Annotated in this window: 53 protein-coding genes, 1 tRNA gene, 1 other RNA gene and 2 pseudogenes (1 of these 57 running past the window's edge); 42 read left to right on the forward strand and 15 right to left on the reverse strand. The window is 68.5% G+C overall.

All coding sequences use genetic code 11. The features are described 5' to 3' along the window. Positions 1-269: 269 nt before the first annotated feature. From AB0E63_RS11360 to AB0E63_RS11375, 4 genes and pseudogenes are all read left to right on the forward strand, one after another. The gene (locus tag AB0E63_RS11360; protein ID WP_360364284.1) at positions 270-743 is read left to right on the forward strand and encodes a hypothetical protein; all 474 of its coding nucleotides are present in this window, start codon (positions 270-272) and stop codon (positions 741-743) included. A gap of 360 nt (positions 744-1,103) precedes the next feature. Further along, complete coding sequence (locus AB0E63_RS11365; RefSeq protein WP_360364286.1) at positions 1,104-1,700, forward strand: hypothetical protein; 597 nt, start codon at positions 1,104-1,106, stop codon at positions 1,698-1,700. A 64-nt stretch (positions 1,701-1,764) separates the two neighbouring features. Then, positions 1,765-2,091, forward strand: a pseudogene (locus AB0E63_RS11370) (transposase); the annotation flags it as partial. Between the two features lie 122 nt (positions 2,092-2,213). After that, positions 2,214-2,990 (forward strand): site-specific integrase, encoded by a 777-nt coding sequence (locus tag AB0E63_RS11375; RefSeq protein ID WP_360364287.1) that lies wholly within the window; start codon positions 2,214-2,216, stop codon positions 2,988-2,990. Positions 2,991-3,110: 120 nt separating this feature from the next. Here the strand turns inward: AB0E63_RS11375 and AB0E63_RS11380 are convergent, their stop codons facing one another. After that, a complete protein-coding gene (locus AB0E63_RS11380) occupies positions 3,111-4,337 on the reverse strand; it encodes a DUF4365 domain-containing protein (RefSeq protein WP_360364289.1) in 1,227 nt (408 codons plus the stop codon). 259 nt (positions 4,338-4,596) lie between these two features. Beyond that, a tRNA-Ser gene (locus AB0E63_RS11385) sits at positions 4,597-4,684 on the reverse strand. A gap of 237 nt (positions 4,685-4,921) precedes the next feature. On the opposite strand from AB0E63_RS11385, the gene AB0E63_RS11390 reads away from it, so the two are divergent. From AB0E63_RS11390 to AB0E63_RS11400, 3 genes and pseudogenes are all read left to right on the forward strand, one after another. Beyond that, a complete protein-coding gene (locus AB0E63_RS11390; protein WP_360364291.1) occupies positions 4,922-5,392 on the forward strand; it encodes a CatB-related O-acetyltransferase in 471 nt (156 codons plus the stop codon). Positions 5,393-5,523: 131 nt separating this feature from the next. Further along, a pseudogene (locus tag AB0E63_RS11395) lies at positions 5,524-5,802 on the forward strand (GNAT family N-acetyltransferase); the annotation flags it as partial. Between the two features lie 340 nt (positions 5,803-6,142). After that, positions 6,143-6,376 (forward strand): hypothetical protein, encoded by a 234-nt coding sequence (locus AB0E63_RS11400; protein ID WP_360364293.1) that lies wholly within the window; start codon positions 6,143-6,145, stop codon positions 6,374-6,376. Here AB0E63_RS11400 and AB0E63_RS11405 read toward each other — a convergent pair. Next, a complete protein-coding gene (locus AB0E63_RS11405) occupies positions 6,353-7,168 on the reverse strand; it encodes a TIGR03620 family F420-dependent LLM class oxidoreductase (RefSeq protein WP_360364295.1) in 816 nt (271 codons plus the stop codon). The two genes, AB0E63_RS11400 and AB0E63_RS11405, sit on opposite strands and share 24 nt — an antisense overlap. A gap of 52 nt (positions 7,169-7,220) precedes the next feature. Here AB0E63_RS11405 and ffs point away from each other — a divergent pair. Together ffs and nadE are read left to right on the forward strand one after the other, a co-directional pair. Further along, an RNA gene (gene ffs, locus AB0E63_RS11410) (signal recognition particle sRNA small type) lies at positions 7,221-7,317 on the forward strand. A gap of 52 nt (positions 7,318-7,369) precedes the next feature. After that, positions 7,370-8,185 (forward strand): ammonia-dependent NAD(+) synthetase, encoded by an 816-nt coding sequence (gene nadE / locus AB0E63_RS11415; RefSeq protein WP_360364297.1) that lies wholly within the window; start codon positions 7,370-7,372, stop codon positions 8,183-8,185. 15 nt (positions 8,186-8,200) lie between these two features. Here the strand turns inward: nadE and AB0E63_RS11420 are convergent, their stop codons facing one another. Both AB0E63_RS11420 and AB0E63_RS11425 read right to left on the reverse strand, forming a co-directional pair. Next, on the reverse strand, positions 8,201-8,599 hold the full coding sequence (locus tag AB0E63_RS11420) for an SRPBCC family protein (RefSeq protein WP_360364298.1): 399 nt from the start codon (positions 8,597-8,599) through the stop codon (positions 8,201-8,203). A gap of 2 nt (positions 8,600-8,601) precedes the next feature. Next, the gene (locus AB0E63_RS11425) at positions 8,602-9,087 is read right to left on the reverse strand and encodes a MarR family transcriptional regulator (protein WP_360364299.1); all 486 of its coding nucleotides are present in this window, start codon (positions 9,085-9,087) and stop codon (positions 8,602-8,604) included. A gap of 153 nt (positions 9,088-9,240) precedes the next feature. Here AB0E63_RS11425 and AB0E63_RS11430 point away from each other — a divergent pair, with 153 nt between their 5' ends. From AB0E63_RS11430 to AB0E63_RS11445, 4 genes are all read left to right on the forward strand, one after another. Continuing rightward, positions 9,241-10,866, forward strand: a complete 1,626-nt coding sequence (locus AB0E63_RS11430; RefSeq protein WP_360364301.1) for a long-chain fatty acid--CoA ligase — start codon at positions 9,241-9,243, stop codon at positions 10,864-10,866. Positions 10,867-11,488: 622 nt separating this feature from the next. Beyond that, entirely contained in the window at positions 11,489-12,151 is a 663-nt protein-coding gene (locus tag AB0E63_RS11435) for a hypothetical protein (RefSeq protein ID WP_360364303.1), read from the forward strand. Next, complete coding sequence (locus tag AB0E63_RS11440; protein ID WP_360364304.1) at positions 12,148-12,918, forward strand: hypothetical protein; 771 nt, start codon at positions 12,148-12,150, stop codon at positions 12,916-12,918. The genes AB0E63_RS11435 and AB0E63_RS11440 overlap by 4 nt, the downstream gene beginning before the upstream one ends. Before the next feature lie 128 nt (positions 12,919-13,046). Continuing rightward, entirely contained in the window at positions 13,047-14,243 is a 1,197-nt protein-coding gene (locus AB0E63_RS11445) for a serine hydrolase domain-containing protein (protein WP_360364306.1), read from the forward strand. Positions 14,244-14,301: 58 nt separating this feature from the next. Here AB0E63_RS11445 and AB0E63_RS11450 read toward each other — a convergent pair whose 3' ends face one another. The 3 genes from AB0E63_RS11450 to AB0E63_RS11460 are packed head-to-tail and all read right to left on the reverse strand — an operon-like array spanning position 14,302 to position 15,955. Continuing rightward, entirely contained in the window at positions 14,302-14,514 is a 213-nt protein-coding gene (locus AB0E63_RS11450) for a hypothetical protein (RefSeq protein WP_360364308.1), read from the reverse strand. 30 nt (positions 14,515-14,544) lie between these two features. Continuing rightward, positions 14,545-15,066, reverse strand: coding sequence for an SDR family NAD(P)-dependent oxidoreductase (locus tag AB0E63_RS11455; RefSeq protein ID WP_360364310.1), 522 nt, complete (start codon positions 15,064-15,066; stop codon positions 14,545-14,547). A 46-nt stretch (positions 15,067-15,112) separates the two neighbouring features. Then, positions 15,113-15,955, reverse strand: a complete 843-nt coding sequence (locus tag AB0E63_RS11460; protein WP_360364312.1) for an SDR family oxidoreductase — start codon at positions 15,953-15,955, stop codon at positions 15,113-15,115. A 148-nt stretch (positions 15,956-16,103) separates the two neighbouring features. Here AB0E63_RS11460 and AB0E63_RS11465 point away from each other — a divergent pair, with 148 nt between their 5' ends. After that, on the forward strand, positions 16,104-17,030 hold the full coding sequence (locus AB0E63_RS11465; RefSeq protein ID WP_360364314.1) for a helix-turn-helix transcriptional regulator: 927 nt from the start codon (positions 16,104-16,106) through the stop codon (positions 17,028-17,030). Positions 17,031-17,041: 11 nt separating this feature from the next. Here AB0E63_RS11465 and AB0E63_RS11470 read toward each other — a convergent pair whose 3' ends face one another. Continuing rightward, positions 17,042-17,857 carry an aminoglycoside 6-adenylyltransferase gene (locus tag AB0E63_RS11470; RefSeq protein ID WP_360364315.1) on the reverse strand — a complete coding sequence of 272 codons (816 nt, stop codon included), beginning with the start codon at positions 17,855-17,857 and terminating at the stop codon, positions 17,042-17,044. 140 nt (positions 17,858-17,997) lie between these two features. On the opposite strand from AB0E63_RS11470, the gene AB0E63_RS11475 reads away from it, so the two are divergent. The 8 genes from AB0E63_RS11475 to AB0E63_RS11510 all read left to right on the forward strand — a co-directional run bounded on the left by AB0E63_RS11475 (position 17,998) and on the right by AB0E63_RS11510 (position 26,389). After that, the gene (locus AB0E63_RS11475; protein WP_360364317.1) at positions 17,998-21,114 is read left to right on the forward strand and encodes a DNA polymerase III subunit gamma and tau; all 3,117 of its coding nucleotides are present in this window, start codon (positions 17,998-18,000) and stop codon (positions 21,112-21,114) included. A gap of 278 nt (positions 21,115-21,392) precedes the next feature. Then, positions 21,393-21,929, forward strand: a complete 537-nt coding sequence (locus AB0E63_RS11480; RefSeq protein WP_360364319.1) for a YbaB/EbfC family nucleoid-associated protein — start codon at positions 21,393-21,395, stop codon at positions 21,927-21,929. Position 21,930: 1 nt separating this feature from the next. Further along, complete coding sequence (recR, locus tag AB0E63_RS11485) at positions 21,931-22,530, forward strand: recombination mediator RecR (protein ID WP_360364321.1); 600 nt, start codon at positions 21,931-21,933, stop codon at positions 22,528-22,530. Further along, positions 22,523-23,167: a DUF5063 domain-containing protein gene (locus tag AB0E63_RS11490; RefSeq protein ID WP_360364323.1), complete on the forward strand. Its 645-nt coding sequence runs from the start codon at positions 22,523-22,525 to the stop codon at positions 23,165-23,167. The genes recR and AB0E63_RS11490 overlap by 8 nt, the downstream gene beginning before the upstream one ends. Positions 23,168-23,253: 86 nt before the next feature. Next, positions 23,254-23,796 (forward strand): hypothetical protein, encoded by a 543-nt coding sequence (locus AB0E63_RS11495; RefSeq protein ID WP_360364325.1) that lies wholly within the window; start codon positions 23,254-23,256, stop codon positions 23,794-23,796. A 15-nt stretch (positions 23,797-23,811) separates the two neighbouring features. Continuing rightward, positions 23,812-24,462 (forward strand): hypothetical protein, encoded by a 651-nt coding sequence (locus tag AB0E63_RS11500; protein WP_360364327.1) that lies wholly within the window; start codon positions 23,812-23,814, stop codon positions 24,460-24,462. A gap of 21 nt (positions 24,463-24,483) precedes the next feature. After that, a complete protein-coding gene (locus AB0E63_RS11505) occupies positions 24,484-25,905 on the forward strand; it encodes a serine/threonine-protein kinase (RefSeq protein WP_360364329.1) in 1,422 nt (473 codons plus the stop codon). A gap of 10 nt (positions 25,906-25,915) precedes the next feature. After that, a complete protein-coding gene (locus AB0E63_RS11510; RefSeq protein ID WP_360364331.1) occupies positions 25,916-26,389 on the forward strand; it encodes a GNAT family N-acetyltransferase in 474 nt (157 codons plus the stop codon). A 21-nt stretch (positions 26,390-26,410) separates the two neighbouring features. Here AB0E63_RS11510 and dinB read toward each other — a convergent pair whose 3' ends face one another. Beyond that, positions 26,411-27,607, reverse strand: coding sequence for a DNA polymerase IV (gene dinB, locus AB0E63_RS11515; protein ID WP_360364333.1), 1,197 nt, complete (start codon positions 27,605-27,607; stop codon positions 26,411-26,413). 87 nt (positions 27,608-27,694) lie between these two features. On the opposite strand from dinB, the gene AB0E63_RS11520 reads away from it, so the two are divergent. Next, positions 27,695-28,903: an MFS transporter gene (locus tag AB0E63_RS11520; protein WP_360364335.1), complete on the forward strand. Its 1,209-nt coding sequence runs from the start codon at positions 27,695-27,697 to the stop codon at positions 28,901-28,903. Here AB0E63_RS11520 and AB0E63_RS11525 read toward each other — a convergent pair. Both AB0E63_RS11525 and AB0E63_RS11530 read right to left on the reverse strand, forming a co-directional pair. Continuing rightward, positions 28,789-29,379, reverse strand: coding sequence for a dihydrofolate reductase family protein (locus AB0E63_RS11525; protein WP_360364337.1), 591 nt, complete (start codon positions 29,377-29,379; stop codon positions 28,789-28,791). The two genes, AB0E63_RS11520 and AB0E63_RS11525, sit on opposite strands and share 115 nt — an antisense overlap. Before the next feature lie 57 nt (positions 29,380-29,436). Further along, positions 29,437-29,760 carry a metalloregulator ArsR/SmtB family transcription factor gene (locus tag AB0E63_RS11530; protein WP_360364339.1) on the reverse strand — a complete coding sequence of 108 codons (324 nt, stop codon included), beginning with the start codon at positions 29,758-29,760 and terminating at the stop codon, positions 29,437-29,439. A gap of 251 nt (positions 29,761-30,011) precedes the next feature. Between AB0E63_RS11530 and AB0E63_RS11535 the strand changes: the two genes are divergently transcribed. Both AB0E63_RS11535 and AB0E63_RS11540 read left to right on the forward strand, forming a co-directional pair. Beyond that, on the forward strand, positions 30,012-31,280 hold the full coding sequence (locus AB0E63_RS11535; protein ID WP_360364341.1) for an aspartate kinase: 1,269 nt from the start codon (positions 30,012-30,014) through the stop codon (positions 31,278-31,280). Further along, positions 31,277-32,377, forward strand: coding sequence for an aspartate-semialdehyde dehydrogenase (locus AB0E63_RS11540; RefSeq protein WP_360364343.1), 1,101 nt, complete (start codon positions 31,277-31,279; stop codon positions 32,375-32,377). The genes AB0E63_RS11535 and AB0E63_RS11540 overlap by 4 nt, the downstream gene beginning before the upstream one ends. Before the next feature lie 55 nt (positions 32,378-32,432). Here the strand turns inward: AB0E63_RS11540 and AB0E63_RS11545 are convergent, their stop codons facing one another. Then, complete coding sequence (locus AB0E63_RS11545) at positions 32,433-33,422, reverse strand: helix-turn-helix domain-containing protein (RefSeq protein WP_360364345.1); 990 nt, start codon at positions 33,420-33,422, stop codon at positions 32,433-32,435. A 902-nt stretch (positions 33,423-34,324) separates the two neighbouring features. Next, positions 34,325-35,620, reverse strand: coding sequence for a hypothetical protein (locus tag AB0E63_RS11550; protein WP_360364347.1), 1,296 nt, complete (start codon positions 35,618-35,620; stop codon positions 34,325-34,327). A gap of 151 nt (positions 35,621-35,771) precedes the next feature. Here AB0E63_RS11550 and wecC point away from each other — a divergent pair, with 151 nt between their 5' ends. The 3 genes from wecC to AB0E63_RS11565 are packed head-to-tail and all read left to right on the forward strand — an operon-like array spanning position 35,772 to position 39,855. Further along, positions 35,772-37,019: a UDP-N-acetyl-D-mannosamine dehydrogenase gene (wecC, locus tag AB0E63_RS11555; RefSeq protein WP_360364349.1), complete on the forward strand. Its 1,248-nt coding sequence runs from the start codon at positions 35,772-35,774 to the stop codon at positions 37,017-37,019. Beyond that, positions 37,019-37,675 (forward strand): hypothetical protein, encoded by a 657-nt coding sequence (locus AB0E63_RS11560; protein WP_360364351.1) that lies wholly within the window; start codon positions 37,019-37,021, stop codon positions 37,673-37,675. The genes wecC and AB0E63_RS11560 overlap by 1 nt, the downstream gene beginning before the upstream one ends. Further along, on the forward strand, positions 37,672-39,855 hold the full coding sequence (locus AB0E63_RS11565) for a hypothetical protein (RefSeq protein ID WP_360364353.1): 2,184 nt from the start codon (positions 37,672-37,674) through the stop codon (positions 39,853-39,855). Before AB0E63_RS11560 ends, AB0E63_RS11565 begins: the two co-directional genes overlap by 4 nt. A gap of 22 nt (positions 39,856-39,877) precedes the next feature. Here the strand turns inward: AB0E63_RS11565 and wecB (AB0E63_RS11570) are convergent, their stop codons facing one another. After that, complete coding sequence (wecB, locus tag AB0E63_RS11570) at positions 39,878-41,017, reverse strand: UDP-N-acetylglucosamine 2-epimerase (non-hydrolyzing) (RefSeq protein ID WP_360364355.1); 1,140 nt, start codon at positions 41,015-41,017, stop codon at positions 39,878-39,880. Positions 41,018-41,162: 145 nt separating this feature from the next. Between wecB (AB0E63_RS11570) and AB0E63_RS11575 the strand changes: the two genes are divergently transcribed. The 14 genes from AB0E63_RS11575 to AB0E63_RS11640 form a co-directional block, all read left to right on the forward strand. After that, positions 41,163-42,230, forward strand: a complete 1,068-nt coding sequence (locus AB0E63_RS11575; protein WP_360364357.1) for a class I SAM-dependent methyltransferase — start codon at positions 41,163-41,165, stop codon at positions 42,228-42,230. A 450-nt stretch (positions 42,231-42,680) separates the two neighbouring features. Then, entirely contained in the window at positions 42,681-43,547 is an 867-nt protein-coding gene (locus AB0E63_RS11580) for an ABC transporter permease (protein ID WP_360364359.1), read from the forward strand. A 16-nt stretch (positions 43,548-43,563) separates the two neighbouring features. Continuing rightward, positions 43,564-44,352 (forward strand): ABC transporter ATP-binding protein, encoded by a 789-nt coding sequence (locus tag AB0E63_RS11585; RefSeq protein ID WP_360364361.1) that lies wholly within the window; start codon positions 43,564-43,566, stop codon positions 44,350-44,352. Between the two features lie 2 nt (positions 44,353-44,354). Then, positions 44,355-45,455, forward strand: coding sequence for a glycosyltransferase (locus AB0E63_RS11590; RefSeq protein ID WP_360364363.1), 1,101 nt, complete (start codon positions 44,355-44,357; stop codon positions 45,453-45,455). Further along, on the forward strand, positions 45,452-46,777 hold the full coding sequence (locus tag AB0E63_RS11595) for a glycosyltransferase (RefSeq protein ID WP_360364365.1): 1,326 nt from the start codon (positions 45,452-45,454) through the stop codon (positions 46,775-46,777). Before AB0E63_RS11590 ends, AB0E63_RS11595 begins: the two co-directional genes overlap by 4 nt. After that, positions 46,774-47,343: a hypothetical protein gene (locus AB0E63_RS11600; protein ID WP_360364366.1), complete on the forward strand. Its 570-nt coding sequence runs from the start codon at positions 46,774-46,776 to the stop codon at positions 47,341-47,343. Before AB0E63_RS11595 ends, AB0E63_RS11600 begins: the two co-directional genes overlap by 4 nt. A 4-nt stretch (positions 47,344-47,347) precedes the next feature. Next, positions 47,348-48,535, forward strand: a complete 1,188-nt coding sequence (locus tag AB0E63_RS11605; RefSeq protein ID WP_360364368.1) for a hypothetical protein — start codon at positions 47,348-47,350, stop codon at positions 48,533-48,535. Next, a complete protein-coding gene (locus AB0E63_RS11610) occupies positions 48,532-49,143 on the forward strand; it encodes a DapH/DapD/GlmU-related protein (RefSeq protein WP_360364369.1) in 612 nt (203 codons plus the stop codon). Before AB0E63_RS11605 ends, AB0E63_RS11610 begins: the two co-directional genes overlap by 4 nt. Then, entirely contained in the window at positions 49,140-50,231 is a 1,092-nt protein-coding gene (locus AB0E63_RS11615; protein WP_360364576.1) for a DegT/DnrJ/EryC1/StrS family aminotransferase, read from the forward strand. Before AB0E63_RS11610 ends, AB0E63_RS11615 begins: the two co-directional genes overlap by 4 nt. A gap of 1 nt (position 50,232) precedes the next feature. Then, positions 50,233-51,246 carry a Gfo/Idh/MocA family oxidoreductase gene (locus AB0E63_RS11620; protein ID WP_360364371.1) on the forward strand — a complete coding sequence of 338 codons (1,014 nt, stop codon included), beginning with the start codon at positions 50,233-50,235 and terminating at the stop codon, positions 51,244-51,246. Beyond that, a complete protein-coding gene (wecB, locus tag AB0E63_RS11625; protein WP_360364372.1) occupies positions 51,243-52,301 on the forward strand; it encodes a UDP-N-acetylglucosamine 2-epimerase (non-hydrolyzing) in 1,059 nt (352 codons plus the stop codon). Before AB0E63_RS11620 ends, wecB (AB0E63_RS11625) begins: the two co-directional genes overlap by 4 nt. Positions 52,302-52,305: 4 nt before the next feature. Continuing rightward, positions 52,306-53,535 (forward strand): acyltransferase family protein, encoded by a 1,230-nt coding sequence (locus tag AB0E63_RS11630; protein WP_360364374.1) that lies wholly within the window; start codon positions 52,306-52,308, stop codon positions 53,533-53,535. A gap of 28 nt (positions 53,536-53,563) precedes the next feature. After that, on the forward strand, positions 53,564-54,865 hold the full coding sequence (locus tag AB0E63_RS11635; protein WP_360364376.1) for a nucleotide sugar dehydrogenase: 1,302 nt from the start codon (positions 53,564-53,566) through the stop codon (positions 54,863-54,865). Then, on the forward strand, positions 54,862-56,798 hold the 5' portion of the coding sequence (locus AB0E63_RS11640; RefSeq protein WP_360364378.1) for a glycosyltransferase. 682 nt of this gene lie beyond the right edge of the window; only the first 1,937 of its 2,619 coding nucleotides appear in the window; its start codon is at positions 54,862-54,864; its stop codon lies off the right edge, out of view. Before AB0E63_RS11635 ends, AB0E63_RS11640 begins: the two co-directional genes overlap by 4 nt.

Here is a 56,798-nt window from a genome sequence, read left to right on the forward strand (position 1 = left end):
TAATACAACCGTTCAAGATTTCCGCGGGGGCCCCCCCCCCCCGCCGGGGGGGGGGCGGGGGGGGCCGGTTCACCCCCGGTGTCCCCCCCCCTCCACTGCCGGGGGGCCGGGCGGCGCGGCCCCCGCCCCCTCTGTTGTTCGTGCCTCCGGGGTTCGAAACCGGGCTTTAACCTGCGGTTTCTTCAGTCCGGGAGACTGGCGGAGGATAGCGCGCAGAATGAGACACGTGGCGTGCCCGAGAACCTGACGCCGGGAGAGGTGGGCGAACCATGGCGAAAGGCGAGATCCCCGACGCCACGGAAGGTGGCTACCCAAACCCGGGATGGCCGCCAACGGTGGCGGAGGAGGCTGGCCGTGCGTTGGCCGACTGGATCGCTGAGCATTACGACAGGTCGTCGGGCAGCGTGTGGGTTCTGAAGGACCGCACGACGGTGGTGGTCCACTGGAGGGGCACTGTCCCGGTGGGGTTGCGGAGCCTGGCGGCTCGCCAGCCAGTTCCAGTGGCCTTCAAGCCGGCACCCTATTCGCTCGACGAGCTGAATGCAGCGATCGATGCTGTGATCGCCAACAACCCCGGCATCGTGTCCGCGATCGGAAGCGAGCCAGACCGTTCAGCCATCAGCGTCGCGTTGTTCTCCACCGCGCCGCCGGACGCCTTTGCCCAACTCAAGGCCCGGGCAGGAACCAGCATCCCCATCGTCTTCCGCGGCCTCATCGACCCCATACCCCTCGGCGGGCGTTGACGCGTTCGGCGCCAGAGCCAGCCCATGCGCCCGTCCCAGTGGGCCAGGATGTGCAGACCTTTCCAGAGTCCCGGCGAGGACGGCGAACCGGTCCATGAACTGGCCGCTCATCGCGCTACACGGGTGGCATATCGCGAGCGCACCGCCACGCGAAGCACGTGACATCGCCGCCGTTTGGCCGCCTGAGATCCATGGCCGCCGGTAGCAATCTAGAACGCACTGATTTGCCGCAAATAGTGAAGGCGTGGACCTGCTGGTACGACGACCGTCTCTCCCAGACCCTCCGCCCGTTCGTTCGCGTGCCGGTGGTGGACCGCGGTCTTCGACGATGGCATGCCCAGCGAAGAGCATGATGGCTGCATGCCCGATTTCATGTGGCTCCCGGCCAATCAAGCATCGACAGAGGACGTCGAGGCGGTCTTCGCCACGGGCGGAGCCCACAAGTGCCGTTGCCAAGCGCTGAAGGTGCCCGGCTGGATCTGGCGGGACACGACCCAGGAGCAGAGGGATGCCGCGCTGCTGGAGCAGACCGCCTGCGGTACCACCACCGGACCGACGTCGGGGCTGATCGGGTACGTCGACGGCGAGGCGGCCGGCTGGGTCGCGGTCGAGCCGCGGGAGAACTACCCGAGGCTGTGGAGCCGGAAGCAGGCGTGGATGCGGATGGACCCCGAGCTTGAGGGCGTCTGGTCAGTCACGTGCTTCGTCGTGCGCAAGGGCCGGCGTCAGTCGGGGCTGACCTACGAGCTCGCCGCCGCCACCGTTGAGTACGGCGAGCAGGTCGGCGCCCGCGTCCTGGAGGGGTACCCGATCGAGCCGCCGCCGGGCAAGACCGTGATCTGGGACGAGGCGTCGGTCGGGCTGGTGCAGGTCTTCCTCGAGGCTGGTTACGAGGTAGTGGCTTCGCCCACCCTGCGGCGGCGTGTGGTGCGGCGACGACTGGGCAACCATTCATGACCCTCGCCAGACCGGCCCGACGAAGGGACCATGTCGCTCGGACGTGCCGCAGATGGCCTACCCGGACGAGGAACTGCACCTGGTGATGGACAACTACGCCGCACACAAGCGACCCGAGATCCGCGCCTGGCTGGCCGCGAACCCCCGGATCCAGGTGCACTTCACTCCTACCTCCGGATCGTGGCTCAACCTCGTCGAGGTCTGGTTCGGGATCATCGAGAAACAGGCCATCCGCCGCGGCACGTTCGGCTCGCGCAAGGACCTCAACGCCAAGATCCGCGCCTTCATCGACGGCTGGAACGACCGCTGCCACCCCTTCGTCTGGACCAAGACCGCCGACCAGAGCCTCAAGAAGGCCAACCGTCCGCAGACTTCAGAAACGCACCACTAGAACCCGAACACCTGGAGACGTTTTACCAGCGGATGATGAAGGACGGCAGTAAACCCGCGACGGCTCACCAGGTTCACCGAACCGCGAGAGTTGCACTGGGGGAGGCATTGCGGCGCGGACATGTGAAGCGCAATGTCGCCAAGATCGCGAAGGGTCCGCGCCTGAGCGACGAGGAAATTGAGCCGTACTCGATCGAGGATGCACAGCGGATCATGACCGAAGCCGAAAAGGACCGGAACAGTGCCCGGTGGGCTGTTGCGCTGTCGCTTGGCTTGCGCCAGGGCGAGGCCCTGGCGCTCCGATGGTCTGACGTTGACCTCGACGCCAAACAACTGCGAGTGAAGTGGACGGCTCTACGGCCGATCTACGACCACGGATGCGGTGGAAAGTGCGGACGCACGCCCGGCTTCTGTCCGCAGAAAGTCCGGGTCAATTCGTTCATCGGCGAGACCAAGAGCCGCGCTGGCAAACGCGTCATCGGTCTGCCTGACCAGCTCGTCGCGCTGCTCCGGAAGCACAAGGCATTACAGGCCGCAGAACGACGGCGGCGCCAACTCTGGACCGAAGGTGATTGGGTGTTCGCCGGGACAACCGGTGAGCCGCTGAACCCGAACACCGACCATCACGAGTGGAAGGCACTGCTACGGCGAGCTGGGGTCCGCGAGTCGCGACTACATGACGCCCGGCACACCGCCGCGACGATGCTGCTGGCTCTGGCTGTACCGGAGCGGGCCGCGATGGGGGTGATGGGCTGGTCTTCGACCGCCATGGCCGCCCGGTACCAGCACATGACTGACCCGATCCGGCGAGACATCGCAGAGCGGCTCGGAGGGCTGCTCTGGGCGTCGGGAGATGATTCGTCAGGCGACGTCGCGTCAGCGGTTCGGGCGCCGGCGTAGGAACAACTGAGATCAACCGGCTGCGGGCGGCTCCCAGACCTGGGAGCCGCCCGCTTCGTGTTCGATCCCTCCCATGCCGCAAACCTTGATCCTGCCGGGGTGAGACCAGTTCAGCGGTCCTCACTGAGACGCTGCGTCCCCCGGTTTGGGGATGCGCCACTCAATTCGCACCTGCTCTTCAAGGGGGAGCGAGGGGCCGAAGACATAGATGCGGCGGATTAGGTAGAGAAGCGCCAGCCGGAATGCCTCTGGCGCCGTGTCTTCGAGCCTCGCTCGGCTCAGCTTGGTCACTTGACGGACGATGCGTGGGTCGGCTTCAAGAGGCCCGAGCTCAGCCACGATCTCTGGGTCGAGCTCGTCGTCCTCGCGCATCGCCAGGATCGAACGGTCCAGCAGGTCGGGTTCGGCCTCGATGCGCTCGAGAATGCTCGCAATGACGTAGCTGTCGGCATCGTCCACTGCGATGTTCGCGTGCTCCACATTGTCAGAGCAGCTCGAACAACCCTCACACTCGCCGGGGTCGATTAGGTCCTCCGCCCCCTCATCCGCTTGTCGAGTGGAGATGAAGCAGGAGATCACCCACATGGTCTCGGACTGACTCAGCTCCAGATCCTCGGCAGTCGATAGGTCGAAGTCGCCTTGCCGATCTTTGGAGCTGCCGCCTGTTTCGTCCTCCAGTTGCGGAATCTCCGAGCGCATTAGGGACTCCAGGCTGACGAGGTAGGGCTCCCACTCGTGGGCGCTCAGCAGCAGGGTTGCGATCGACTCTCCCGGACGTTTCCAGAAGATGAGGTCCTCGTCGTAGCCATTGGTGAAGTGCAGAACGTGGTCCGCAACATCGAAGTCGACTCCGGACATCTCACCCAGGTGGGTGAGGACGGCCTGTCGGCCCCGATAGCGGCCAACGTAGCGGCGGGCCTGCGCGACAAAAGACTCCATGGTCGTGTCATCCAGCACCGCGTTGGGGCTGACTCCGATGACTCGCGGCGGATTTAGGGAACCGGCTCGGCGGAGCTGTTGGGTGGCATTCGCCCAGCACAGTCGTCTGTTGTCCGCGTCGTACACCACGCAATAGACAGGGATGTTTCCGTTCGCCCATGTGTCGCCGTGCTCGCCGACGGGCACGGCGTATCCGTTGGCTCGGCGCCATCGGTTCCCGCCCTTGACCTGAATCTTGATTACATCGCTCGTCACGTCGCCCTTGTCGGTGAAGGTGACGTAGAGGTCCTCGCCGAAGTCGTTCTGTCCGGATATCTCTTGGACGATGTGGTCGTGCTCTTCAAGGAGGGTGCGCAGTGCGTTTACGGCAGCCTGTCCTACGCGCCGGCCCTTCGCGATCTTCGGCATGCCGTCCTCTCCGGAGAGTCTTCGCCTGCCCGAGCGCACCCGAGGGCATCACGTCCGCACAATCTTGCCCTACGCGGCCGACCCAGGCGCGACAGCGGGCGCAGTCTGCGCCAGCTCCCGGTGTGGAGGAACTGAGACCAAAACTGAGACCAGACGACTCCGGGGCGGCTCCCAGATGTGGGAGCCGCCCCGGCTGTTGTCTGTCCTCCGAGAATCTGAAATCGTGCTCTGACCTGCGGTTTCTTCACTCTGGGGAAGCTGGCGGAGGATACGAGATTCGAACTCGTGAGGGGTTGCCCCCAACACGCTTTCCAAGCGTGCGCCCTAGGCCTCTAGGCGAATCCTCCAAGCGGAGAGGATACGCGAGGGGGCGGAGGAAGGTGAAATCGGGCTGCTGGTCGCACACCTGCTCATCTAGGGTCGGCCGCATGCAAGGTGCACCGGATCCGAATGTCGTACACCCGATGCCCGCTGCCGAGCGCGTGGTGTTGCTGAAAGCGGTGGTGACGTCGCCGCTGATCGAAGTGGGCGACTAATCGTACTACGACGACCCTCGGGACCCGACTGCGTTCGAGACGAGCAACGTGCTCTACCACTACGGTCCGGAGCGCCTGCGCATCGGGAAGTACTGCGCACTTGGCGAAGGCACCACGTTCATCATGAACGGCGCCAACCACCGGATGGACGGTCCGTCGACGTTCCCGTTCCCGATCATGGGCGGCGCATGGGCCGAGCACTTCGATCTGATCACCGGACTGCCGGGCCGCGGCGACACCGTCGTCGGGAACGATGTGTGGTTCGGCTACCGCACCCTGGTGATGCCCGGAGTGACCATCGGGGACGGCGCGATCATCGCGTCCGGTGCGGTCGTGGTCGACGACATACCGCCGTACGGGATCGTCGGTGGGAACCCGGCCAAGCTGATCCGCCGCCGGTTCGCCGATGCGGACGTTGACCGCCTGCTGAAGGCAGCGTGGTGGGACTGGCCGGTGGAGCGGATCACCGCCAACGTACGAGCGCTCATGGCCGGCCGAATCGAGGATCTGGAGAAATGAGTCTCGTATTGCGCCCCATCGAGCCCGATGACGTGGATGCGCTGCAGGAGCTGATCGAGTCCGATCCCGGGTACACAGAGCGGATCACCGGCTACCCACCTGGCCCCGCGGACGCGCAGAGCCTGCTGATGATGCGCCCGGAGAGCCTGCCGGAGGAGGCGAAGGTCGTCCTGGGTGCGTTTGTGGACAACCGGTTGGTTGCGGTCGTCGACCTGCTCCGCGGCTATCCGAACGACCACACCGGCTTCATCGGCCTCCTCCAGGTCCACTGGAACCACCAGGGCAGCGGCCACGGCAGAGCGACGTACGAAGAGGTCCAGCGGTACGTCGAGACCTCGTGGCCCGAGGTACGGACGCTGCGACTGGCCATCGTGGACACGAACGCGCAGATCGCGGCCAAGTTCTGGCTCCGGCAGGGGTTCACGCCGACCGGCGAGGAGCGCCCGTACCGCTACGCCAAGCTGGAGTCCACCGCCCGCCTCTACAACAAGCTGCTCACCTGGGCACATCCCGCCCTGGAGGTACGCCAGTCGCCCGTGGCAGGCCAGGGCCTCTTCGCGACGCGGTCCATCGCGAGGGGCGAGGTGGTCGGCCAGCTGTCCGGCCGCCGAGTCAGCACGGCCGAACTCCGGGAGCTCCTGAAGCACCCACCCGTCGACACGATCACGATCGACGACGACGAACACCTTGTGTTGAGCAACGACCCCCGGCCCCGTAATTGCTTACGGCAACCACAGCTGCGACCCAGCCATGTGGTGGATCGACGCCGTCACCCTCGAGGCCCGCCGGGACATCCAGGCGGGCGACGAGGTGACGAGCGACTATGGGACGTCGACCGGCGTGGAGTTCGAGATGAGCTGCACCTGTGGCTCACCACTGTGCCGAGGGGTCGTCACGGGTGAGGACTGGAAGCGCCCGGAGCTCCAGAGCCGGTACGGCGACCACTGGATCCCAACGCTGTTACGCAAGCAGCGTGGGGGCTAGAGCTCTCCACTGTTCGATCGGCTGCGGGCCAGTGACGCCAGTGATCACGTTGACGGCGACATGGTCGGCTCCCGCGTCCAGATGCTCGGTCAGCTTGGCCTTGATGTCGGCCGGCGTGCCCCATGCGGCCAGTGCGTCGACCATGTGATCCGGGAGCTCAGCCAGGTCCTCCTCAGTGAACCCTTGCCGCTTGAGCGAGGCGGCGTACCCAGGGATCCGCGGGAAGAAGCTGATGGTGTCCCGTGCGATCGCCCGGGCCCGGTCCGCGTCCGACTCCAGTACGACGAGGTGGCTGACCGCGAGGAGCTTGTCCGGCCCGAGGACCTTGCGTGCCTCAGCGGAGTACGCCGCACTGACCAGGAACGGATATGCGCCGGCGGACCGGTCGCGGGCCAGCTCCAGCATCCGCGGACCGAGCGCTGCGAGCACCCGACGGTCCACTGGTACGTCGACCTCGTCCAGGTACGCGTTGAGCGTGGCGAGCGGCTTGGCCCCGTGCGCTCCACCGAGTCCGACGGTGAACCGCCCCGGTGCGGACGCTTCCATCGCGGCGTACGTCGTACTGACGTCGGCCGCACTGTATTTGACGACAGCGAGGATGCCGCTGACGAACTTGATCGAGTTGGTCGCGCCGATGAGGTCGACGATGGTCTGGAGTCCCGGCAGCGGACCGCCGGACAGCCAGATCGTGGGGTATCCGAGCTCTTCGGCCGCCTGAGCGGCCTCCAAGGAGTGCGGGCTGCTGTCAAGACCGGTAGCAATCCCGAACGTGCCAAATTGGTGATCCGTCACCCATCCAGAGTAGGCCGATTCGGGTTGACCACGACGATCCCGTACACTCATGGCTGGTTCCCCGCGTGGCGGTATCTCGCCCAACTCCCCCAGGGCCGGAAGGCAGCAAGGGTAAGTGAGCTCTTCCGGGTGCGCGGGGAATCCTCATGTCCGGGCTGTCTAGGCTTGGTGGGGTCTGTCCCCATCACCCTGAGGAGCCCGATGAGCGCCGAGCGCCGCTATCTGCAGGAACTGATCATTGCCGAGCTCGGTGTGACCGCGTCGTTCGACCCGGACACAGAGATCGAGCGCCGGGTCGAGTTCCTGGCCGATCAGCTCCGGCGTACGGGCGCGACGTCGTACGTGCTCGGTATCAGTGGCGGGGTCGACTCCGGTACTGCGGGACGCCTCTGCCAGCTCGCGGTCGAGCGGGTCCGGTCCGAGGGCGGTGAGGCGACGTTCATCGCGATGCGGCTCCCGTACGGCGTGCAGGCGGACGAGGCGGACGCGCAGCGGTCGCTGGAGTTCATCAAGCCCGACGAGACGCTCGTGGTCGACGTGAAGCCGGCCACGGACGCCATGGTCGAGTCTGTGCGCCACGCTGGCCTGGGCGAGCGTGAGGACTTTCACACCGGCAACATCAAGGCGCGGCAGCGGATGATCGCGCAGTACGTCGTCGCTGGGGCGCGCAGCGGCCTGGTCGTCGGCACGGACCACGCCGCCGAGGCCGTGATGGGCTTCTTCACCAAGTACGGCGATGGTGCCTGCGACCTCACGCCCCTGTCGGGCCTGACCAAGCGCCGCGTCCGCGAGGTCGGCGCCCGCCTCGGTGCGTCGCCCGAGATGACGGGCAAGATCCCCACCGCCGACCTGGAGACGAACAACCCGGGCGTGCCGGATGAGGCCGTCCTGGGAGTCACGTACGACGAGATCGACGACTTCCTCGAGGGCCGCGAGGTCGATGAGAAGGCCGCGGCCACGATCATCGCCACCCACCGCCGGACTGCTCACAAACGAGCCGTTCCGCTGGCGGTCTGACTTCCTACCGGCAGCTCAGGACGAGTGAGTGAGCTGCCGGACGCGGTTGGCGAGGCGGGCCAGGCGGATGGTGGCGACGTTGCGGTAGGCGGGGCGCAGGACGGTTGCCAAGGGCCCGGACTGCTCGAACGTGTGCGTGACCTGGCTGTCCGGCGAGATGGTCCAGGTGCCGACCTCACGGAACCCTGGCACCTGCCACGTGATCTCGATCCGGTCCGGCTCGACCACCGTGTACTGCAGCTCGCCCGCGAACCCCGGCCGCACCCGCAGCGCGTACCGCGTGCCGAGATCCGCCTCGACCGGCCCGTCGATGGCCAGGAACGCCTCGTTCCACTCCGGCAGCGCGAGCGCGTCCAGCAGGATGTGGCGGATCGCGGTCGGGTGGGCGGGAATGGTGTCGGTGGCTTGCTCCATGACTATCTCTCCTGGGCGAAGTGGTGGTCGTGCTCGGGGTCCCGCCGGCGAGCCAGGGCAGCCCCGGCGGGGAACGCGTCGGCGACGGCGCGCAGCGTGGTGATGGTCTCGTCGAGCGCATGGCCGGCGACCAGGTCATGCATGGTCCGGTGCAGCCGGTTCTCCGCGGTGACGATGCGCCGGTGCAGCGCCCGGCCCTTCGTGGTCAGGCTCAGCGCGAGGTAGCGCCGGTCGACCGCGTCGATGCCGCGCTTCACCAGCCCCTGCGCGACCAGGCGATCGACGAGACGGCTCGGACTGTTGCCGGTCTCGCAGACCAGCAGACCGCCGAGCGCGTTGAGCGTCAGCGGTCCGTGATCACGCAGCACCCGGAGGACTTCGGCCTGGGACGGCGTGATTCCGAGCGGACGCAGCTCGGCGGCGAGCAGGCGGTTGCCCTCGCGCTGGATCGCCAGCACGAGATACCGCAGCTCCTCGACCACCTTCATACCCGAAATATTACACGACACGTATGTCATGTCATCTATCGGTTTCGATGTCTTCTCGTTGTGCATTCGTGCCGGAAGAGTGCCTGAATAGTGCCGGAGAAAGTCCGGCGAGGGTCATGGTCAAGGTGACATCGCGACTGGCACAGTGTGTGCATGAAGGGTCTGATGCAGAGCTACCAGCTGTCCCTCGACACCATCTTTCTCCGGGCCGAGCAGTTCTACCCGGACAAGACCGTCCACACCGGCGGCCCGGCGCCGACGACCGTGACGTACGGCGAGTGGGCCGCGCGGACCAGACGCCTGGGAGGTGTCCTGGACGCGCTCGGGATCAGTCCGGACGGCCGAGTCGCCACCTTCGCGTGGAACTCGGGCCGTCACCTCGAGCTGTACTTCGCCGCCCCGTGCACCGGCCGGGTCCTGCACACGCTCAACATCCGGCTCTTCCCCGACCAGGTCGTCTACATCGCGAACCATGCCGAAGACGAGGTCGTGTTCGTCGACAAGTCGCTCCTCGGGCTGTTCCTACCGCTCCTCGAGCGGCTGCCGTTGGTCCGTCATGTCGTCGTGATGGACGACCTGCCACCGGGTGCGCCCAGCGCGGAGGTGCCGGACGATCCACGGTTCCACGACTACGAGGAGCTGCTCGCCGCGGCCGAGCCGGTCGAGTTCCACGTTGACGACGAGAACCAGGCCGCCGCGATGTGCTACACGAGCGGTACGACGGGCAATCCCAAGGGCGTCGTGTATTCGCATCGATCCACCTGGCTGCACTCGATCGGCGTACTGACGAACGCGGGGATCGGGCTGGCCGAGACGGACACCGTCATGCCGGTCGTGCCGATGTTCCACGCGAACGCTTGGGGTCTGGCACATGCCGCCCCGATGGCCGGCGCCTCGCTGGTGTTCCCCGGGCCGGACATGAGTCCGCAGGGGATTCTCAAGCTGCTGCAGGAGCAGGAGGTCACGCTGTCGGCCGGTGTGCCGACGATCTGGCAGGGGCTGTTGCCGTTGCTGGACGGCGTCGAGCTGCCCAAGCTCCGACGGATCCCATGCGGTGGCTCCGCCGTACCGCTGGCGCTGTCGGAGGCGTTCCGGGCGAAGCTCGGCCGGCCGATCCTGCAGGCGTGGGGCATGACGGAGACCAGCCCGGTGGCGACCGCGTCGCACGTCCCAGCTCGGTACGAGGAGCTCCCCGAGGACGAGCAGGCCCGGCTGCGTGCGCGGCAGGGGCTCCCGCTTCCTGGTGTCGAGGTGCGGATCGTCGAGCCCGGGTCGATCTCACCGCTGCCCTGGAACGACGAGGCCACCGGTGAGCTGCAGGTCCGCGGCCCATGGATCGCCGCCGAGTACTACCGCCCCGACGAGGGTGTCCAGCTCAGCACCGAGGACGGCTGGATGAAGACCGGCGACGTTGCCGCGATCGACCAGTTCGGCTCGGTCCGGCTGGTCGACCGCACCAAGGACCTGGTCAAGTCCGGCGGCGAATGGATCAGCTCGGTAGAGCTCGAGAACCTCCTGATGGCCCACCCCGCCGTCAAGGAGGCCGCCGTCATCGGCGTACCTCACCCCAAGTGGGACGAACGCCCCCTCGCCTGCATCGTCATCCAAGAAGGCGAATCCGTGACAGGCGAGGAGATCCTCGACTACCTCCGCCCCCAGGTCGCCAAGTGGTGGCTCCCCGACGCCGTCGAATTCATCGAAGAAGTCCCCAAGACCTCAGTAGGCAAGTTCTCCAAGAAAGACCTCCGAACCCGCTTCGCCAACTACCACCTGGAGTAAAGCCTCCGCGCAGTGCCTCCACTTGTAGCCTGAGGCAGCCACATAACCTCATGTCTGTTGCCTCAGGCCCACAACCTCCGTGACAGGACCGCGTGCAGTTGTCCGACGACAGCCTGCAGGAACAGCTCAGGCTGCTCGGACATCCGGAGACCGAGAAGATCGCCGTCGGGATGCAAGGCGCCTGCCGTATCACACTCCGCTGATGTTGGAGCTCCACCGTTCTGGTCCGTTCTGGGCGACGATCGAGGCTGAGCTCCCGGGAGTCCCACCGCACACCGTGGCTCCCTCCTTCGGATCACCGGACTGGGTTCAAACGCGCGATTGCGTCGTCGAAGTCCTAGGCGACCTGACCCAGGTCGTCGCGCTACTCATCTGATTGGACGACCCAGCGCACAGCCGCACATCCCGTAGCCGGTCGACGCCAAGTGATGTCGTCATCGGTGGGGTCCGCGCCCTTGACTTGGTTCTGGGCGGCGTTCTTACCATGGGCGTAGTACGAAAAGACCCGGTTACGGGTCTCACCTTTGGCAGTCGGGGACGGGGCAGGACCACCGGAGGTCCATTCGTCCTGGGGACCTGGTGGGGGAAAACGCCGGTCCCGTGCTTGAGGGGGCAGTCCAGCATGAAAGAACTGGACGCATCGCAGAAACAATCATCCAACAGCGGTTTCACTGCATCCCGCTCATCATTAGCCCGGCTGGCAGGTCCCTTGGCCTTCGCAGCGGGCCTGTTGATGGTCGTGGTCGAGGTGGTGATCTTCCCGATCGTCGATCGCGACGATCGCGTGGGTACGTCGACGAACTCTGTATACCGGGTCAGCGGTGTCGTGTACTTCGTGGCTTTCTGCCTGCTGTTGCTCGCCGTGGTCGCGGCGTACGCATGGGAGGCGCAGGAGGCGGGCCGGTTCGGCGTCGTGGGCGTGATCGCCGCGATCGTGGGCATTATGTTCCTCGGCGGTGATCTGTGGTTCGAGACGTTCTACGTCACCTACCTCGCCGACACCGCACCGGAGGTTCTCGACGCTGATCCGGCGGGTCTGCTCGTGATCGGTGCCGTGTCGAGCTATCTGCTGTTCGCAATCGGTTGGGCACTGTTCGGCATCGCGAGCCTGCGAGCCGGGGTGTTCCCACGTGCCATCTGCGTCGCCATCGTGATCGGCGGCCTGATCGGATTCCAGGCGCTGCTGCCGCCATTCGGCATCCCGCTCGGGCTGGCGATGATCTGGTTGGGCGTCTGGATGATCAGAACGCCCGTACCGGCGAGCGTCACGGAGGCAGTCTCATGACCACGACCGGACCCGTCACGAGCCCTACCGCACCGGTACGCCGTTCCTGGAGCGGCTGGCGCACGTTCTTCGTGATTATCGGCAGCTTGCTCATCCTGGCCGGCGGCGCTTCGCTCATTGGCGGCGTGGTCGGGCTCTGGACCCACGCTCAGCGCGACGCTGACGGCTACCACACCGCCGGCCCCGAACGCCTCACCAGTGACGCCTTCGTCTTGACCGCGCCGTCCATGGATGTCGGCATCACCGGTCCCGACGCGGTCGCCGCCGGGGACCTACTCGGCGACGTACGTATCACGGTCACCTCGACGAAGGACACACCGGTGTTCGTCGGCATCGGCCCCGCCGACGACGTCGCCAGGTATCTCGACGGCGTCCGCCGCAGCGAGGTCGCGGACTTCGACGCCGACCCGTTCACGGTCAGCTACGTGCAACATCCGGGCGGCCAACCCACCGCGGATCCCACCACGCAAGACTTCTGGGCCGCGTCCGACAGCGGAACCGGAACCCGCACCCTCACCTGGAACGTTGCTGACGGCAACTGGTCGATCGTTGTCATGAACGCCGACCGATCGGCGGGAGTCGACGCCGACATCAGCCTCGGAGCCACGCTGCCGGTCCTCCTGCCGGCCTCCATCACCGCGGTCGTGGTGGGCGGCCTGCTGCTGCTCATCGGCATCGTGATCATCGTGGTGACGATCGCAACTCGCCCCACCGTCGGCCAGCCGGTGCAAGCCCCACCACCACCAGGCCCGGTCACGGCGCAATGACTTCGGCCCACTGGCGGCCATCCGACGCACCGACCATCGACAGCGAGTTCTCACTGACTCGATCGGCGCCACTCTGCGACCACGCGTGAGCGCGGTCGCGCACGGCCCACGAAGGTAAGGAGTCCTCAATGATGTTCTCATCGGAGAAGCGACGCAGCCGGTGGACGGTGGTCGTCGCGCTTGCGGCCGCGGCGAGTCTGGCCGCGGCACCGGCCGTCTCGGCGTCAGCCACGACGCCATCAGCGGCACCAGCAAGATCCTCGAGCGGTCATCCGCCGCCAGGAGTTCAGGCCGCGCTCGATCAGGTCGTCGCGGCCGGCGCGCCCGGTGCGATCGCGTTGGTTCGGATGGGCGATCGTACGTACCGGTTCTCCAGTGGGTACGGCAACCTCGCTCCGCTGACGCCGATCCGCGTCGGCGAGCTGTCCCGGATCGGTGGCGTCACGAAGTCGTACACGGCCACCGTGGTCCTCCAGTTGGTCGGCAAGCGAGTACTGAAGCTCAACGACACGGTCGAGAAGTGGCTCCCCGGGGTCTTCCCCAACGGCGAAGGGATCACGATCCGCCAACTGCTCAATCACACCAGCGGCATCTTCGACTACGTCCAGGACGACAGAGTCTTCGCGCCGTACCTCGGAGGAGACCTGACCCTGCCCTTCGATCCCCGCGAGGGGGTCAGAATCGCGGCCGAACACGACCCGCTCTTCGCACCGGGGACAGGTTGGTCGTACTCGAACACCAACTATCTCCTGCTCGCGATGATCGTCGAGAAGGCCACCGGTCACTCGATCGGGTCCGAGCTTCGCAGCCGTATCTTCAAACCACTCGGGCTCGATCACACGAGCTACCCGACCACGTCAGAGATCCGTGGCTCGTACATCCACGGCTACTGGACAATCTTCGGACCCGAGCCGACCGACTTCACGCCGCTCAGCCCCACCCTGCTCGGCGCTGCCGGAGCAATCCTGGCCAGCGCCGACGACGTCGCCCGCTTCTATCGGGCGCTGCTCCGCGGCCGCCTGCTGAAACCCGGCGTTCTGAAGGCCATGCAGACCATTGACCCGGTCGCCGACGAGCCTCCAGGGGCCATCGACGCGGGTATCCCCGGCGGCGGCTGGGGCTTGGGGCTGCTCCGAGAGACGTTCCCCTGCGGTGAGGCCTGGGGTCACGACTCCGAGATCCCCGGCTACACGACCGCGGCGTGGAACAGCAAGGACGGCACCCGTCAGGTCGTCGTAGTCGTCAACATGGACGGCTTCCCCCACGACCACCCGGTGCCGACAGCCATGCGCAACGTCCTCGCCAAGGCGTACTGCGGGAGCTAGAAACCGTCCCACCTCAACCACCCGCATCCATCCGGGATGCGGGTAGTTGCTCGACCGCTCAGACCTGGTCGGTGGGCATGATCCACAGCTCGCCGACGGCGGTGTGGCGTGGTCGGGTGACCATGTAGACGACGCCGTCGGCGATGTCCTCGGGAGCGAGAACCTCGGTCTGGTCGTAGAACGGGTCGATCAGCTGATCGCGTACGTCGGGCCTGTTGTGCGACCCCAGTTCGGTGTTCACCCCACCGGGCTCCAGGACACCGACGCGCACGTGGCGCCGGGTGACTTCCTGGCGCAGCGCCTATGTGAATCCGTTGACCCCGAACTTGGTCAGGCTGTACACACCGTAGCCGTTCCAGGCGACGCGGCCGGCGATCGAGCTGATGTTGACGATGTCTGCGACTCGCCGCGGACCCTCCTCGGCGGCCTGCAGCAGATGCGGCAGAGCGATGCGAGTTGTGTAGAGCAGTCCGTTGACGTTGACGGCGAGCATGCGTTCCCAGTCATCGGTGTCCGCGCCGACGACTGGGCCCAGCAGCATCAGGCCCGCGTTGTTGACCAGTGTGTCCAGCCGTCCGAATCGCTCAACGGCCTGCTGTACGGCTGCCTCCGCTTGGGCCTGTTCTGTGATGTCGGCTTCCACGACCAGCGCGCTACCGCCGGCCTTCTCGATCTCGTCTGCGAGATCTACCAGTCGTTCCTTGCGCCGGGCCACCAACGCGACGGAGGCGCCGTGTTCGGCGAGTCGGCGGGCAGTGGCCGCGCCGATACCGCTGCTCGCGCCGGTCACAAGGGCGGCGGTGCCGGTCAGATTCGATGTCATGGGTTGTGTCTCGTTTCCTTGCTGCGGTATCCGGTCAGTCGATAGCTCAGGCGTCGTCGTGGGCGAGGTTGCTGGACAGATCGCGGTAGACAGCGGCTTGGTCGAGGAGTTCGTGGGCCTTCTTCTCGAAGGTGGCGACCGCGTCTGCGCCGGCGGCGAACCGCAGCGGCGGCTCTTGGTGGCTCGCAAGACTGACCAGCGCGTCGGCGAGTTTCGCGGGATCACCGCCCTGCTTGCCGTTCATGCTGTTCCACGCGTCCACGGTCTGCTTGGTGCGTACGGCGTAGTCGTCGATCGACGCCGCGGCGTAGCTGGTCGACTCCGGGGTCAGCAGTTCGGTGCGGAAGAAGCCAGGTTCGACGAGCATGGTGTGGATCCCGAACGGCGCGATCTCGGGCGCCAGTGACTCCATCCAGCCCTCCAGACCGAACTTGGAAGCCGCGTATGCGGTCAGGAACTCCCCGCCCGTCAGGCCGGCGGTCGATGAGATCGTGATGACCAGCCCGGAGCGCTGCGCGCGCAGAACAGGCAAGGCAGCACGGGTGACGTTGATCGGGCCGAACAGGGTGGTCTCAATCTGCGCACGGAAGTCCTCAGGGGTGATCTCCTCGAAGAAACCGGCGTAGAAGTTGCCCGCGTTGTTCACCAGTACGTCGATCCGCCCGAAGCGGCCGACGGCGACCTGGACGGCGGCCTCTGCGGCGGCAGGGTCGGTGACATCGAGGCTCACGACCTGAAGGTCGTCGTGGTCACCGAGCACGGCGCCGACGCGCTCGACATTGCGTCCGGTGGCGACGACGGCGTGTCCGGCGGCGAGAGCTGCCTTGGCGATGTCGACGCCCAGGCCGCGTCCGGCGCCGGTAATGAACCAAACCTTCTTCTCAGTCATACCAATCCACGTCCTTCTGCTGATCTGCTCCGCGCGATTCGCGGCAGCACGGTCTACAGAACCCGTCACATCGGGGCGGGAGGAGTCCCTGTCAAAGGGGCACTGAGAGGGACCCCCAGACCTGAGGACGCGCTCGTAGAGTGAAGACATGGCAGCCGGGAATGACGAACGCGACACCAGCGCCGACGTGCGCGGCCACGTCCGTACGGACATCCGGGAGTTCCTCACCACCCGGCGAGCCCGGATCAGTCCCGAGCAGGCGGGACTGCCCATCTACGGCGGGGCCCGCCGTCGTGTCTCCGGCCTGCGTCGCGAGGAGGTTGCCCTGCTGGCAGGCATCTCGACCGAGTACTACACCCGGCTCGAGCGTGGCAATGCCACAGGTATGTCCGAAGGCGTCATCGACGGCATCGCGCACGCGCTGCAGCTCGACGGGGCCGAGCGAACCCACCTCCTCGATCTGCTGCGCTCGGCCGGCACCAGCCGCCGGCCACCGCGTCGCCGGCCGACGCCACAGCGTGTCCGGCCCACAGTGCAGCGGGTCCTGGATTCGATGAGTGGCACACCGGCATTCGTCCTCAACGGACGACTCGACGTACTGACCGCCAACGCACTCGGGTATGCGCTCTTCTCGCCGGTCTACGCCGACCCCGCCAGGCCACCGAACAACGCGCGGTTCGTCTTCCTCGACCCGCACGCCTCCGACTTCTTCCGCGCCTGGGACTCAGTTGCCAACGACACCGTCGCACTTCTGCGCGCCGAGGTCGGTAGAGATCCGTACGATCGGCAACTGTCTGACCTGATCGGGGAACTGTCCACCCGCAGCGATGAGTTCCGGATCCGCTGGGCCGCGCGCAACGTCCGGGTCCACACCACCGGCATCAAGCTCCTTCACCACCCGGTCGTGGGAGACCTTGACCTGCCGTTCGAATCCTTCCCGCTAGCGAGCGACCCGAGCCAGAGCCTTCTCACCTACACCGCCGAGCCGCAATCCCCCTCACAAGACGCCCTGAATCTGCTGGCCAGCTGGGCCGCGACCAACAAGCTCGAACACCCGGCGTCGTTGTCCGACTGAGTGGACTGCGGTTAGGCGAAGTCGACGGTGAAGTGGGTTCTGAGATGGGTGAGGGTGGCGTCGACGAAGCCGGTTGGCCAGGTCTCGCCGGTGACCTCGGCGAGGGCGGTGCCGCGGCGGATGAACTCGCGGCAGATGTATTGGTTGGCCTTGATGATGTCGGCCGGCTCGCTGCCTGCCGCCGGGATCGCTTCCAGAGCGGCGCGTTGTTCGGCGGAGAGCAAGGCGTTGAGTCGCTTGGCACCACCAGTACGTCGTACGCCGCGCTCGGCGAGCATGAGCGCGATGAGTTGGTCGCGGACCGCGCCGACGCCCTGGTTCGCGACGACGCGTTCGTCGCGGCCGAGGACTGTGACGAGGTTCCCCAGGAAGTAGAAGAAGAGGTTCACCGGTCCGGCCGGCCAGTACGGTTCGCTCGGCCGACCACCCTGCTGCGCGATGTCGCCGTCCGGGAACAGGGTCCCGTCCCGGTCGAACAGCACGCGCACCCCGTCGTACTGCAATCGGTCGAAGGACTTCAGTGGATGCACGATCAGATCGACGTGCAGCCAGTCGGCCGTAATCCCTAGGCCACCGATGAGCCCCGGCAGTTTGTCCGCGAACACCGTCGGCCCCGCGAGCTCCCGCAGTACGTCGTCCCAGTGCTCCTCGAACCACCCCACGCTCTCGTCCGTCACGACGAGATGCACATCAACATCACTGAACCTGTCGGCCTCGCCCGTCCCGTAACTCCCGCTCAGGTAAACCGCGAGCACCCGCCCATCCCCAGGCAACACCTCACGAGCTCGCTCGATAACCAGTTGCTGCCGCTCATCCCCAGTAGCCACCAACCCAAGCTAAGCCGTCCCATCACCTGATCCCCACCCCCCCCGTGCCCCGCCTCAGGGTGACGCTCTGTTTGGTCTGGGTCCACAGGGTGGTGGCGACTCGGGTGGAATTGTCGGGGGGCGGCGCTAGGGTTGCGGACGTGGAAGCACCCCTTGCGTTGTACCGCCGGTATCGCCCCGACACGTTTTCCGAGGTAATCGGGCAGGACCATGTCACGGCGCCGCTGCGGAACGCGTTGAGCAACAACCGGGTGAACCACGCCTATTTGTTCTCCGGGCCGCGCGGGTGTGGAAAGACCACCAGCGCGCGGATCCTGGCGCGGGCTATCAACTGCGAGAAGGGTCCGATCGCGGAGCCGTGCGGGGTGTGCAAGTCGTGCACCGACCTGGCTCGTGGTGGTCCCGGCAGCATCGACGTGATCGAGATCGACGCGGCGTCGCACGGTGGTGTCGACGACGCGCGGGATCTGCGTGAGCGGGCGTTCTTCGCGCCGGTCGAGAGTCGCTACAAGATCTACATCATCGACGAGGCGCACATGGTGACCACGCAGGGCTTCAACGCCCTGCTGAAGCTGGTCGAGGAACCGCCGCCGCACCTCAAGTTCATCTTCGCCACCACCGAGCCCGACAAGGTGATCGGGACGATCCGCTCCCGGACCCACCACTACCCGTTCCGCCTGGTGCCGCCGAAGGTGCTCGGCGACTACATGGCTTTTCTCTGCGAGTCCGAGGGCGTGACCATCGAGTCTGCCGTGCTTCCGCTCGTCGTCCGCGCGGGTGCGGGGTCGGTGCGTGATTCGCTGAGCGTCCTCGACCAGCTGATCGGCGGCGCCGGGCCGGAAGGTGTGACGTACGAGTTGGCTGTCGCGCTGCTCGGGTTCACACCGGACTCGTTGCTCGACGCGTGTGTGGACGGGTTTGCCGCGCATGACAGCGCGGCCGTGTTCGAGACGATCGAGAAGGTCATCGAGACGGGGCAGGACCCGAAGCGGTTCGCGGAGGATCTGCTGCGGCGACTGCGGGATCTCGTGATCCTGTCCGCCGTACCGAATGCTGTTGCGTCCGGCCTGATCGAGGCGGCCGAGGATCAAGGTCAGCGGCTGCAGACCCAGGCGGCCGGGATTGGCGCCGCGGAGCTCACCCGGGCGGCCGACATCGTGGCGGCCGGCCTGCTGGAGATGCGTGGTGCGACGGCCCCGCGGCTTCAGCTCGAACTCATCTGCGCCAAGGTCCTGCTGCCGGGCGCCGACGACTCGACCAACGGCATCCAGGCGCGTCTCGATCGGATGGAACGCCGGCTGACGATCGGAGTCCCCGCCGGTACGCCGGACGCCGCGCCCGCGCAGCCGATTGGTGCGCCGGTGTCTTCGGGCGATCTCGCGGGCGGACCCGGTCAGGACGCGGCCACGAGCCGGGCTGCGGCCCGAGCAACCGCGGGTGGCACGGGCGGGGTGGCCCCCGCCGGAGCTGCTGCGGGAGCCGGAGCTGCTGAGAGCAATGCCTCGGGAGCCGACGCCGGGGCAAGCGGTGCGGCGGCCGGCGCTGACGCGGCGTCGACCGGTGGTGCTGACGCGGCGCCGACCGGTGGTGCTGCGAGTGCCGCTGGCGGAGCTTCCGGTGGCGGTGACGCGGCAGACCGTGGCGCGGGCGCTGCTGGTGGTGCGGCGGCGAGAGGTGCTGCTGGTGCCGGTACGGCGGGGAGCGGTCGCGGCCGGGGAGACGTCGCGAGTGGTGCTAGTGGCGCTTCTGGCGCTGGCTCGGCTGCTGGTGCTGGGCGTACAGGAGCTTGGGGGGATGAGTCTGCTTCGGCAGGCGCTGGGCAGGCGACGGGTGGTGGCTCGGGTGCGGTGACGGCTGGTGCGTCGGCGTCGGCGTCGGGATCGGGGACGGGTGCGGCGCCGGGAGCTGGGAGTGCGGGGGCTCTGTCTGGTGCTGGTACCGGGTCCGTGGGGCTGGCGGATGTTCGGCGGTTGTGGCCTGAGGTGCTCGAGGCGGTGAAGAGCAAGCGGCGGTTCGCGTGGATCATGCTGAGCCAGAACGCGCAGGTCATCGGGATCGATGAGCAGACGTTGACGCTGGGGTTGGTGAACGCGGGGGCTCGGGAGAGCTTCGCTCGTTCTGGCAGCGATGAGATTCTCCGGCAGGCGATGATCGACACCATCGGGTTGAACCGGCGGATCGAAGCCGTTGTCGATCCGTCGACGGACCCCGGTGGAGGTGGCGGACAGCAGGCAGGCGGTCCCCGTGCCGGCGGCCCGCAAGCCGGCAGCCCAGGCTCAGGTGGTCCAGGCTCAGCTGGTCCGGGTTCAGGTGGCTCAGGCGCAGGTGGTCCGGGCGCAGGTGGTCCGGGATCGGCCGCTCCGGGGTCCGGTGGTCCGGGTTCAGGTGGTCCGGGGTCGGCCGGTTCGGGGCCTGGTGGTTCGGGGTCGGCTGGTTTGGGCGCGGGCGGGTCTGCCGCGGGTGGTTCCGAGGCCGGCGGAGTAGGCGCGGGGCCGGGAGCCGGAGGCGCGGGGGCGGGAACCGGTGGAGCGGGTGCAGGCGGGTCCGCGGCCGGTGGTCCGGCGAGCGGCCCGAGCGCGGGCGGTCCAGGCACGGGAGCGGGTGCCGGCGGATCGAGCGCAGGGTCGAGTGCTGACGGTCCGGGCACGGGGCCGGGAGCTGGTGCGGACGCGCGGTCTGGAAGCTGGGGAGCCGGTGAGACCGCGGGTGGCGCGGCTCGGGGCTCGGGCGGGGATCAGCCGGGTGGCGGTCAATCGGCGGAGAACGCCGGTGGGACCGCGGGTGGCTCACGTGGGGCTGCGAGTGCGGGCGAGTGGGGTGACGGTGGGGGTACGGCGATTGCCTTGCAGGAGCCGCCGCCGGATCCGGAGTACGACGTACCGCCGGAGGATCCGTGGGAGGACGGGCCGGTGGGGCGGTCGGCGCCGCGGGCTGGTCGGGCCGGCGGGGCGCAGACGCCGGGAGGTCCTCAGGCGACCGGGGTGTCCGGGTCGTCGGGGGCGTCCAGGCCGACCAAGGCGTCCGATCGGCGGGAGCAGGCTGCGAGTAAGCGGCGTGCGGCCGAGGCGGCTGTTGCCGCGGAGCAGGCGCGGCGGGCGGCTGCGGCTCCCGTGGCTCCGGAGGTGCCGCTGACTCCGGAGGAGGAAGCGGACGCGATCGGCGAGGACGACATGGTCCTGGAGGAGGACTCGCGGTCGCATACGGATCTGCTGCGCGAAACCCTCGGCGCACAGATCATCACCGAAGAACCCAACTGACCCTCGCTCACTGGTCGCGATCCGGGCCGGCCCGGTCGACGCTGAGCACTCCGATGGGCACGCGAGCAGCCTCTGTGCGTCCACAGGTCTTCCACAAGGGGTGGGGATGGTTGCGGTGGGTGTCCACATCATCCACAGGGTGTGGATTGTGGTGTCCACAGGGCTGTGGACAAGCTGGGGAGACTGGTCTGTTTCTGGGCGAACGTGGGGTTGTCCGGGCGACCGGCTAGTGTTGAGGCTCGGGCTAGTCACGGAGCGGTTGGGACGAGGAGATCGCGGTGTTCGACGGTGGCGGTGCTGGGGGCTTCGACATGTCCAACCTGCTCGCGCAAGCGCAGGCGATGCAGAACCAGTTGATGGAGGCCCAGGCCGACCTGGAGAGCCAGGAGATCGAGGGCTCGGCCGGCGGTGGGCTGGTGACCGCGCTGGTGTCCGGCACGGGTGAGCTGCTCAGCCTGAACATCAAGCCGGAGGCCGTCGACCCGGACGACACCGAGACGCTGGCCGATCTGATCGTCGCCGCGGTGCGCGACGCCGCCGAGAACGCGAAGGAAGCCGCGGCCCGCGCGATGGGCCCGCTGGCCGGCGGCATCCCCGGATTCGGTTCGGAAGGCCCCGGATTCGGCGGCGGTCCCGCGGCCCCGGCCGGCTTCAGCCTGCCCGGCGCCCCGACGGTCCCGGCGGAGAGCCCCGCGGACGATGACGACGAGAGCGGCACCAGTGGTCCCGGCAGTTCCGGGTCGGTGAACAACCCTGGCATCGGGTTCACCAACCCCGGCAGTGGGACCGGGTCTCCCGGTCAGAACCCGGGCTGACGTGTACGAAGGGGCCGTTCAGGATCTCATCGACGAGCTCGGCCGGTTGCCCGGCGTCGGTCCGAAGTCCGCTCAGCGGATCGCGTTCCACCTGCTCGCCGCCGACGAGACCGACGTACGCCGGCTCGCGCATGTGCTCGTGCAGGTCAAGGAGAAGGTCAAGTTCTGCGAGATCTGCGGCAATGTCGCCGAGGAGGAGCAGTGCCGGATCTGCCGTGACCCGCGGCGTGACCTGAGCCTGATCTGCGTGGTCGAAGAGGCCAAGGACGTGGTCGCGATCGAGCGGACCCGCGAGTTCCGCGGCCGGTACCACGTGCTCGGCGGGGCGATTTCGCCGATCGAGGGGATCGGTCCGGACGAGCTGCGGATCAAAGAACTCCTCCAGCGGCTGGCCGGCGACGAAGTGCAAGAGATCATCCTGGCCACCGACCCGAACCTCGAAGGTGAGGCGACGGCGACGTACCTGAGCCGCTTGCTGCGGCCCATGGGCTTGCGCGTCACCCGATTGGCTAGTGGACTTCCTGTAGGCGGTGACCTCGAGTATGCCGACGAGGTCACACTCGGACGGGCGTTTGAAGGGCGACGATCGATCGATGACTGAACCAACCGATATTGCAGAGCGGGCGCTGACCACGGACTCCGAGGATCTGACGGAGTTCGCCGAGCAGATCGCGGACCAGGTGCGGAGCTTCCTCATCTCGGTGCGCGACATCGCCGCGCAGCCGGACGAGGACGGCGTCGACGAGGGCCTCGCCTCACTGCCGTACCTGCTGCTCGAGGTGAGCCAGCTGCTGCTCGCGGGTGGCCGGCTCGGGGCGTTCGAGGACTTCGTCCCGGAGGAGCGGTTCGAGAGCGACGCCGGACCGGATCCGGATCTGGACGCGATGCGTGACCGGCTCGCGGTGCTGTTCGAGGGCCTGGACGAGTACGCCGAGGTCTTCGACCCGTACGCCGCACCGCCTGAGATCACCGTGAACCGGCTGTCCGACGACCTCACCGCGATCGCGACCGACCTCGTGCACGGTCTCGCGCACTACGAGGAAGGCCGGATCGTCGAGGCGCTGTGGTGGTGGCAGTTCTCCTACGTGTCCACGTGGGGTGCCGCGGCGAGCGCCGTACTGCGGGCGATCCAGTCGCTGATCGCGCACGACCGGCTGGAGCCGGCCCACGACGCCGAAACCGAAGCCACCGACCGCGAACTCGTCGAGGTCGCCGAGGAAGTAGTCCAACGCCGCTGAAGTTATCCACAGGCGCACTCCGACCGGCCACGCAAGGGGTTCCTCAGCCACTACGGTGAGGGCTCGGTCCGGATCAGGAGGCGTCCGTGCAGGAGCAGTTGGTTGTTGGCGTGGGTGCGGTTTTCACGACCTCGCGAAAGCGCCCGATCATCGTCGCGGTGATCACGACCGTGCTGTTCCTCGTCATCGTGCCGAAAGACGTCAGGTCGTTCGCCGATCCCGACTACATCCGTGAGTACCTGATCGGCATCGTCATCACGACCATCCTGTGGTTGCTGTTCCTGGTCGTCGCCGTGCGGAACTGGCGTGTTGTCCTCAGGCGCCCGGCCGAGCTGCGGTTGACCTCGACCGGGATCACGGTGCGCCGGGACGGACGTGAACTGACAGCCGCGTGGACTGCGGTCGGTCAGATTCGGATCGACGGGGACGAGCGGCGGCCCTGGGTGGTGGCCTGGCTCGATCCGGCGCTGAGCCCGGACGACGTGCCCGTGCCGCGTCGCTCCGACGGCGCCTACAAACTCTTCCCGGTCGCGCATGGGCAGCCGATGAAGAGGCGCATGGCGCAACTGAAGGAGCTGCGTGGGGCGATTACGGGGTATGGGCGCCGGTATCTCGACGGCGGTTTCTGAAGGTTGGATGGGGCGATGTCTGTCTACGAGGTGATTCGGCGGCTGCCGGACGTGTCGAGCGTACGGCGGGTCAGTCGTGCGCTGGCGGTGCTGGATCTGATTCTTGATGACGACCCGGATCAGCTGCCTTTCTTCGCGTTCGACGCGCGGTGGTCGGAGACCGAGGAGGCTGCGTTGATGCGGGACGGGTCGGGGAACGAGTACTCGATCGTGTTCTCGCCCGACGGCGCGTTCGCGTACGGGTTCGACCACGAGTCGCCGATGTCGCCGTACGCCAATGACCAGAAGACGTGGCCCGGGCTGCTCGATGGTGTGCCGGAGGTCTTTCACAATGCGCGCGACGAGCCGGCGTTCAGCGATGGTGTGCCGAGGGCGACGGTGTGTTTCTGGCGTACGACGGACGACACGGCCTGGCGCTGTGGTCCGGTGGAGGACGTGAAGAACGACGGAGCCGACTGGTTGTTCGAGGTGATCGCGGACGGGCGCCCGGAGGCTTACCTGACCTTCGCCGAGGACTACTACGAAGTCGCGCTGGACCTCGAGGCGATCCGGCATGTGTACGCGTTGATGCCACTGACCGAGTACGTCGTGACGTCGCTCAACCGGCAGCGTCGGCTGACCGATCTTGCCGAAGGGATCGCCGAGATCGGTTACCCGCGGTCCTGAAGCGCGTTAGCGTGACGCCCGATGACAACGCATCCTCAGGATCCGGTGCTGATCGGGTCGTTCACGATCCAGGGCCGGCTCGGCCGTGGCGCGATGGGTGCCGTCTACCTGGCTCGCTCGCCGGGCGGTCGCCTGGTCGCGGTGAAGGTGGTCCGCGACGAACTGGCCGGTGACGCGGCCTTCCGGGCCCGTTTCGCCCGCGAGATCGAAGCCGCGCGCAAGGTCAGCGGCGCATTCACGGCCGCGGTCGTCGACGCCGATCCCGACGCGGAACATCCCTGGCTCGCCACGGAGTACCTGCCCGGACCGACGCTGCAGAAGGCGATCGACACCTCCGGACCGCTCACGCCGGGCGGCGTGCAGTCGCTCGCGGGCGGCCTGGCCGAGGCGCTGATGGCGATCCACGCCGGCGGCCTGGTCCACCGCGACCTCAAACCGTCGAACATCGTCCTGACCGACAACGGTCCACGGGTGATCGACTTCGGCATCGCCCGCGCGCTCGAGGAAGCGAGCCTGACCGCGACCGGCGTGGTCGTGGGTACGCCGGGCTATCTGTCGCCGGAGCAGATCACCGGTGCGGCGATCGGCGCCGCGAGCGACGTCTTCGCGCTGGGGGCGGTCCTGGTCTTCGCCGCGTCCGGCCGCGGTCCGTTCGCCCACGGGAGTCCCGCGTCCCTGCTGCATCGGATCGTCCACGAGCAACCACAGATCCCGCCGCTCCCCAGTCCGCTCCAGGATGTCGTACGCCGTTGTCTCGCAAGGGATCCCGCCCATCGGCCGACCCCAGCGGAACTCCTGCACGTCCCCGGATCGCCGGCGAACACCGCGGTCCTACCGCCGAGCGCACAGACGGTCGCCTTCCCGCCACCACCCACAAAGCTGCTGCCTGCACCACCGCAAACACCCCAGCCACAACCAGCGCCACCACAAAGACCGCAACCAACCGGCGCCGCCTTCAAGACCAGCAGGACGCGCCCGGCGGTCATCGCCACGATCACCACGTCCTTCTTCCTTGCCTGGTTCCCGCGCGACCAACAGACGCTGGACCAGGACCCGGCCCTCAGCATGGTCTTCGGCATCCTCGACCTGATCCTTCTGTACTTCGCCGTCCGCAGCTGGCGCCTGGTCCTGCGCCACCGAGTCGTCCTTCGCCTGTCTCCACAGGGATTGACGGTCGAACGCGGCTACAAGCAAGCCTCCATCCCGTGGAGCGCAGTCACCCGCCTCCGCGTCGGCGGCGATGTCCGACGCCCGTGGCTGATCGCGTGGCTGGACACGCCGTACCATTCCACGCTGCCGGCCCCGAGGCGCCGCCACCACGGCGGCCTCCGCATCTACCCGATCGCTCACGGCGCCACCGTCAACCGCCGCATCCGCCAGGTCGACGAACTCCGCGCAGCCCTCAACTGGTACGCCGGTCACCTCCACGACAACTCGTACTAGCGTGGCCGTCATGAAGGTACGTGCTGTCACCGACACGGATCGAGACGCCGTCGTCGAACTCCTGACCGCGGCGACCGGCACGACCGCCGTCGCCCACGGAACCGTCTACGAACCCGCGACCCTTCCCGGCCTGGTCGCCGAGGAAGACGGCCGGCTCGTCGGCCTCCTCACCTACACGATCGCGAACGACGAGTTCGAGGTCGTCACGATCGACGCGCCCGTGCGACACCTCGGCGTCGGCAGTGCCCTGATGTCTGCGGCCGTCGACCTCGCCCGGCAGGCCGGCGCCACGCGGCTCTGGCTGATCACCACGAACGACAACCTTGACGCGGTCCGGTTCTATCAGCGCCGCGGGCTGCGGATCGTGGGTGTGTCCCCGGGTGCGGTGGACGAGTCCCGCAAGCTGAAGCCGTCGATCCCGCTCACGGGCGCGTATGGCATCCCGCTGCGCGACGAGCTGACGCTGGAGCTGCGACTCGACTAGGGCGGGATCATCAGGCGCGACTCAGTCCGGCAACATCGGCACGGTCAGCCCCTGGTCCCGGCCGAGCAGGATGCCGCGGGTGATCGCGTTGGTGCCGAACTTGTCCTTCACCTGATCCAGTGCGGAGTCGAGCTCGTTGTTCGCGGCCCTGTCGAAGGGCAGCGCGAGCTGCAGCGCCGCCTCGTTCTCCAGGTTGCCGACCGAGATGCCGATCATCGTGATGCCCTGGGTCGCGATCAGCGGCCGCGCAGCGGTCAGCAACGCCCGCGCGGTGATCAGGATCGCCCGCGTCTGGTCCGTTGCCTGGGGCAACGTATGGGATCGGGTCGCCCGGCTGAAGTCGTCGAAGCGCAGGCGCAACGTGACGGTCCGCCCGGATCGCCCCGCCGTCCGCATCCGGCGTGTCACCCGGTCGACCAGCCCGGCCAGCACGGCGTCGAGGGTGGCCGGTGACTTGGGCGAGCGGCCGAGCGCCCGCTGCGAGCCGATCGACCGCCGTCGTCGCCCGACCTCGATCGGCCGGGGATCGCGGTTGTGCGCCAAGGCGTGCAGATGCCGCCCGGACGCGCGCCCGAGCATCGCGACCAGCGCGGCCTCGGGCAGCATCGCGACATCGCCGACCTTGGTGAGCCCGCGATTCCGCAGCTTCTCCGCGGTCACCTCGCCCACGCCCCAGAGCCGCTCGACATCCAGCGGGTGAAGAAACTCCAGCTCCCGGTCCGGCGCAACCTCCAGCAGACCGTCCGGTTTCGCCACTCCACTGGCCACCTTGGCCAGGAACTTCGTCCGCGCCACCCCGACCGTGATCGGCAGCCCGACCTTCGACAGCACCTCGGCCCGCAGCCGCTGAGCGATCTCCAGCGGAGTCCCGCGGATCTTCCGCAATCCACCCACATCGAGGAACGCCTCGTCGATCGACAGCCCTTCCACCAGCGGCGTGGTGTCCTCGAACACCTTGAACACCGCCTTGCTGGCCTCCGAGTACGCCGACATCCGCGGGTCGACCACGATCGCGCCGGGGCAGCGGCGCAACGCCTGTCCACCGTTCATCGCGGTACGCACGCCGTACGCCTTGGCCTCGTAGCTGCAGGCCAGGACGACGCCGGCGCCGACGATCACCGGGCGGCCGCGCAGGCGTGGGTCGTCCCGCTGCTCGACCGACGCGTAGAACGCGTCCAGATCGGCATGCAGGATGGTCGCCGCGCGGAGTTCCGCCACGAACACATGTTCGCATACGCCGCCGACAAATGAGATAGGGAGAAATCCCGACGCGGCCGGCAGGTTTGTCAGGACAGAATGCAGCCCATGGACCTGACGGCGTACCGCGATCTCTGGAAGACCCACGGGGTGGTGGCGCTGCTGGCCTCGGCCCTCGTCGCGCGGATGCCGGTGATGGCGACGATGGTCCCTCTGGCGTTCCTGGCCAAGGATGCCGCGGGCAACTTCGGCTGGGCAGGCGTGGTCGCGGGCGCCTACTCCGTCGGTACGGCGGTCGCCAGCGTGGTGTGGTCGCGGCTGGCGGATCGCCGTGGTGCGCGCAAGGTCGTGATCGGCACCGGGATGGCGTGGGGCGCGTCGATGGCCGTGGTCGCCTTGCTGCCGTACAGCTGGTTTCGGGTGCTGCCGGTCGCGGCGGCCGTGGCCGGCGTCTTCGTTGCGCCGGTCACCTCGGCCTTGCGGGCCAACTGGCCGCGGATCGTGCATGGCTCGCGGTTGCGGGCGATCTACTCACTCGACGCGACCGCGCAGGAGTTGCTCTTCGTCATCGGCCCCATGACCGGCGCGCTGATGGTCAGCTTCGCCAGTCCACGGGTCGGACTGCTGGCGTGCGCTGTGACCGCTGCTGCGGCCATCTGGTGGTTCGGGCTGAAGCAGCAGCCGCCGGTCCCGCACGACGAGAGCACCGGGCCGAGGCCGACCGTACGGCAGTTGCTGTTGCACCAGCACCGGACGCCGATGTTGCTCGCCTGGTTCTGCCTGGTGATGGGCTTCGCGGCGATGTCGCTCGGCATGGTCGCGGTCGCCGACGAGCACGGCAACCGGTTGATCGCCGGCGTGCTGGAGATGGTGGCCGCGACCGGCAGCGTGACCGGCGGACTGGTCGGTGGTGCGCTGCCGGGCCGGCACAACTCCTACACCTGGCGGCGGATGCTCGCGCTGACCGTCCTGATCATGGGCTGTGTCTTCGTGACGTCGTCCGTGGTCGGGCTGGCGGTGATGATGTTCGCGGCGGGTTGTCTGATCGCTCCGACGATCGCGGCCGTCTACGAGCGTGTGGGTGTACTGACGCCAACGGCGGCACACACCGAGATCTTCGGCTGGATGCAGAGCGGCGGGATGATCGGCTCCGCGGTCGGGTCCGCTGTGGCCGGCGCGGCGGTCGAGGCGTTCGGGGTCCGCTACGCGTGGGTCCTGGCGGCCGGCCTCGGCGTCCTCGCGACCGTGTCCCTGCTGCGCGTGCCGCCCCACCGGCCGGCCGAGTCCACCGAGTTCGAAGCCGCGGTCGCCGCGTAGTGCATGCGGTAGCTGGCCTCCAGTACGCCGCCGTCCCGCGCGCACATGGAAATCAGCCGCAAGGTACGGCGATCCAGCAACGTCCCGCGTCCCGCGGCCACCGGATGGATGAGGAGGGACACCTCGTCGATCAACCGCCACCGCAGCATCGAGCGGATCAAGGTCAGGCTCCCGACGACGTGCAGGTCGGCACCCGGCACCTCCTTCAGTGCCGTCAGCACCCGGCGTGGATCACCTTGCAGTACTTCGGCGTACGGGCGGGCGCCCACCGGACGGGACGCGATCACGAGCTTGCGGGCCTGGTCCAGTCCGGCGACGGAACCGGCGTACTGCTCGAATGTCTTCCGGCCGAGCACGACCGTCTCGGTCCCGGTCAGCAGTTGGTCCAAAGCGAGGCCGGGAGAGCGAAGCCACTGCTCCGGCTTGTCGACGATGCCGTCCTCCGACATGCAGAGTCTGGCGACGATGGTGCGCATCACGAACTCCTCTGGATCTACTACTTACCCAGATGCTTCGCGCCGGCAGAAGGTTGTTCAGGGCTGCCGGCGGCCGCGGTGGATCTCGGTCTCGAGAGCGTCCAAGCGATTGATCCAGAACTTGCGATACCGGTCCAGCCAGGTGTCGATCTCGCGCAGTGGCCCGGGCTCCACGGCGTACAGCCGCCGGGTGCCGTCCACCGTGACGGTCGCGAACCCGTTGTCGCGCAGGACCCGCAGATGCTGGGAGACGGCCGGCTGGCTGATCCCGAACTCGCTGCCGATCGTCGCGGCGATACTGCCGGCCGGCAGCTCGCCGTCGGCCAGCAGCTCCAGGATGCGGCGCCGGACCGGATCGCCGAGGATGTCGAACGCGTGCACGTCGCCAGTATTTCAGTGATGACTTATATGAACAAGAGCCCTGTCGGGCGGGACGCTTTCCGGCACCTCACCACCCCGGCCGGGGAACCTTCCGGCGGGGGACGGATCGGCCGGACGACTCGACCAGGTGCTGGTCAGGCGGTAGGCAACGAGCGGGTCACGGCTAGAATGACCCGGATACGACTACGCCTGGTGCAACGCCGCACGGCGTACCGCAACCAGTGGTTTGAGTGGTTTGAGGAGACACAACTGTGGGACGCGTCGTACACAAGTACGGCGGTTCTTCGGTCGCCGACGCCGATTGCATCAAGCGCGTGGCCCAACGGATCGTCGCGACGAAGAAGGCCGGGAACGACGTGGTGGTGGTCATCTCCGCCATGGGCGACACCACCGATGAACTGATGGACCTGGCCCAGCAGGTCTCCCCGCTACCCCCGCCGCGCGAGCTGGACATGCTGCTCACCTCGGGTGAGCGGATCTCCGCCGCGCTGCTGGCGATGGCGATCGCCAACCTGGGCTACGAGGCACGCAGCTTCACCGGCTCGCAGGCCGGCGTGATCACCACCTCCGCGCACGGCAACGCGCGCATCATCGACATCACGCCGGGCCGGATCGAGGGGGCCCTCGGCGAGGGCCACATCGCGATCGTGGCCGGTTTCCAGGGCGTCGCCCAGGACACCAAGGACATCACCACGATGGGCCGCGGCGCCTCCGACACCACCGCGGTCGCGCTGGCCGCCGCGCTGGAGGCGGACTACTGCGAGATCTACACCGACGTGGACGGCATCTTCACCGCGGACCCGCGGATCGTGCCGGCCGCGAAGCACATCCCGAAGATCTCCTACGAGGAGATGCTCGAGATGGCCGCCTGCGGCGCCAAGGTGCTGCACCTGCGCTGCGTCGAGTACGCGCGGCGCTACAACGTCCCCGTCCACGTGCGTTCCTCCTTCTCGCAGAAGGAAGGCACCTGGGTCGTCGATGCGAAGGAACTGGATCAAATGGAACAGGCGATCATCTCCGGCGTGGTCCAGGACCGCAACGAGGCCAAGATCACCGTCGTCGGCGTACCGGACAAGCCCGGCGAGGCGGCCCGCATCTTCGAGACGGTGGCCGGCGCCGAGACCAACATCGACATGATCGTGCAGAACGTGTCGGCGGTCGCGACCCACCGCACCGACATCTCCTTCACGCTGCCCCGCGTCGACGGCGCCCGGGCGATGTCCGCGCTGGCCCGGATGAAGGACGAAGTGGGCTACGAGCAGTTGCTCTACGACGACCAGATCGGCAAAGTGTCGGTGGTCGGTGTCGGAATGCGCTCACACCCGGGCGTGTCCGCGAAATTCTTCTCCGCGCTCGCCGACGCCGGCGTGAACATCGAGATGATCTCCACCTCGGAGATCCGGATCTCGGTGGTCGTGGACGAGAACCTGGTGGATGCCGCCGTGACCGCGGCGCATACCGCATTCGATCTGGACGACAAGCACACCCAGGCTGTCGTGTACGGAGGAACTGGACGGTGACCCCTGTGAGCGCATTGGACAACGAGACCGAGAACCGGACGGGCCTGCCCTCGCTGGCGGTGGTCGGTGCGACCGGCGCCGTCGGGACGGTGATGCTGGCCCTGCTCTCGACCCGGGAGAACGTCTGGGGAGAGATCCGGCTGATCGCGTCCGAGCGCTCCGCGGGGAAACGGCTGAAGGTCCGCGGCGAGGAGGTCGAGGTCGTCGCGATCAGCGAGGACGTCTTCGACGGCATCGACGTGGCGATGTTCGACGTACCGGACCAGGTGTCCGCGCACTGGGCGCCGATCGCGGCCGCCAAGGGTGCCGTCGTGGTCGACAACTCCGGCGCGTTCCGGATGGACCCGGACGTGCCGCTGGTGGTGCCCGAGGTGAACGCCGAGGCGGCCCGGAACCGGCCGAAGGGCATCATCTCCAACCCCAACTGCACGACGCTGTCGATGATCGTCGCGATGGGTGCGCTGCACCACCGCTACGAGCTCGAGCAGCTCGTCGTGTCGTCTTACCAGGCGGCTTCGGGTGCCGGGCAGGAGGGCATCGACGCGCTCTACGACCAGCTCACCAAGGTGGCCGGCAATCGTGAGCTGGGCACCACGCCGGGCGACGTACGGCGGGTGATCGGCAACGGGCTCGGCCCGTTCCCGGCTCCGTTGGCGCTGAACGTCGTACCGTGGGCCGGCTCGCTGCAGGACGACGGCTGGTCGTCGGAGGAGCTGAAGGTCCGCAACGAGTCGCGCAAGATCCTCGGGCTGCCCGATCTCAAGGTGTCCGCGACCTGTGTCCGCGTTCCGGTGGTCACCACGCACTCGTTGTCCGTGCACGCGCGGTTCGTCCAGGAGGTCGACGCCGACGGTGCTCGGGAGGTACTGCGGGACGCTCCGGGCGTGCTGCTGTTCGACAACCCGGCCGAGGGGGAGTTCCCGACTCCGGCCGACGTGGTCGGCACCGACCCGACCTGGGTCGGGCGGATCCGCAAGTCGCTGGACGACCCGAACGCGCTCGAGCTGTTCGTCTGCGGCGACAACCTGCGCAAGGGTGCGGCACTGAACACCGCCCAGATCGCCGAGGTCGTCGCCAAGGAGTTCATCAAAGCCTGAACCCCAGCAAACAAAGGGCTCCCGAGTGGGAGCCCTTTGTTGTCTCCGGCAACGGTTAGAGCCAGTTCTCCCGGGCGGCGTGCAGCGCGAGCTGGAAGCGGGTGCTGGCGCCGGTGCGGTTCATCAGGCGCTCGAGGTAGCGGAAGAACGTCCGGCGGCTGATGCCCAGCGTGCGCGCGATGGTGTCGTCGGCGGCACCGGTCGCGAGCAGGGCGAGCAGCCGGCGCTCGATCGGTTCGAGCCGGTCGTCCTCGGTGCCGACCGAGGCGTGCAGCGGCAGCGCGTTGCGCCAGCAGAGCTCGAACATGCCGATCAGGGCGGTGAGCAGACTGCTCGGCCGGATGATGAGCAGCGACCGGTTCACATCGGTGTCGCGCACCGACATCGACACGAACGCGATCGAGCCGTCGATGATGGTCAGCTTCGCCGGTACGTAGGGCAGCACCCGGGCCTGCTCACCGGCCTCCACGCACGGGAGGATGTTCTCGGTCAGGTACCCGGGCACCTCGACCGACTCGGGCGAGTAGACGACCCGGTACGAGACGCCGCGCTTGAGGTGCTCGATCTCCTCCTGGTTCGGGCCGCCGATGTAGTACGGCGGGGAGTCGATGGCCAGGATCTCCCGCTGTGCTCCACCTTTGATCTGGTGGATCCGCTCGACGATCGCGCTACCGGTGACGACCTCGATCAGGTGCGTGGTCGACTCGTTGTGCACGGTCCGGCGGAACTCGTCGTACGCGTTCAGCACCTCGATGCGGGCCTGCTTCAGCTCCGACTCGCGGCGCAGCGTCATCGCCTCCAGGCCGGCGTCCGGGGGGACCGGGAGGAACTGGGAATGGTCCGATCCGGACCGTCGCGCCAGGCCTGCCTGGACCAGGCCACCGAGCGTCGAGTCGATGCTGGCGGACCGGTCGGGGACCGCCTCGTCCAGTTCGGTGATCGACGACGGGCCGGTCCGCAGCAGGTGCTGGTAGACCTTGACCTCGTCGTCGCTGAGTCCGAGCACCTTGAGATGGTCGGCACGCTCCGTGTCCGTTGTGCTCACAACTCTCCCCTCCCTTCCGAGTGCTGTCACCGTCCGCTACCGTCCCTCCAGAATAAGACGGCCGATCCAGAGCGGTTCGCACTGTCCGTGTCGTCGTGAATGCGCCTAGCGATATTTGTTGTCCTGTCAGCATTCTTGTGCCGTGTCACCATCTGGCCACCATTTCCGCGCAGTTGTGAGCGAGAATTGAGGTCCAGCAGCCCGGCGACGGACCACCTGAGCGCCGCCGGGCTGCTGTTCCAATTCTGGCCCGAGTTCGCTGCCACGTCAGCGGAGCCCGTTTCGGTTGAGTCTCGATCCCGGCGCATCGGTGCCCTCGCACTCCCGTGCCATCACCGGCTGTGCTGGAGGGTGTACAAACTGTGCATCTCCATCGTGAGGCCGATGAGGAGGAGAGTCCGATGCGACCGGTTCCGCCACGTTCCGCGGTTCGCGTCGGTACTGCCGTCCCCAGCGCACCGATACCGGCATCCTCGCAGGGAATCCGGCCAGTCCGGGCATCCTTGCTCCGATCCCGGGCCGCGCTGCCTTCCACCGGCCTCGGGCCCGTCTCCACATGTGCTGCGCGCGCCTGTCCGCGATCGCAGCACGTCTGGGAACGAGCCCAAGGTGCGATGACCGCCGCCCTGGTCATCGTACCGGCCGATCCGGCGTGTGCCCGGCCCTTCTCCGCCCAAGAGGGCCGGCCGTCCGGATCACGAGTGAGGCCCCGGGAGGTGCTGAGCGGAGCTCCGTGGATGGTGAGGCTGTCCATGGGGAGCGAGGACACGATGTCCGCCGCCCGGCTCGCCCCGGCCAGGAAGCATCACCTGGGGCCTCACCGGTAACACCGGTACGCACGCCGCGCACCGGACACCGGATAGTCGTTCGAGTCCAGCCGCGGGCTCTGCCGGCGCCTGGGATCAGTCTGCAGTCAGGAACGACGAGAGCACGGTGGCCGAGTAGCTGCCGTCGTGCAGTCGGCGGACGAAGCCCGGGCCCTGCGCCGCGATCTTCTGGGCCCGGCTGCGGTCGTCGAGCAGCCCGAGCACGACCTCAGCGATGTTCTCGACCGTCGTCTCGACGATGGGGAGCTCGTCGCCGATCGCGTCGTGGACCCGCCGCCGGTTGTGCTCGGTGACATGGCCCAGCACGAGCCGCCCGGCCGCCATGGCCTCGCAGGCCGTGACGCCGTAGCTGCCCAGCCGGAACTGGTCGAGCACGAGGTCGGCCGAGCCGATGATGCGGCGCACCTCCTCGGGGGAGACGCCCTCGATGCGGCGGTACTCGACCAGCCCGCGCTCGTGCAGGTCCGTCATCGCTTCGTCGACCTGCTCCGAGCCCTTGAACTTCGAGCTGGTGGGCATGTGCACCGCCACGGGCCGCGGCCGCTCCATCGCCGGGTCCGGGGTCTCCCAGAGGGCGGCGTCGATGACCACCGGGCACCAGGTGGCGTCGGGGAGGTCGTCGAGGAGGTCGGGCGTGGACACGAAGGCCGGCAGGTCGAGTGAGGCCAGCCCGCGGAGGTTGCGGCGGACCTGCCACTCCAGCACGTCGACCTCGGCCCACTCGTCCTGCACGTACGGCGACCAGGGGTAGTTCTCGCGGTGCAGGCTCGGCAGCCGCACATCGCGGCCGTGCGCGATGGTGGCGACCCGCAGGCCGTACCCACTCAGCACCCGCGCTTCGGTGAATACGTTGTTACTCAACATCGAGCCGAACATCGGCCGCTGCGCCTCGATGAGCGCGTGCGTGAAACCCTGCCGGACGTACTCGAACTGCTCGCGCTGCCACTCGAGCGAGCGCAGATAGACCTCGTCGGGCACGTGGTAGTCGGAGGAGAACCGGAAGCCGCTGGGGATGCCGACCATGCTGACGGCGCCGACGCCGGGCAGTTGCTCGGCCGCGCGCGCCCAGAGCCAGCCCTGTCCGGCGAAATTGGCCGGCGCCACGTACAGCCGGATGGGCGTGTCCGGCACGGGCGGGCGGCTCGCGCGGGCCTGCTCGACGAGCTCCGGCGGGACCGGAGCGGCGGGCAGGACCACCCGCATCGGGGCGCCGCCGAGGCGGGCCACATAGTGGTCGGCCCGGCGCGGCAGCCGCCGCCGTATCGCCTTGACCTGCGGACGGAAGGGGCGGAGGAGCGCTCGGACGGGGCCGCGGAGCGCGCGGAGCACGAGGCGGCGTGGCGCGCGAACCATGGTCTTGAGCTGCGACATCTATTGGCTTTCGTCGGAGGGGCGGGCAACGCGGGTAAGTGTCGTCGGTCTGCCCGCTCGGTGCTTAGACTACCCCGCTCGGTGCATAGACTACTCGCGACAATGCGCTCCAGTGGGCGCGTCTTCAGCCACCTGGTGAGGAGAGAACGATATGAATGCGCATTCGCGCATCGTGGTGCTCGGACTCGGTTACATCGGCCTTCCGACCGCCGTAGTACTGGCGCGCGCGGGCTGCCGTGTCACGGGCGTTGACGTCGACCGGAGGAAGGTCGAGGCGGTCAACCACGGCGCGCTGCCGTTCGTCGAACCCGATCTCGACCATGTGCTGCGCGAGGTCGTGGCCGCGGGCTTGCTCGACGCCACCACCGAGCCCCCGGCGGCTGACGCGTACATCGTCGCCGTGCCCACTCCGTTCCTGGAGGACAAGACGGCCGACCTCAGCCACGTGCTGTCGGCCGCGCGGGCCATCGCGCCGAAGCTGACCGGCGGCGAGCTCGTGATCCTCGAGTCCACCTCGCCGCCCGGCACCGCGCAGCGGATGGCAGAGGAGATCCTGGCCACCAACCCGGCACTGAGCCTCGACGGCACTGACGGCCGGTCGGTCATCCACGTAGCGTACTGCCCGGAGCGGGTGCTGCCCGGCCGCATCATGACCGAGCTGGTCGAGAACGACCGCATCATCGGCGGCCTCACCGAGGAGGCCGCACACCGGGCCAAGGGGCTCTACGAGCGGTTCTGCCGCGGCGAGCTGCTGCTCACCGACGCCGTGACCGCCGAGATGGCCAAGCTCACCGAGAACTCCTTCCGCGACGTCAACATCGCCTTCGCCAATGAGCTGTCGCTCATCTGCGACCGCCTGGGCGTCGACGTGTGGCGGCTCATCGAGCTGGCCAACCACCACCCGCGGGTGAACGTCCTGCAGCCCGGGCCGGGTGTCGGCGGGCACTGCATCGCCGTCGACCCCTGGTTCATCGTGTCCGCGGCGCCCGAGGAGGCCACGCTCATCCGCACGGCGCGGCAGGTCAACGACGGCAAGTCCGGCTACGTCGTCGGCCGGGCGGTCGAGGCGGTCGCCGGCACGGGCGCCTCGACGGTGGCCGCGCTGGGGCTGGCGTTCAAGGCCAACATCGACGACCTCCGCGAGTCGCCGGCCCGCCAGATCGTCCGCGACCTCGCCGGCGAGCTGCCGGACTGCAAGGTGCTCGCGGTCGAGCCGCACATCGAGAAGCTGCCGGCCGACCTCGCCGGGCTGTCCAACGTCGAGCTGGCCGACGCGGGCACCGCCATCGCCGCCGCCGACGTCATCCTGTTGCTGGTCGACCACGACGAGTTCCGCGGCATCGACCGGTCGGCGCTCGATGGCAAGCGTGTCATCGACACGAAGGGCCTGTGGCGCTGATGCCCGCTTCGCTGCCCGTGCGCGCCGTGCGTAAGGCCCGGCGCGTCGTCCGCGGCCGCCGTCGGGTGCACGAGGTCCCCGACTCGCCGTCGCGCGCGGCCGAGCGGGTCCTGTCCGCGCGCTACCCCGAGCACCTGCTCGCCGAGCCGGACGACGAGCTCGAGCCCGAGGCCGATGAAACACCGAACGCCGACGACGGCGGGCTCGATGCACGGCGCGAGCTGGCGGCGGCCACCCGGGTCGTCGGCGTGCTGACCGGCGCGACTGCGCGGCGGCTGGGCGATGTCCTGCCGGTCGCCGCCGTGGCGCCGGGGGCGCGGGCGCTCGGCACCAAGGTCGAGCCCGGCGACATGCTGGTGGTCGAGCGGGCCGCCCTGCAGTCCGGTCCCTGGAGCACCGCCGAGACGTCGTCCGGCACGGCGCTGCTGCTCGAGATCCTGGAGTGGACCACCGAGGCACGCGACTGCGGTGTGCCCGTCATCGTGCTCGCCTCCGCTGACGCGCCGAACGTCGGCACCAACCTGCTGCGCGGCGCCGCCGACGTGGTGCTCCCGCTCGCCCAGCAGGCCGACCCCATCCTCGGTCCCGTGCCCATGTCCCCGGTTGTGAGTCTGCTCGACCGAGTCGCCCGCGCCGCCGTCGAGGGAGATCGATGACCACCCACTCCACTCCCGTGGAGCGCCGCGTCCTGCTCTACGGCGACGGAAACATCAACATCATCGACGGGTCGACCATCTGGCTGGTGTCCATGGCCCAGGTGCTCGCGCGGACGAACTCCCACGTCACGCTGCTGCTGAAGGCCCGGATCATCTCGCGGAAGATGCTCGAGCCGCTCGTCGGCCTGGACAACGTCACCATCGTCGACCCGTTCGAGGGCCTCGGCGATGCCGTCCCGCCGTCGAAGCTGCTGTCGGTCAAGGAGGTCGCGCACCGCGTCGTCGAGCTCGACCGCGCCCACCGGTTCGACAAGATCATCTCGCGCGGCTTCGCCATCTCCAACGAGCTGGCCCGCACCCGCGAGTTCGACGGCCGGTTCTGGCCCTACGTCATCGACCTGCCCGAGCCGGGTGCGGAGCCCACACGGGAGCAGCTGCGCGACCTCGAGGAGATCTCGCTGGCGTCCGAGCGGATGCTGGTGCAGACCGAGGACTCCCGCTCCTACATGGAGTACCGGGTGCCCGCGTCGGTCGGGAAGTGCGTCGTCATCAACCCGATGATCCCTGACGGCCTCGGCCCGCTGCCCGGCCGGTCGGCCCGGCCGGCCGGCCGGCTGCAGGGCGTCTACGCCGGCAAGTTCGCCGAGGGCTGGATGACGCTCGAGCTGTGCGACGTGCCCCGGCTGCTGGCCGAGCGCGGCGTCCGCCTGTCGCTGTCGATGATCGGTGACAAGATCATGCAGTCCAAGCGCGTGCCCAGCTGGCGCAGGCGCATGACGACCGCCGTCAAGTCCAGCCCGGGTGTGGAGTGGGCCGGCGGGCTCTCCCGCGACGACGCCATGGCGTACTCCAAGACGGCCGACATCGGGTTCAGCTGGCGGGCGCAGGAGCTCGACTCCACCCATGAGCTGTCCACCAAGGTGCTCGAGTACTGCGCCATGGGCGTGGCCCCGGTGGTCAACCGCATCGCCGCGCACGTCGAGCTGCTGGGCGAGGACTACCCGCTGTTCGTCGACGCCTCCATCGAGTCGGTGCTCGACGCCGTCGAACGGGTTGCTCGCGACCCGGACCTGCTCGAGGATGCACGCAAGAAGGCGATGGAGGCCATCGACCGGTACCGCATGGCCAACACCGTCGAGCGCATCCGCGCGGCGCTCCGGGCGACCGAGGTGCGGCCGAGCGTCAGGCTCGCGGGCGGGCGGCCGCTGCTGCTCGTCGGCAGCGATCTGGCGGCGTCGCGCGGCACGCACACAGTGCTGCGGCAGTGCGCCGGCGAAGTCCGCGTCGCCCAGTGGGATCCGACGCTGACGGGCCAGGAGGAACCCCGGCTCGGCGAGCTGTCCGAGGCCGGCACTGTCGTCATCGAGGACGCGGCCCCGTTCCTGCCCTGGGCCACCCGCCGCAAGGTCGATGGCCAGCGGCTGATCGCGCACATCCGCGACCTGCGTACCGACGAGCCCGCCCTGCGCGATGCGTTGCTCGAGGAGATCGACGCATTCGTGTTCCAGGCCGAGCCCGACCTCGCGGCGTTCGCGGCCGCGTTCGATGTCCCGGTCGAGCGACTCCACCACGCGCCGCTGCCGGTCGACACCGCCTACGTCGATCGGCCGGGGCTGCCCGGCCGCCAGTACCGGGTGGGCGTCCTTGACCTGAGCCCGTCCGTCGCCCGGCCCGACGCCGCGGTCATGGCGCTGCGCGACCTGCTCGCCGCAGACGAGCAGTTCAGCCTGCACATCCGCGACCGACTGCCGTGGGAGGCTGACGACCACCTGGCCGACCAGATCGAACGCGTCTACTACCAGACGCTGGTCGCCGATCTCGTGGCCACGCCCGAGGTCGCCGCGCGGGTCGCGTTCGAGCGCCCCGATGCCGACCTCCCCACCTGGTACCGCAAGATCGGCTGGCTGCTGGTCCCGCGCCGCCGCGGGAGCCTCGATCAGCGTGTCGTCGAGGCCCAGGCCGCCGGAGTGGTGGTGCTGACCCCGGCCGAGGACGGCGCCGCCGAGCTGTACGGGCCGGACGCGCCGTACGGCTCGATCGACGCGCTGGTCCGGACGATCGTTGCCGCGGCCGCCGATCCGGCGGAGTTCGCCAAGCTCAGCGGCGCGGCACGGCTCCAGGGCGGCCGCCACGACCTCGCCGTCGTCCGCCCGACGTGGGCGGCCGCGCTGGTCGGCTGACAGGCTCGGGCCCGCACCCGCGTCAGCCGGTGAAGTCGGGGAGCCGGGCGCCGAGACCGAACAGCGCCCGGACAGCGGCGACCGAGCGAGCGGTGGCGTGCCCGTCGCCGTAGGGGTTGATCGCCTGCGCCATGGCCGAATAGGCCGCCGGGTCGAGGTGCAGGCGCTCGACCTCCTTGACGACGCGGTCCTCGTCGGTACCGATCAGGCGGACGGTGCCGGCCTCGACCGCCTCGGGGCGCTCTGTGTTGTCGCGCATGACCAGGACCGGCTTGCCCAGGCTGGGCGCCTCCTCCTGGATGCCGCCGGAGTCGGTGAGGACGATCTTGGCGGCTGCGAGGACGGTGGCGAACTCGGCGTAGGACAGCGGCTCGGTCACCACGACGTTCGGGAGCCCGGCGAGCATCGGCAGCAGAGCCTCGCGGACCACGGGGTTGCGGTGCACCGGCAGGACGACGGTGAGCTCCGGGTGCGCCGCTGCGATGCGGGCCAGCGCCCGGCCGACTCCTTCCATCGCCGCGCCCCAGCTCTCCCGGCGGTGGCTGGTGACCAGCAGGATCGGTGCGTCCGACGCGACCAGCGCGGCCAGCTGCGGGTCGGTCAGCGGTACGGGCTGGGCCGCGGTCGTGAGCAGCGCGTCGATGACGGTGTTGCCGGTGACGACGACGGTGCTGGGGTCGACGCCTTCGCGCAGCAGGTTGGCCCGGCTGCGTGCCGTCGGGGCCAGGTGCAGGGTGGTGATCTGCGAGGTCAGACGGCGATTCGCCTCCTCGGGGAACGGCGCGGTGAGGTCGCCGCTGCGCAGCCCGGCCTCGACGTGGACGACTGGGATGCCGCGGTAGAAGGCCGCCAGCGCGGCCGCCGTCGAGGTCGTCGTATCGCCCTGGACGATCACCACATCAGGCGCCTCCTCGGCGAGGACCGGGTCGAAACGGTCCATGATGCGCGCGGTGATGCCCGCCAGGGTCTGCCCCGGCTGCAGGATGTCGAGGTCGTGCCGTGGGACGATGCCGAACAGGTCGTTGACCTGGTCGAGCATCTCGCGGTGCTGGCCGGTGACCACGGGTACCGACTCGAGGTCGGGCTCGGCCGCGAGCGCCGTCAGGACGGGTGCGAGCTTGATCGCCTCGGGACGGGTGCCGTAGACCGTCATGATCTTCATCACGGGGGTACCTCTCTCTTGGGTCGGCGGTAGGGAGCCGCCCTACGGTAACCGCCGCCGTTCCGCGGGCGCCCCGCGACTCCGGTGGGCTCGGGGCTTTCGGCGCTACGCTGTGGTCTTTCCGCCGACTGCGTGGATGGTGAGTATGGCAAAGGTGCCTGTCCGCAAGGTGGCCCTGCTGGCCGGTGCCGCGGCGGCGGCCTCGACACTGGTCACCCTGGGTGTCGTGCTGGCCGGCGAGATCGCGGTCGCGCAGGGCCTGCTGCTCGTCATCGCGTGCGGGCTGGCTGCCGCCGTCGCTGTCCTCGGTGCCATGGTGCTGCAGCTGAAGCGCAGCGTGTCGGCGGTGGCCGCGCGGCACACCCGGGAGCTGTCCGAGCTGAACCAGACGCTGCGCGGGGCGATGGCGGTGAACTCCGAGGCCGTCCGAGCCCAGGGCGAGGCGCTGGACGCCGCGCTCCAGGCCACCGCCGAGAAGGCCACCGAGCGGATCGAGTCGTCGATCGCCGGCACCGGGAAGCGGCTCGACGAGGTCCATGCGGAGGTCGTCGCCGGCCGGTCCGACACCGCACAGACGTACCGGCAGATCGAGGCACTGCTCGACCTGCGCACCATGCTCCAACCCCGTGCGCTGATGCCGCCGCTGCGCGATTGGGCCGCCTCGCCCGACGTGCTGCGCTGGCTGGCCGAGTACGTCGTCTCCCGCCATCCTGAGCTGGTCGTCGAGTGCGGCAGCGGGGCGTCCAGCCTGGTCCTGGGCTACGCCGTGCAGATGGCCGGCTACGGCCGTGTGGTCGCGCTCGAGCACAACGACCACTACGCCGAGGTCACCGCCCGGCGGGTGGCCGATCACGGGCTGCAGGACGTCGTCGAGGTGCGGCACGCTCCGCTGACGCCCTGGGCGGGTCCGGACGAGCGCGAGTGGAACTGGTACGACCTGACCGCTGTGCGGGACCTCGAAGGCATCGGCCTGGTCTTCGTCGACGGGCCGCCCGCCGGGACGGGTCCGCTGTCCCGCTATCCCGCGCTGCCGGTGCTGCTGCCGCACTGCGCCGACGAGGTGACGTTCGTCCTCGACGACACCATCCGGCCCGACGAGGTCGAAGTCAGCGGTCGCTGGATGCAGGAGTGCCCAGAGTTCGTCCGCCAGCAGTTGCGCGCCGACAAGGGCATGCACGTCCTGACCCGGCGGCCGGACGGCACCCCCGCCTGAAGAGGCTCCGTCCACGCTCCCGGTGACGCCCATCACAGGTCGCCGTACCGCTCACGGGGTAGGCGTGCGACAGATCACGCCCGGTGCGCGAACTTCCGGCGAATCGCTGGCGTCATACCTCTGAATTGACCGCGATTTGACCTTGTTCGCTATCGTTCCTGCGGGCTCGTAGTGATCATGGTCAACACGCTGTTTTCGTGCCCTGGCGGGCATTTGGCCGTCGAAGGCTGTCAAATGTATATTCCAGATAACGATCGGCGAGAGGCGACCGTTCAGTCGGTTGCACAGTCGGGCGCGACGCTTGGTAGCCGTCTGTACGTCGTTGCTCACTATGGAGGACCACTGTGTCGTCGGCCATGACGACGATCCGCTACTCTGCTTTCCGGTCTGCGTGGCCCGCCGTCGTACCGGGCGGAGACACGACATCTGGCAGAGAGAGGCGTCGCCTGAATGAACGCGACTAGCGTCGACGAGGAGTTCAACCCGTCGGTGCATGTGTACGAACCGCACAAGGTCGGCCTGCCGGCGCTGCGTCCTTACTTCAAGGCACTGTGGCAGCGTCGGGAGTTCGCGGCGGAGATGTCCCGGACGAACATCCGGGCCGCCAACACGAACACCTTCTTCGGGCAGATCTGGCTGGTCCTGAACCCGCTGCTGCTGGCGGCCGTCTACTACCTGCTGACGGACATCATCGCCGGCGGTGGCTCGAGGATCGGTGCCGCGGAGCGGTTCGCGCACATGTGCGGCGGCCTGTTCGCCTTCTACTACTTCTCCGGTGCGATGACCGCCGGCGCGGCCAGTGTGGTCGGCGGCGGCAAGCTGCTGATGAACCAGTCGTTCCCGCGGATGCTGCTGCCGCTGTCGGCGGTGCGGACGGCGTTCTTCCGCTTCCTGCCCACTCTGGTCGTCTACTTCTTCATCCACCTGGCGATGCGGCAGCCGCTGAAGTGGCAGATGCTGCTGGCCCCGGCGTTCCTGATCATGCTGACGGTCTTCGCGGCCGGCATGGGGATGATCTTCGCCGCCCTGCAGGTGTACTTCCGCGACACCACCAGCTTCCTGCCGTACTTCGTCCGGATCTGGCTGTACCTGTCCCCGGTGCTCTGGTTCGCGGAGCAGGCGCCGGCGAAGTTCAAGGGCTTCATCCAGTACAACCCGCTCTACTCGCTGATCGGCGGGTGGACCGACCTGCTGGTCCGTGGTGACATCCCGAAGTGGCAGCTGTGGGCCGCCGGTGGATTCTGGGCGCTGCTGGCGTTCGTGGTCGGCTCGTTGTTCTTCATGTCGAGGGAGCGTGAGTTCGTTGTCCGTCTCTGAGACCGAGAAGAAGCCGATGCAGAAAACCACGGCGGAAGTTCCGGCCGTCAAGGTGCAGGACGTGTCCATCACCTACCGGACGACGTTCGAGCGGGTCCCCACCTTCAAGAGCGCACTGGTCCGGTTCGGCCGTGGCGAGCGCGCGGTCCGCGAGGTCAAGGCCGTTCAGAACGTGTCCTTCGACGTCAACCACGGCACCACCATCGGCATCATCGGCGCGAACGGCGCCGGCAAGTCGACGCTGATGCGCGCGGTGGCCGGCATCCTGCCGCCGACCTCGGGCCGGATCGAGGTGCACGGCCGGGTCTCCACCCTGCTGTCACTCGGCGTCGGCTTCAACGCGGCGCTGTCCGGCAAGGAGAACGTCGTACTGGGTGGACTCGCGGCCGGTCTGAGCCGCAAGGAGATCGAGGCCCGGTACGAGGAGATCGCCGAGTTCGCCGAGCTCGGCGATTTCATGGAGATGCCGATGCGGACGTACTCGTCCGGCATGTTCAGCCGGCTGGCGTTCTCGGTCGCCGTGCACATGGACCCGGACATCCTGCTGATCGACGAGGCCCTGTCCGCCGGTGACGCGTCGTTCAAGACCAAGGCCGCGGCCAAGATGTCGGAACTGGTCACGAACAGCCGGACCATGTTCCTGGTCAGCCACGCGATGAGCAGTGTCCGCGAGATGTGCAACGACTGCATCTGGTTGCACAAGGGCAAGCTGATGATGCGTGGCGAGCCCAACGAGGTGATCCAGGCCTACACCAAGTTCCTGCAGGTCGGCGAAAAGGAATCCGTCTCCCTCGAGGACCTCTGACCATGCCCAATTCCGGGTCACGGACGCCGGACGTGGGGATCATCACGACCGGTCACGACGTCGCCGACGCACGCCTGCACAAGATCACCGCGGCTCTGCAGAACCGGGACCTCCGCGTCGAGCTGTGGGGCCTGGGCGAGGCCGACGGCGGGCCGGCCGGTGCGGCTGTGCACGCCGGCCCGCGGGGCAACCTGGTCCAGCGGCTGGCCCGGACCGCCGTGCTGCCGTGGCGCACCAACGCCAAGGTGGTGATGACGGTCGATCCGGACATGATCCCGGTCACCCGGCTGGTCACCACCATCCGGCGGCGCAAGCTGGTCGTCGACGTGCACGAGGACTACGAGAGGCTGCTGGCCGACCGGGCGTGGGCCAAAGGAGCCGCGGGACTGCCGGCCCGGCTGATCGTGCGCGCCGGGTCGAAGCTGGCCGCGGGCGCCGACCTCACCGTCGTCGCCGACTCGCACCTGGCGCCGCACCACGCGAAGCGCCGCCTGGTGGTGCAGAACCTTCCCGATCACGGCTTCCTCGCGCCCTCCCCGCCGACCGGCGCACCCCGCGCGGTGTACGTCGGGGACCTGCGAACGAGCCGTGGTCTGTTCGACATGGTCGAGACCGTCGCCGCGGCGCCGGAGTGGTCCCTCGACCTGGTCGGCCCGGTCGCACCGTCGGACCGGGACCGGCTCGAGGCCCGGATCGAGGAGTCCGACCTGGCCGGCCGCGTCCGGCTGCACGGGCGCCAGCCACCTGCCGACTCCTGGCGGATCGCCCAGGGCGCCTGGGCGAGCCTCGCCATGCTCCAGCCGACACCGGCCTTCGTGGAAGCGATGCCGTCCAAGATCTACGAATACCTCGCCAGCGGTCTTCCCGTGCTCTCCACCCGGCTGCCCCGGCAGACCAAGGTGATCGAGGAGTCCGGTGGCGGCGTCCTGGTGGATTCGGTCGCGGAGGCGGCCGAGACCCTGCGGCGCTGGTCCGCGGATCCCGGTGAGCTGGAGAAACTGCGCGACCACGCGCTGGAGTGGGCGGCTGAGCATCTGGCCGCGACCACGCCGTACGACGAGCTGGCCGACGCGATCCTCAACCTGCTAAGAGGAAGAGGATGACCGACAGCCGTCCCCATCTGCTGTACGTCGCCTGGGGCTTCCCACCCTGCCGAAGTGGCGGTGTCTACCGGGCCCTGGCCACGGCCAACCGGTTCGCCGCGCTCGGCTGGAAGGTGACCGTGCTGACGGCCGAACGTGAGACCTTCCATCGGTTCACCGGTGTCGACCTGACCCTGGAGGAGCGGGTCGACCCGTCGATCGAGGTCGTCCGGGTGCCGTTCGAGTGGCCGATCCTGGAGGCCGACCTGCGCACCTGGTCCAGGACCCGCGCTGCGAACCCGAAGCTGTGGAGCAAGTGGCGGACCAAGCAGGACCAGATCCCGTTCCCGGAGACCGGGTACGGGCCGTGGCGTTCCATCATCGAGAAGGCCGCGGACCGGATCCACAAGGCGCACAAGGTCGACCTCACCGTTGCCACGGCGAACCCGCACGTCGTCTTCTCGGCGGCGTACCACCTGAACAAGAAGTACGGCGTCCCGTACGTGATGGACTACCGCGACGCCTGGCTGCTGGACGTCTTCACCGGTGACCGGCTGCACGAGCCGAACAGCCGCGCGGCCCGCTGGGAGAAGAAGCTGGTCGAGTCCGCTCGCGAGGTCTGGTTCGTGAACGACCCGATCAAGGAGTGGCACGAGAAGCTCTACCCCGCCCACGCCGGCAAGATGCACACCGTCGCCAACGGCTTCGACGCCGACCTGGTGCCGGACACGCGCGACCGCGGTGCCGTGACGGATCGCCCGCTGGTCTTCGGGTACGTCGGAACCGTTTCGCCGAAGGTGCCGCTGGCCGAGTTCGTCGAAGGCTGGCGGCTCGCCCGCTCGTCGTCGGAGGAGCTGGCCGGCGCGAAGGCCAAGATCCACGGCTACCTCGGGTACTACGCGCAGCCGCGGGCCGACATGCTCGCGACCATCGACCACGCCAAGGACGAGGGCGTCAGCTACGAGGGGCCGGTCGGCAAGGCTGAGATCGCCAAGGCGTACGACGAGTTCGACGTCCAGCTGCTGATGCTCGGCAAGGGCCGGTACGTGACCAGCGGCAAGGTGTTCGAGTACCTCGCGACCGGCCTGCCGATCGTGTCCGTGCACGACCCGGAGAACGCGGCGTCCGACGTACTGCGCGGTCATCCGTTGTGGTTCCCGGTCGAAGACGTGACGCCGGAGGCGATCGCCGCCGCCTTGATCGAGGCCGCGCACGCCGCTCGTACGGCGGACGAGGGGATCCGGACCAAGGCGCGCGAGTTCGGCGCGTCGTACCGGCGAGAGGTGCAGCTCGATCCGCGGATCGAGGCGCTCGCCGGGGCGGTGCAGGGGGTTCCGGCGTGAAGACCGTCGTACTGCTGAGCACCCGCCGGCTCCCACCGGCGTACTTCGACACCGTCCGTGAGGACCTCGGTGGCGACCCGGATCTCGTCCTCGACGTCATCGGCTGGGTGGGCCCGGACGGGCCGGTCGAGGACAAGGTCAACAGCTTCACCCTGATCGGTCCGGGCCGCATGCCGGTCGCGTCGCCGTCGGAGCCCGAGCCGGAGCCCGCTCCCGCCCTGAAGCCGGGGCCGACCGGATCCAAGCGTGGCGTGCGGGCCGCGCTGTGGCGGGCTCGCCGGTCCGCCGGCAGAGTGTTGCCGGAGGCAATCAAGAAGGGGGCGAAGTTCCTGCGGAGCAATCGCGCCGGCCAGAAGCTGGGCAAGACCTACTGGGCCAGGGTTCTCAGCCGCCCCGACGTGATGAGCACGATCGAGAAGGCCGACGTCGTCGTCGCCCTGGACTCCGGTGCGATCTGGGCCGGCTGGAACCTGGGGAGGCGCAGGCCGGGCACCCCGGTCGTGCTCGGTCTCCCGGCCGCCCGTCGCGAGCTCGACCAGCTGAAGGCACCGGCAGGTAATGGGTGATTCCATGACGGTGTCGCGTTCGATCCGCGAGCACCTGCCGGCGCCACTCGCGCGGACCGCTGGAGCGGTCCGGCGGCGTCTGCGCGGCGTGCGGTACTCGTACGCGCAGTTGCCGGCGTTCCCGCCGGTGCCGACGACCCCCGTGCGGCTGTTGGTCGGACCGACCAACTCCGCCGGTCAGGGCTACGCCTGGGCACAGGCAGCCGAAGAGATCGAAGGGGTCGGTGCCGTCTCGTTCGCCTTGCACCGCAAGGAACAGTTCCAGTTCGCCGACGACTACGGCGTACCGCTTGCGTGGTTCGGCCAGCCTCGCTGGCAGCGCGCGCAGGAGCAGCACACCGTCGGTTCTTACACGCACGTCCTGGTCGAGTCGCTGCGCCCGATCTTCGGCGCCCGCGGCTACCCCGACGCGGCCGCCGACATCGCCACCCTGCGCGAGGCGGGCATCGACGTCGGCCTGGTCTTCCATGGCTCTGACATCCGCCTGCCCAGCCGGCACGCGAAGCGCGAGCGCTGGTCGCCGTTCAGGCCTGGCGACGACCTGACCGAGCGGCTGGAGGAGCAGGCGCGCCGGCATGCCGAACTCGTCGAGATCCTCGACCTGCCCGTGTTCGTGTCGACGGTCGATCTGTTGGATGACCTACCGGACGCGCAGTGGCTGCCGGTCGCGATCGACCCGGCTCCGTGGCGGCAGGCGGCCCGTCCGCTGTTCACGAGCGAGCGGCCGGTCGTCGTCCACGTCCCGTCGAACGCGCAGCTCAAGGGCTCGGACCGGATCGACGCCGTACTGACCGAGTTGGACGAGCGCGGGGTACTGGAGTATCGGCGCATCACCGGCGTACCGCACGACCGGATGCCGAGCGTGATCGGCGACGCCGACATCGTCGTCGACCAACTCAGAATCGGCCTGTACGGCGTGGCAGCCGCGGAAGCACTGGCCGCCGAGCGGATCGTGGTCTCGTACGTCGGTGACGACGTGCGCCGGCGGGTGCGTAGTCTGACTGGGCGAGAGGTGCCGATCGTGGAGGCGGATCCCGACACGCTGGGTGATGTCGTCGCGGGCCTGATCGCCGACCGCGAGGCCGCCGCCGAGCTGGCGGCCGCCGGCCCCGGCTTCGTGGCGGAGCTGCACGACGGAAGCCGCTCGACCGTTGCCCTCAGCAGTTGGCTCACTTCGAAGGAGAATCAGTGACGTCCCGCATCGCAGCATCCGCTGACGTCGACGAATCCGCCCAGATCGGTGACGGGTCGTCGGTCTGGCACCTGTCCCAGATCCGCGAGAACGCGGTGCTGGGTGAGAACTGCATCGTCGGACGGGGTGCCTACATCGGTTCCGGCGTGCGGGTCGGGAAGAACTGCAAGATCCAGAACGACGCCCTGGTCTACGAGCCGGCGGTGCTCGAGGACGGCGTGTTCATCGGCCCGGCGGTGGTGCTCACCAACGACCACTTCCCGCGGGCGATCAACCCGGACGGCTCGCTGAAGAGCGGCCACGACTGGGAGCCGGTCGGCGTGACGCTGAAGGAGGGCAGTGCGGTCGGTGCGCGTTCGGTCTGCGTGGCGCCGGTCACCATCGGCCGCTGGGCCACGGTTGCCGCGGGTGCGGTGGTGACCAAGGACGTGCCAGACTTCGCGCTGGTCGCGGGGGTGCCGGCGCGCCGGATCAAGTGGGTCGGCCGTGCGGGGGTGCCGTTGCTGGAGGTCGGCAACGGCGAATGGAAGTGCCCGAACACGGGTGAGACGTACATCGAAACCGACGGGCGGCTGCGGCCGTCCGGTGAAGACGTGGAGGAGAACTGATGGTGCAGCCGATTCCGGCCGCGAAGCCGATCATCGGGAAGGAGGAGCGCGAGGCCGTCGACCGGGTGATGCAGTCCGGGATGCTGGCGCAGGGCCCCGAGGTGGCGGCGTTCGAGCAGGAGTTCGGCGCAGCGCTGGTCTCCGGCCGGGCGTGCGTCGCGACCAACTCGGGCACGTCGGGTCTCCACCTCGGCCTGCTGGCCGCGGGTGTCGGACCGGGTGACGAGGTCATCGTCCCGTCCTTCACCTTCGCCGCGACCGCCAACAGCGTCGCGCTGACCGGTGCGACCCCGGTCTTCGTCGACATCGAGCCGACGTACTTCTGCCTGGACCCGGCCGCGGTCGAGGCCGCGATCACCGAGAAGACCAAGGCCGTCATGCCGGTGCACCTGTTCGGCCACCCGGCCAACATCACCGCGCTGCAGGCGATCGCCGACAAGCACGGCATCCAGATCTACGAGGACGCCGCGCAGGCCCACGGCGCCACCTGGAACGGCGCTCCCGTCGGCACCTTCGGCGAGTTCGCGATGTTCAGCCTCTACCCGACCAAGAACATGACGTCCGGTGAGGGCGGCATGAACTCGGTCGCGAACGCCGACCTCGAGCGCCGGATGCGGCTCTTCCGCAACCAGGGCATGCTCAAGCAGTACGAGAACGAGGTCGTCGGCCTGAACAACCGGATGACCGACCTGCACGCCGCCATCGGCCGCGTGCAGCTGACCAAGGTCGGCGGCTGGACCAAGCAGCGGCAGGAGAACGCGGCCTTCCTGGACGCGAACCTGGCCGGTGTCACTGTCCCGGCGGTGGCCGCCGAGGCGACCCACGTGTACCACCAGTACACGATCCGGGTGACCGAGGACCGCGACGGCTTCGCGAACGCGCTGCGGAACGAGTACGGCGTCGGCTGCGGCGTCTACTACCCGATCCCGAACCACCGGCTGCCGTCGTTCCAGCGCGAGCTGGACCTGCCGGAGACCGAGAAGGCCGCGGCCGAGGTGCTCTCGCTGCCGGTCCACCCCTCGCTGTCCGAGGACGACCTGAACCGGATCGTGGCCGCGGTGAACACCGTGGCGAAGGCTGGTGCGTGAGATGGCGAAGCTGCGAGCCGGACTGATCGGCCTGGGCATGATGGGCAGGCACCACGCGCGGGTGCTGGGCTCCCTCGAGGGAGTCGACCTGGTGGCCGTGGCCGACCCCAACGGCGACAAGCACGGAGTGGCCGACGGCCTGCCCGTGTACGAGAACATCGAGCAGCTGATCGCGGCCGGGATCGACTACTGCATGGTCGCGGTCCCGACGCAGTACCACGCGGAGATCGCGGCGGCGCTGGCCGCGGCCGGCGTCCACGCGATGATCGAGAAGCCGCTGGCCGGGTCCTCGGCCGAGGCGATCCAGATCGCGAAGGCGTTCGAGGCTGCCGGCGTGATCGGCGCGGTCGGGCACATCGAGCGGTACAACCCGGCGCTGCAGGCGCTGCGGGCCCGGCTCGAGAACGGTGAGCTGGGCGACATCTATCAGATCGCCACCCGCCGCCAGGGCCCGTTCCCGTCCCGGATCGCCGACGTCGGCGTCGTACTGGACCTGGCGACCCACGACATCGACCTGTCCGCGTGGGTGTGCCAGTCGCCGTTCGTCGCGGTGTCCGCGCAGAGCGCTCACAAGAGCGGCCGGCAGTTCGAGGACCTGATCGCGGTGACCGGCCGGCTGGCCGACGGCACCGTGACCAGCCACCTGGTCAACTGGCTGTCCCCGATGAAGGAGCGGCTCACCGTCGTCACCGGTGAGAAGGGCGCGTTCATCGCCGACACGCTGCTGGCCGACCTGTCCTTCCACGCCAACGGCACGGTGGCCACGGCCTGGGACGACGTCGCGCACTTCCGCGGTGTCAGCGAGGGTGACATGATCCGCTACGCGATCAGCAAGCCGGAGCCGCTGCGCACCGAGCACGAGGCGTTCCGGGATGCGGTGCTGGGCAAGGAGGCCGACATCGTCACCCTGCACCAGGGTCTGAGCACGGTCACTGTCGCCGAGGCCGTCATCCAGTCGGCCGCCGAGGACCGGACGATCAAGATCGCGTCGGACGCCGGAGCGGCGCAGTCGTGAAGGTTCTCAGTGTTGTCGGGGCACGCCCGCAGTTCGTGAAGCTGGCACCGGTGGCGGAGGCGTTCGCCGCCACCGATCACCAGCATGTGATCGTGCACACCGGGCAGCACTATGACAAGAACATGTCTGACGTGTTCTTCGCCGACCTGCGCATCCCGGCCCCGGATGTCCACCTGGGCGTCGGGTCGGGCAGCCACGGCGTCCAGACCGGTGCGATGCTGGCCGCGATGGACGCCGTACTGGACGAGCACCAGCCGGACTGGGTGCTGGTCTACGGCGACACCAATTCGACGCTCGCCGGGACGCTGTCGGCGGTGAAGATGCACCTGCCGGTGGCACACCTGGAGGCCGGGCTGCGGTCGTTCAACCGGCGGATGCCCGAGGAGCACAACCGCGTCCTGACCGACCACGCGGCCGACCTCCTGCTGGCCCCGACCCAGGTGGCGATGGAACACCTGGAGAACGAGGGCCTGAAGGACCGGGCGCGGCTCATTGGCGACGTGATGACGGACGTGTGCTTCCGGGTCCGCGACGCGGTGTCGAACGAATCGTTCGACCTGCCTGAGGGTCTGAAGCGCGGTGAGTACGTCGTGTCGACGATCCACCGGGCCGAGAACACCGACGACCCGGCCCGGCTGGCCGCGATCGTCGACGGCCTCGCCGACGCCGGCTACCCGGTGCTGCTGCTGGCGCACCCGCGGCTGGTGATGAAGTGCGCGGAGCACGGCATCAAGCTGGAGCGTCCGGACGGTTCGCTGCATGTCCGGGAGCCGCTGGCGTACCCGGAGATGGTCGCGGCCGTGCTCGGCTCGTCCGGTGTGGTCACCGACTCCGGCGGCCTGCAGAAGGAGGCCTTCCTCCTTGGCCGGGTCTGCACCACGCTGCGCACCGAGACCGAGTGGGTCGAGACGCTGGAGGAGGGCTGGAACGTCCTCGCGTCCGACATGAGTAAGCTGCCCGAGTTGGCCTCCCGGCCGGCGCCGGCAGCCGACCGCCCCATGCCCTACGGAGACGGGCACGCTGCCGAGCGTGTCGTCACTGCTCTCACGGAGTAACTACGTGACCAAAGCCGCCGAAGAACAGAGCCAGCCGCCCACCCCGGGCTCTCCGGGGCCGGCGGCTCCGGCCAGTACGTCCACCGACACGGTCACGCCGCCTCCGGGTGCTCCGGTCAGGGCCTTCCCGGGTGAGTCCGGGAAGCCGACGGCCGAGCCCCACAAGCGACTGCCGCGGGTGGAGTCGCTCACCGGCCTGCGCTGGTGGGCGGCGTTCTTCGTGTTCTGCCACCACATGACCAACCTGGCGCCGCTGCCGATCTTCGACTTCCTGAAGTACGGCACCTCCGGGGTGACGTTCTTCTTCGTATTGTCCGGTTTCGTGCTGACCTGGTCGGCCCAGCCGGGCACGAAGGTCCGTACCTTCTACCGCCGCCGGTTCGCCCGGATCTGGCCGGCCCACATGGTCGCGCTGGTCGCGGCGATCTTCGTGTTCTACCGGTTCGATCCGCCCGACGGAATGTGGTGGATCAAGCCGGTCTCGATGACCGTGATCATCTTGTCGGTGTTCCTGCTGCACGGCTGGTCGAACGACCCGAACATCCTGTACGGCGGCAATCCGGCCTCCTGGACGCTGTCGGTGGAGGCGTTCTTCTACGCCTACTTCCCGTTCGTGCACCGGGCCACGGCCAGGCTCAAGGTGGCCGGCGGCCTGATGCTGTGTGCGGCCGTGATTCTCGTCGGTGGCGCCTATCGGCTGGTGTTGTTCCATTACAAGGACGTCGTACCGGTGCTGCCACAGCCGATCCTGCACTCGGTCGCGTTCCTGTTCGGTATCGGCCTGGCGATCGCGCTGCGGACCGGCTGGAAGCCGCGGATCCCGGTCTGGTTCGCCTTCCTGGTCACCGCCGGCGGCCTGTTCCTTCTGTGGTACTCAGGTTCGCACCCGACCAAGATTCCGTTCGCGATCACCATGAGCCTGACCCAGAAGGAAGAACTCACACTGCTGTACGGCTTCCTGATCCTGGCCGTCGCCTCCCGCGACACCCGGGGCGGCCGGTCACTGCTGCGCAGCCGTCCGATGGTCGCCCTCGGCAAGTGGTCGTACGCCTTCTACCTGGTGCACGCCACCATCCTGTACGCGATCAAGGAGAAGCACGGTGTGGCCGGCCCGATCGGCTGGTCGAACCTGACCTGGTACGCCGGTGTGTGCGCCATCTCGATCTTCGCTGCGTGGCTGCTGTACAAGTTCGTCGAACACCCGCTGGAACGGAAGCTGCGGGGGCCCCGATGACGAAGAATCACTACCTAGTGGAGTTCCTGTGCGTGTCAGTGTTGTTGCCTTAGGCAAGATCGGGCTGCCGTTGGCGGTCCAGTTCGCGGCCAAGGGGCATGAGGTCATCGGCGTCGACATCAATCCGGCGACGGTCGACCAGGTGAACGCCGGACAGGAGCCGTTCCCGGGTGAGGCGCACCTGGCCGAACTGCTGGCCGAGACCGTGGCCGACGGCCGCCTGCGGGCCACCACGGACTACGCGGACGCCATCCCCGGCAGCGACGCGGTGGTGGTGGTCGTGGCGCTCTTCGTCGACGAGCAGACCGGCGAGCCGGACTTCGGCTGGATGGAGAACGCCACCCGGTCACTGGCCGAGCACCTCAGCCCGGGCACCCTGGTCAGCTACGAGACCACCCTCCCGGTCGGCACCACCCGCAACCGGTGGAAGCCGATGATCGAGGAGATCTCCGGCCTGACCGAGGGCCAGGACTTCCACCTGGTGTTCTCGCCCGAGCGGGTGCTCACCGGCCGGATCTTCGCGGACCTGCGCAAGTACCCGAAGCTGGTCGGCGGCCTGTCCGAGGAAGGCGCCAAGCGCGCCACCTCCTTCTACGAGGCCGTGCTCGACTTCGACGAGCGCCCGGACCTGGAGCGCGGCAACGGCGTCTGGGACCTGGGGTCGGCCGAGGCGGCCGAGCTGGCGAAGCTGGCCGAGACCACCTACCGCGACGTCAACATCGGCCTGGCGAACCAGTTCGCCCGGTTCGCCGGTGAGAACGGCATCGACGTCCACCAGGTCATCGAGGCCTCGAACTCGCAGCCCTACAGCCACATCCACCGGCCCGGCATCGCGGTCGGCGGCCACTGCATCCCGGTCTACCCGCGGCTCTACCTGTGGACCGACCCGGAGGCCACCGTCGTCCGGGCCGCCCGCGAGGCGAACCTCGGTATGCCGGAGTACACCATCGGCCTGCTCGAGGGCGCGTACGGCGACCTGACCGGAGCCAAGGTGGCCGTGCTCGGCGCGGCATACCGTGGTGGCGTCAAGGAGACGGCGTTCTCCGGGGTCTTCCCGGCCGTGGAGGCGCTGAAGGCCCGTGGTGCGGAGGTGTCCGTGCACGACCCGCTATACACCGATGAGGAGCTGCGGCAGCTCGGCTTCACGCCGTACGCGCTGGGCGCTCCGGTGGACGCGGCAGTGCTGCAGGCAGACCACGCCGAGTACGCGCAGCTGACCCCGGCCGAGCTGCCGGGCGTGAAGGTGCTCGTCGACGGCCGTGACCGCACCGACCCGGCTCGTTGGGCGGGCGTGCGCCGGATCGTGATCGGAAGGTCGGTCAGCCAGTGACACATCCCGGCCTGCGGGTCGTGATGATGGTCGCGAACGACGTCACCAACGACAGTAGGGTCCGCAAGGAGGCCGAAGCTCTGGCCGAGACCGGAGCAGAGGTGACTGTGCTCGGTGTCTCGGCCGGCGACCTGCCGTCGAGGGAGATGCTCGACGGCGCGCTGATCGTCCGCGTTGCGGTGCCGTTCGCCCTGCGGGAGGAGCGCAAGCGCAGTCGTGCGGCGCGCCGGGACTGGCGGCCGCCGTTGGTGGGGTTCAAGTACCGGTCTACCTCTGTCGCCCGCAGCCAGCGGATCCAGGCCGAGCTCGAGGAGCTGAAGGCCGACTCCGGACGCGCCATCGCGCGGGCCGAGGCGGGCCAGGGAAATCCGCTCGAGTTCAAGCTCGGCGCGGCCGCCCGGCTGCTGCGCCGGTCGCGCTGGCAGGCCGCGAAGAAGGCGACCCGGGTGCGCACGGGAGTCGGCAGCAAGGCCGACGGGCCGTTCAAGTTCGGCTGGCGTGCGTACGACGGGGTGATCCACCGGCTGGGGTGGCCGGCCCCGTGGCGCAAGCTGCACCCGGAGGCGCTGGACCTCGAGATCGCCTTCGGTGATCTGATCGACCGCCTCGAGCCCGATGTGGTGCACGCGCACGACATGCACGTGATCGGCGTCGCCACCCGCGCCGCCGGCCGGGCGAAGCTGCGCGGCAAGGACCTGAAGGTCGTCTACGACGCGCACGAGTACGTCGCCGGCCTGTCCCGGTACGGCGCTCGCACCCGGCGCTCGATCGCGGCCTGGGCCAACCACGAGGCCGAGTACATCGCTGACGCCGACCGGGTGATCACGGTCAGCCCGGCCATCGCCCAGCGGTTGCAGCGCGAGCACAAGCTCGACCACGAGCCCATCGTGATCATGAACACGCCGAACCCGGCGGACGTGTCGGTCGAGGTGTCCGACCTTCGCAGTCGGATCGGCTTGGCTTCCGACGTACCGCTGCTGGTCTACAGCGGTGGTGTGACGCGCGCGCGTGGCATCCACACCGCCGTACAGGCGCTGGTCGACCTGCCGGACGTGCACCTGGCTGTCGTGTGCGTGCCCAGTGTGGAGACGGACGCGGTCCGGGAGTTGCAGGCGCAGGCCGTGTCGCTCGAGGTGCAGGACCGGTTGCACTGCCTGGACCCGGTGAAGCCGGACGAGGTGGTCGCGTTCCTGCGGACCGCGGATGTCGGCGTGATCCCGATCCTGCGGTACCCGAGCCACGAGATGGCCCTGCCGAACAAGCTGTTCGAGTACGCCTTCGCGGGGCTGCCGGTGGTGGTCTCCGACATGCCGAGCATGAAGGAGTTCGTCGACCGGACCCGGATCGGCGAGGTGTTCGTCGCCGCCGACGCGCACGATCTGGCGTCGAAGGTCCGCACGGTCCTCGGTGACCTCGACTCCTACCGCGAGCGGGTCGCGGACCCCGGTTACCAGCAGGAAGTGTCCTGGGCCGGGCAGGCGGCGAAGCTTCGCAGCCTGTACGGCGAACTGGTCGGCCGGCAGCTCGAGGTCGTTCAGCCTGGGGGCCGCGCGATCAAGAAGCAGCGCCGGTTGCTGATCGGTCCGGTCAACAGTGCCGGCCAGGCCTGGCTGTGGGCGACCGCGCTCGAGCGTGAGGTCTCGGATCTCAAGGCCGAGTCGCTGACCACGGACAGTGGCGCCTTCGACTTCCGCGTGCACCGCACCGGGACGTATCAGCAGTACCGGTCGGATCTGCGCTGGCAGCTGGAGCTGACGGCGTACGCGTTGCGCGAGGTCACCCATGTGCTGTTCGAGGCGGGCCGGCCGATGTTCGGTCAGGAGCCCGGGCAGCTGTGGACGAACGACGTACCGACGCTGGACCAGGCCGGCATCAAGCACGGGCTGGTCTTCCACGGTTCGGAGATCCGCGATCCGGCTCTACACCGGGCGCG

The organism is Kribbella sp. NPDC026596 (assembly GCF_040638415.1).
Classification (GTDB): Bacteria; Actinomycetota; Actinomycetes; order Propionibacteriales; family Kribbellaceae; genus Kribbella.

Bases quoted from the DNA above. Each gene is read 5' to 3' on its own strand.
- AB0E63_RS11360 (WP_360364284.1), top strand. From the start codon at position 270: ATGGCGAAAGGCGAGATCCCCGACGCCACGGAAGGTGGCTACCCAAAC.
- AB0E63_RS11365 (WP_360364286.1), top strand. From the start codon at position 1,104: ATGCCCGATTTCATGTGGCTCCCGGCCAATCAAGCATCGACAGAGGAC.
- AB0E63_RS11380 (WP_360364289.1), bottom strand. From the start codon at position 4,337: ATGCCGAAGATCGCGAAGGGCCGGCGCGTAGGACAGGCTGCCGTAAAC.
- AB0E63_RS11400 (WP_360364293.1), top strand. From the start codon at position 6,143: ATGTGGTGGATCGACGCCGTCACCCTCGAGGCCCGCCGGGACATCCAG.
- nadE (WP_360364297.1), top strand. From the start codon at position 7,370: ATGAGCGCCGAGCGCCGCTATCTGCAGGAACTGATCATTGCCGAGCTC.
- AB0E63_RS11420 (WP_360364298.1), bottom strand. From the start codon at position 8,599: ATGGAGCAAGCCACCGACACCATTCCCGCCCACCCGACCGCGATCCGC.
- AB0E63_RS11425 (WP_360364299.1), bottom strand. From the start codon at position 9,087: ATGAAGGTGGTCGAGGAGCTGCGGTATCTCGTGCTGGCGATCCAGCGC.
- AB0E63_RS11430 (WP_360364301.1), top strand. From the start codon at position 9,241: ATGAAGGGTCTGATGCAGAGCTACCAGCTGTCCCTCGACACCATCTTT.
- AB0E63_RS11435 (WP_360364303.1), top strand. From the start codon at position 11,489: ATGAAAGAACTGGACGCATCGCAGAAACAATCATCCAACAGCGGTTTC.
- AB0E63_RS11440 (WP_360364304.1), top strand. From the start codon at position 12,148: ATGACCACGACCGGACCCGTCACGAGCCCTACCGCACCGGTACGCCGT.
- AB0E63_RS11445 (WP_360364306.1), top strand. From the start codon at position 13,047: ATGATGTTCTCATCGGAGAAGCGACGCAGCCGGTGGACGGTGGTCGTC.
- AB0E63_RS11455 (WP_360364310.1), bottom strand. From the start codon at position 15,066: ATGACATCGAATCTGACCGGCACCGCCGCCCTTGTGACCGGCGCGAGC.
- AB0E63_RS11460 (WP_360364312.1), bottom strand. From the start codon at position 15,955: ATGACTGAGAAGAAGGTTTGGTTCATTACCGGCGCCGGACGCGGCCTG.
- AB0E63_RS11465 (WP_360364314.1), top strand. From the start codon at position 16,104: ATGGCAGCCGGGAATGACGAACGCGACACCAGCGCCGACGTGCGCGGC.
- AB0E63_RS11490 (WP_360364323.1), top strand. From the start codon at position 22,523: ATGACTGAACCAACCGATATTGCAGAGCGGGCGCTGACCACGGACTCC.
- AB0E63_RS11500 (WP_360364327.1), top strand. From the start codon at position 23,812: ATGTCTGTCTACGAGGTGATTCGGCGGCTGCCGGACGTGTCGAGCGTA.
- AB0E63_RS11505 (WP_360364329.1), top strand. From the start codon at position 24,484: ATGACAACGCATCCTCAGGATCCGGTGCTGATCGGGTCGTTCACGATC.
- AB0E63_RS11510 (WP_360364331.1), top strand. From the start codon at position 25,916: ATGAAGGTACGTGCTGTCACCGACACGGATCGAGACGCCGTCGTCGAA.
- AB0E63_RS11520 (WP_360364335.1), top strand. From the start codon at position 27,695: ATGGACCTGACGGCGTACCGCGATCTCTGGAAGACCCACGGGGTGGTG.
- AB0E63_RS11525 (WP_360364337.1), bottom strand. From the start codon at position 29,379: ATGCGCACCATCGTCGCCAGACTCTGCATGTCGGAGGACGGCATCGTC.
- AB0E63_RS11550 (WP_360364347.1), bottom strand. From the start codon at position 35,620: ATGTCGCAGCTCAAGACCATGGTTCGCGCGCCACGCCGCCTCGTGCTC.
- wecC (WP_360364349.1), top strand. From the start codon at position 35,772: ATGAATGCGCATTCGCGCATCGTGGTGCTCGGACTCGGTTACATCGGC.
- AB0E63_RS11560 (WP_360364351.1), top strand. From the start codon at position 37,019: ATGCCCGCTTCGCTGCCCGTGCGCGCCGTGCGTAAGGCCCGGCGCGTC.
- AB0E63_RS11565 (WP_360364353.1), top strand. From the start codon at position 37,672: ATGACCACCCACTCCACTCCCGTGGAGCGCCGCGTCCTGCTCTACGGC.
- wecB (WP_360364355.1), bottom strand. From the start codon at position 41,017: ATGAAGATCATGACGGTCTACGGCACCCGTCCCGAGGCGATCAAGCTC.
- AB0E63_RS11575 (WP_360364357.1), top strand. From the start codon at position 41,163: ATGGCAAAGGTGCCTGTCCGCAAGGTGGCCCTGCTGGCCGGTGCCGCG.
- AB0E63_RS11580 (WP_360364359.1), top strand. From the start codon at position 42,681: ATGAACGCGACTAGCGTCGACGAGGAGTTCAACCCGTCGGTGCATGTG.
- AB0E63_RS11585 (WP_360364361.1), top strand. From the start codon at position 43,564: ATGCAGAAAACCACGGCGGAAGTTCCGGCCGTCAAGGTGCAGGACGTG.
- AB0E63_RS11590 (WP_360364363.1), top strand. From the start codon at position 44,355: ATGCCCAATTCCGGGTCACGGACGCCGGACGTGGGGATCATCACGACC.
- AB0E63_RS11595 (WP_360364365.1), top strand. From the start codon at position 45,452: ATGACCGACAGCCGTCCCCATCTGCTGTACGTCGCCTGGGGCTTCCCA.
- AB0E63_RS11605 (WP_360364368.1), top strand. From the start codon at position 47,348: ATGACGGTGTCGCGTTCGATCCGCGAGCACCTGCCGGCGCCACTCGCG.
- AB0E63_RS11620 (WP_360364371.1), top strand. From the start codon at position 50,233: ATGGCGAAGCTGCGAGCCGGACTGATCGGCCTGGGCATGATGGGCAGG.